Genomic DNA, 57,671 nt, shown 5'->3' with positions numbered 1-57,671 from the left:
GTGCTTCTTGAGCTTGTCGGCGAGGTCCTTGGTGAGGTCGGCTTCGTCGCCGCCGGTGGCCGGCGCGGAGCTTCCGGCCCCGTCGGCCGGCTTGTTCGCGGCCGGGGTCTCGGTGGGGCCGCAGGCCGTGGCGGTCAGCGCGAGCGCGGTGACCAGGCCCAGGGCGGCGGGCAGGAGTCGTACAGAACGCATGTGGTGAATTCCCCCTGAGATGATTCCGCGCCCGGAGCGGCCACGTGTTCCGGCGCGTTCTCGCCTTGACGTTGCCATGGACGCGTCACTTGCGGTGCACAGTACGCCGGTCGGACCGGACACGGATGGGACACGGGCGCCATGGGACACGGACGCCATGAGACGCGGCCGGTCATGAGACGCGGGTGGGCCGTGAGGCGCTGGGCGATCACGACCCGGGCCCGTACTTCCGCACCCGGGCCGTACTCCCATGTCCGGCCGTACTCCCGTATTCGGGCCGTGCTCCCGGCCCGGATACGGGAGAGGCGGGGCCCGAGGCCCCGCCTCCCGCCGTACCGCGCCTACTGCCCGGCGTACTTCTTGCTGACCTCGTCGAAGATGGCCTTCGCCTCGGCCCCGAGGCGCGGACCGGCGAGCCAGCCCGCCGTCGACGGGCCGATCGAGGTGTTCGACACCAGAGCCGGCTTGCCGTCGGCGCCCGTGGCGACCCAGCCGCCACCGGACGAACCACCGGTCATCGTGCAGCCGATGCGGTACATCGTCGGCTGCTCCGCCTTCAGGGACAGCCGGCCCGGCTTGTCCTCGCACTGGAACATCTTCTGGCCGTCGAACGGCGGCGCCGCCGGGTAACCGGTCGCCTCCAGGTTCTCGATCTTCGGCACCGCGGGCGCGTTGAAGTTCACCGGGAGGGCCGAACCGACCGTCTCCTCGAGGGACTTGCCCGAGCTGCCCTTCTCCGGGGTGACGTGGATGACCGCGAAGTCGTAGGGAGCGCCCGCCCCGCCGGTGGACGCGCCCTGGGCGATCCACTGGTCGGAGGTCTTGACCCAGTCCGCCCACCACACGCCGTACGGGGCGACCTGCTCCCGCGTCGCCTTCTCCAGGTCGGCGGTCGACAGCGCGGCGTCGTTGTACGAGGGTACGAAGGCGATGTTGCGGTACCAGCCGCCCTGCTTGCCCTTGTGCACGCAGTGGCCGGCCGTCCACACCATGTTCGACTTGCCCGGGTGCGCCGGGTCCTGCACGACCGTGGCCGAGCAGACCATCGAGCCCTCGGGGCCGTCGAAGAAGACCTTCCCGGACTCCGGGGCGCTGTCGTGGTACTTCGGTGCCACGGCCTTCGCCCGCACCGCGTCCGGCGTCGGGTCGGTCACGCCCTCGTCGCCCGAGATGTCCTCCTCCTCGACCGGCTTGTCGGGACGCTCGGCGTCCCGCATCCGGTCCGGGTCCCAGAGGTCCTCGATGATCGGGTTGACGAAGTCCTTGGCCTCACGCAGCCACTTGTCGCGGTCCCAGTTCTTCCACTCGCCGTCGCGCCACTTGTCGACGTCGATCCCGTGCTCCTTCAGGCGCTCCTTCAGGTCCTCCGGAATCTTGATCTTGTCGGCCGGGTTCTGGGCGGTCGCGGGCGCGCTGGGCTTGTCTCCCGCGTTCTCCTCGCTCGGCCCGCAGGCCGTAACGGTGAGCGTCAGCGCCGCGACGGCGGAAGCCGCCATCAGCAGCGGACGAATCGATCGCATCTCGTGATCCCCCTGGGACTACGTCAACTTGTGCATGGACGAACAGCGGCCGTGCCCGCACGGGCAGCGACCGGCGGCCCCCACTATGCCGGTGCCGGAGGGGACGGTACGCGGCCCGTCGCCGGTTCCGGCCATGGTTCGGTCGTTGCCGTGCCGTGATCCGGGACACGCCAAGTTCTTGCCTCCGGCCCGTGATCCCGGGCAGTTCGCGTCGTTGGTACGTACGGGGGACACAACGGTGGCGTTCAGGGCGGCCCTTGCGGCGGCTCCACGACGCCCCGATGTGCAACGCAACTGTTACAGCGGGAGGACACCGAGCCGTGGCCGTGACCGAATCAGCTCCGGCCGTCCCACCGGCCGCGCGGACGCAGACCCGGACGCCCGACGGGCCCGACGGCGACCCGCCCGGCGCGGCCGGCACCGGGGCGCACGACCCGACGGTCCGGGACACCCCGAACCAGGACGGCCCGAACCGGAGCGCCCCGAACCGGGACAGCCCGGGCAAGGCGGCCCCGAACCAAGGGGCTCCTGTCCACGCGGCTCCGGGCCCGGGCGGTGGCGGATACGAGGGGATCCTGCGCCGGCAGACCCAGCGCGAGTCCGCCGCCCGCACCTACGCCCGCTCCCTGCCCATCGTCCCCGTGCGGGCCCGTGGGCTGACCATCGAGGGCGCCGACGGCCGCCGCTACCTCGACTGCCTGTCCGGCGCCGGGACGCTCGCCCTCGGGCACAACCACCCCGTCGTCCTGGAAGCCATCAAGAAGGTCCTCGACTCGGGCGCACCGCTCCACGTCCTCGACCTCGCCACCCCCGTGAAGGACGCCTTCACCTCCGAGCTGTTCGCCACCCTTCCGGGCGAACTCGCCGACAACGCCCGCGTCCAGTTCTGCGGGCCGGCCGGCACCGACGCCGTCGAGGCGGCCCTCAAGCTCGTCCGTACCGCCACCGGCCGCAGCGGCCTCCTCGCCTTCACCGGCGCCTATCACGGCATGACGGCCGACGCCCTCGCCGCCTCGGGCGGAGCCACCGACGTCCGCGTCACCCGGCTGCCCTACCCGCAGCAGTACCGCTGCCCCTTCGGCGTCGGCGGCGCCCGCGGCGCCCAACTGGCCGCCCGCTGGACCGAGACCCTCCTCGACGACCCCAAGAGCGGCGTCACCGCCCCCGCCGGAATGATCGTCGAGGTCGTCCAGGGCGAAGGCGGAGTCATCCCCGCACCCGACGACTGGATGCGCCGGATGCGCCGGATCACCGCCGACCGCTCCATCCCCCTCGTCGTCGACGAGGTGCAGACCGGTGTCGGCCGCACCGGCGCCTTCTGGGCCGTCGAGCACAGCGGCGTCGTGCCCGACGTGATGGTCCTCTCCAAGGCCATCGGCGGCTCCCTCCCCCTCGCCGTCATCGTCTACAGGTCCGAGCTCGACGCCTGGGAGCCCGGCGCCCACGCGGGCACCTTCCGCGGCAACCAGCTCGCCATGGCCGCGGGCGCGGCCACCCTCGCGTACGTCCGGGAGAACAAGCTCGCCGAACGGGCCGGCGTCCTCGGCGACCGCATCCTCGGCCATCTCAGGGGCCTCGCCGCCGCCCACCCCTGCGTCGGCGACGTCCGCGGCCGAGGCCTCATGATCGGCGTCGAACTCGTCGACCCCGAAGCGGCGGGACCCGACGAGCCCGTCCCACCCGCCGCGCCCGCCCTGGCCCTCGCCGTCCAGCAGGAGTGCCTCGCCCGCGGACTCATCGTCGAACTCGGCGGCCGTCACTCCGCGGTGGTGCGGCTCCTGCCCCCGCTCACCCTCACCGACGAGCAGGCCACCGCCGTGCTTGACCGCTTCGCCGACGCCTTGGCCGCGGCCGAACGGGCCCACACCCCCCAGCTGCCCGCCGCCCGCCGGGCCACGGCCCCCCGGACCGCCCCCGGGCCGTCCCACTGATCCGGACCGCCCCCGGCCCCACCCCCAAGGAAGCCCCGTGAACGCCACGCCCCCCTCCCCGGCGCCCGAGACCGCCCCCCGCGCCATCAAGGAACTCGCCTCCCAGGTCCTCACCCCCGAGGCGCGTGACTTCCCGCCGCTGACCCCCGAGGCACTCGCCGCCCGCCCCCGGGGCAACGCCGAAACCATCCGCACCGAACGCACCACCCCCGAACCCGGTACTCCCGCCGAATTCGGTACTCCCGCGCCCGGTACCTCTGTGTGCGATGCCTCCCCACACGGCACCGCGGCGTCCGGCACCACCGCGTCCGGTGGCGCCGACCCCACCGTCCCGCGCCAGCACGCCGGCCCGTGCGACCCCCGGCCGCACCGCCCGGCCACCGCCGCCGATCCCCTGGACGACCCCGACCCCCAACGTGCCGCCGACGCGGCCGCCGTCGAGAACCTCCTCCGCTGCTGGGTACGGGAGAAGAACCTTCCCGCACCCGGCTCCACCACCCTGCGCATCGCCCTCGACGCCAGCGGCACCGCTCTCCTCGTCCCCGTCCGCTACTGGTCGCCCACCGGCTGGCACCGCTTCGGCGCCCCCGCCCTCGAAGGGCTCCCGGTCACCGCACCGACCGTCGACGCCGTGACCGTGGCCGCCCTGATCAGCCGGGAGACCGGCCGTTCCGAGGGCACCGAACTCGTCGGCAGGGTCGCCGACTCCGTCCGCCGCACCGCCGACTTCCTCACCGAGCGCCGTCACCGGCCCCAGCCGCACCCGGACGCCGACCTCTTCCTCGCCGCCGAGCAGTCCCTCCTGCTGGGCCACCCCCTCCATCCCACGCCCAAGAGCCGCGAAGGCCTCTCCGAGGCAGAGGCCCGTCTCTACTCACCCGAACTGCACGGCTCCTTCCCACTCCACTGGCTCGCCGTCGACCACTCCCTCCTGGCCTCCGACTCCGGCTGGACCGAACAGGGCCGTCCCGTCACCGCGGAGCAACTCGCCTCCGGCCTCGCCGAGGGACTTCCGCTCCCCACCGGCACCGCACCCCTCCCCGTGCACCCCTGGCAGGCCCGCGAGCTCCTGAACCGCCCCGACATCCGCACCCTCCTCGACGCCGGGCTCCTGCACGACCTCGGCCTCCACGGCAGTCCGTGGCACCCCACCTCCTCCGTCCGCACCGTGCACCGCCCCGGCGCACGGGCCATGCTCAAGCTCTCCCTGGGCCTGCGCATCACCAACTCCCGCCGGGAGAACCTCCGCAAGGAACTCCACCGCGGCGTCGAGGTCCACCGGCTGCTCCGCACCGGCCTCGTCGACGAGTGGCAGGCCGCCCACCCGGGCTTCGACATCGTCCGCGACCCCGCCTGGCTCGCCGTCGACACCCCGGACGGCACCCCCGTCCCGGGACTCGACGTCATGATCCGCCACAACCCCTTCGGGCCCGGCGACGACGCCGTCTGCATCGCCTCCCTCACCGCCCCCCGCCCCTGGCCCGGGGCCACCACCATGCGCTCACGCCTCGCCGACGTCATCGGCCGGCTGGCCGCCCGCACAGGCCGCCCCCTCACGGCCGTCTCCGCCGAGTGGTTCCTGCGCTACCTCGACCAGGTCGTCCGCCCCGTCCTCTGGCTCGACGGACACGCCGGCATCGCCCTGGAAGCCCACCAGCAGAACACCCTGGTGCTCCTCGACCCCGACGGCTGGCCGGTCGGCGGCCGCTACCGCGACAATCAGGGCTACTACTTCCGAGAGTCCCACCGGAGCGAGCTGGAGCACCGGCTCCCCGGCATCGGAGCCGACAGCGACACCTTCGTCTCCGACCAGGTCACCGACGAGCGCTTCGCCTACTACCTCGGCATCAACAACGTCCTCGGTCTGATCGGCGCCTTCGGCGCCCAGCACCTCGCCGACGAGCGCGTCCTGCTCGCCGCCTTCCGCAGCTTCCTCACCTCCGCCACCAGCCTGGGCTCGCCCCTGCCGCACCGCCTCCTGGAGGCCGCGACCCTGCGCAGCAAGGCCAACCTCCTCACCCGCCTGCACGGCATGGACGAACTCGTCGGCCCCGTCGACACCCAGTCCGTCTACGTCACCGTCACCAACCCCCTCCGTCCCTGAGCCCGCCCGCCGGGGACCCACGCCCCGCCCGCACCGCCGAGAGGAGAGCGACACCGTGTCACCCGCCCGCCCGCCGGCCGACCCACCCGGCGACGACACCCTCGATCTGAGGCTCGACGACCTCGTCGCCCTCCTCGAAGGCGGTCACGACGCCGAAGTCCTCGACGGCGACCTGCTGGACTCCGTCGCCTCCTGGGACCCGGCGCACACCCCCGTCGGCACCTTCCGGCTCGTCCCCGTCCGACTCGAAAGGGACCTGCCGCTCCTCGCCCGGTGGATGAACGACCCAGCCGTCGCCGCTTTCTGGGAGCTGGCCGGACCCGAGGCCGTGACCGCCGAGCACATCCGCGCCCAACTCGAAGGCGACGGCCGCAGCGTTCCCTGCCTCGGCGTCCTCGACTCCACACCCATGAGCTACTTCGAGATCTACCGCGCCGACCTCGACCCGCTCGCCCGGCACTACCCGGTCCGCCCCCACGACACCGGTATCCACCTGCTGATCGGAGGCATCACCGACCGAGGCCGCGGCGTCGGCACCACACTTCTGCGCGCCGTCGCCGATCTCGTCCTCGACCACCGTCCCCGATGCACCCGTGTCGTCGCCGAACCCGACATCCGTAACACCCCCTCCGTCTCGGCCTTCCTCAACGGCGGCTTCCGCTATGCGGCGGAAGTCGACCTCCCCGACAAGCGAGCGGCACTCATGATGCGTGACCGCACCCTCCGTCACGTTCTGTGACCAGCCCTCTGTCTTCTATACACCGCTCGGCCCAGAGCGGTTCCCACTCCGAGGAGTCCTCGTGTCGATATCCCCTGCACCCCACGACTCCGCACAGCCCGTCCCGTCCGCACAGTCCGTCCCGTCTCCCACGGCCGAACCGGCGCCCGCACCCGAGCTGCACGTACCCCCCGAGCTGAACGCGGCCACCTGGGCCCGGGCCTCGTCCCGCCTCCTCGCCAAGGCACTCGCCGAGTTCGCCTACGAGGAGATCGTGGATCCCGTCCCCCTTCCCGCCGCCGACGACGAACCCGACCGCCACGCCCTGCGCCTCGACGACGGGACCACCCTCACCTTCCGGGCCCGCCGAGGCGCCTACGACAGCTGGCACGTCGCACCCGGCTCGATCACCCATCAGGGCCGGCCCATGACGGACCCCTTCGACTTCCTGGTCCGCGCCCGCCGACTGCTCCAGCTCGACGGCGCCACCCTCGGTCATCTCATCCGCGAGCTCTCCGCCACCCTCGCCGCCGACGCCCGCCTCGACCACACGGCCCTCACCGCCGCCCGGCTCGCCGACCTCTCGTACGCGGAACTCGAAGGCCACCAGACCGGCCACCCCTGGCTCGTCCTCAACAAGGGGCGCATCGGCTTCTCGGCCACCGACGCCGCCCGCTGGGCCCCCGAGGCCCGGCGCGCCACCCGGCTGCCGTGGATCGCCGTCAGCAACCGCATCGCCGCCTACCGGGGCGTGACCGGCCTCGACACCCCCGACCGCCTCTACGCCCAGGAGCTCGATCCCGAGGTCCATGCCGCCTTCCGCGCCGAGCTGACCGCCCGCGGCCACGAGCCCGACGGATATCTCCTGCTGCCCGTCCACCCCTGGCAGTGGGACGAGGTCCTGCTGCCCCTCTACGCCCCGGCCGTCGCCGCCGGCGCCGTCGTCCCGCTCGGCGCCGACGGCGACCTCAGACTGCCGCAGCAGTCGGTCCGTACCTTCCTCAACACCAGCAGCCCCGACCGGCACACCGTCAAGCTTCCGCTGTCGGTGCTCAACACCCTCGTCTGGCGCGGACTGCCCACCGAACGGACCCTCGCCGCACCCGCCGTCACCGCCTGGGTCCACGGCCTGCGCGACGCCGATCCGTTCCTGCGGGACGAATGCGGGGTGATCCTCCTCGGTGAGGTCGCCTCCGTCACCGTCGAGCACCCCCTGTACGACCGGCTGCCCGAAGTCCCGTACCAGTACAAGGAACTCCTCGGCGCGATCTGGCGCGAACCGCTCAGGCTGCCCCCGGGCGAGCGGGCCCGCACGCTCGCCTCCCTGCTCCACACGGACCCCGACGGGCGGGCGTTCGTCGCGGAACTCGTCGAACGCTCCGGACTCGCCCCCGCCGTCTGGCTCCAGCACCTCTTCGCGGCCCTGCTGCCCCCGCTGCTGCACTTCCTCTACCGGTACGGCACGGTCTTCTCCCCGCACGGCGAGAACGCCATCGTCGTCTACGACGGCCAGGACGTGCCCGTACGCCTGGCGATCAAGGACTTCGTCGACGACGTGAACATCAGCGCCCAGCCGCTTCCCGAGCACGACACCCTGCCGGACGACGTCCGTGCCGTCCTGCTGACCGAGCAACCCGACTTCCTCGTCCAGTTCATCCATTCGGGGCTCTTCGTCGGTGTCTTCCGCTACCTCGCACCGCTCTGCGAGGAACAACTCGAAGTGCCCGAAAAGGATTTCTGGGCCCTCGTCCGCGCGGAGATCCTCCGCCACCAGGGGCGCTTTCCCGAGCTGAAGGAAAGGTTCGAGCTCTTCGACCTCCTCACCCCCCGGATCGAGCGGCTCTGTCTCAACCGCAACCGTCTGCACCTGGACGGCTACCGGGACCGTCCCGAGCGCCCCCACGCGGCCGTCCACGGGACCGTCCCCAACCCGCTCGCGTGAGGCACGCGCGTGACCCTGCTGTCGGTGGCGCACCTTAGGGTGGGAGGGCTATGACGAAGCCATCCCTTCCCGACCTCCTCCACGCCGCCGTCTCCGCCGTCGGCGGCACGGAGCGGCCCGGCCAGGTCACCATGGCCGAGGCCGTGGCCGAGGCCATCGACGACAACTCCCACCTCCTCGTCCAGGCCGGTACGGGCACGGGCAAGTCACTCGGCTACCTGGTGCCGGCGCTGGCCCAGGGGGAGCGGGTGGTGGTGGCCACGGCCACCCTGGCGCTGCAGCGCCAGCTCGTCGAGCGTGATCTTCCGCGGACGGTCGAGGCGCTGCATCCGCAGCTGCGCCGCCGCCCGCAGTTCGCCATGCTCAAGGGCCGGTCGAACTACCTCTGTCTGCACCGGCTCCACGAGGGCGTTCCGCAGGACGAGGAGGACGGCCTGTTCGACCCGTTCGAGGCGGCCGCGCCCACCAGCAAGCTGGGGCAGGACCTGATGCGGCTCCGGGACTGGTCGGACGAGACGGAGACCGGGGACCGGGACGACCTGACGCCGGGCGTCTCGGACAAGGCATGGGCCCAGGTCTCGGTCTCCTCCAGGGAGTGCCTGGGCGCGAGCAAGTGCGCGTACGGGGCGGAGTGCTTCGCCGAGGCGGCGCGTGAGCGTGCCAAGCTCGCCGATGTGGTCGTCACCAACCACGCTCTGCTCGCCATCGACGCGATCGAGGGCGCCCCGGTGCTCCCGCAGCACGAGGTGCTGATCGTCGACGAGGCCCATGAGCTGGTCTCCCGGGTCACCGGGGTCGCCACCGGCGAGCTCACCCCCGGCCAGGTGAACCGCGCCGTGCGCCGGTCCGCGAAGCTCGTCGACGAGAAGGTCGCCGACCAGCTGCAGACCGCCGCCGAGGGCTTCGAGCGGGTCATGGAGCTGGCCCTGCCGGGGCGCCTGGAGGAGATCCCGGAGGACCTCGCGTACGCGCTGATGGCGCTGCGGGACGCGGCCCGCGCGGTGATCACGGCCCTGGGGTCCACCCGGGACCGGTCCGTGCAGGACGAGGACGCCGTGCGGAAGCAGGCCATGGCCTCGGTGGAGTCCGTCCACGGTGTCGCGGAGCGGATCACCCAGGGTTCGGAGTACGACGTCGTCTGGTACGAGCGTCACGACCGTTTCGGGGCCTCGCTGAGGGTCGCGCCGCTGACCGTCTCGGGGCTGCTGCGGGAGAAGCTGTTCACGGAGCGGTCCGTGGTGCTGGCCTCGGCCACGCTCAAGCTGGGCGGCGACTTCAACGGCGTGGGGGCCTCGCTCGGCCTTGCCCCCGAGGGCACCACGGGTGACGACCTGCCGGTCTGGAAGGGCATCGACGTCGGCTCCCCGTTCGACTATCCCAAGCAGGGCATTCTCTATGTCGCCAAGCACCTCTCCCGCCCCGCCCGTGACGGGGACCGCGGCGACATGCTGGACGAGCTGACCGAGCTGATCCAGTCGGCCGGAGGGCGGACCCTCGGTCTGTTCTCGTCCATGCGGGCGGCACAGCAGGCTGCGGAGGAGCTGCGGACCCGCGTTCCGGAGTTGCCGATCCTGCTCCAGGGCGAGGACACGCTGGGCGAGCTGATCAAGAACTTCGCCGCAGACCCGAAGACCTGTCTCTTCGGGACGCTGTCGCTCTGGCAGGGCGTGGACGTCCCGGGGGCCAGTTGTCAGCTGGTCGTCATGGACAAGATCCCGTTCCCGCGCCCGGACGACCCGCTGATGAGCGCTCGTCAGAAGGCTGTCGAGGAGGCCGGTGGAAACGGCTTCATGGCGGTCGCGGCGACCCACGCGGCGCTGCTGATGGCGCAGGGCGCCGGCCGGCTCGTGCGGGCGACGGGCGACCGGGGCGTCGTGGCGGTCCTCGACCCCAGGCTGGCCACAGCCAGGTACGGCAGCTATCTGAAGGCCTCGCTGCCCGATTTCTGGTACACGACCGATCGCAACCAGGTACGGAAGTCGCTCGCGGCCATCGATGCCGCGTCGAAGGCCGCGGGTGGCTGAGGCCCGTCAACGCCGACCCCGGCAACGCGCCGGGGCCTTCCGGACATGGCAGGGCCCCGGAACCGGCGCAGGGGGTCCCGGGGCCCGGTCAGAGCCGGCGAGGTGTGTCACACCCGCCGCAGCACCGCCACCACCTTGCCGAGGATGGTGGCCTCGTCGCCGGGGATCGGCTGGTACGCCGCGTTGTGCGGAAGCAGCCAGACGTGACCGTCCTCGCGCTTGAAGCGCTTGACCGTGGCCTCGCCGTCCAGCATGGCGGCGACGATGTCGCCGTTCTCCGCGACGGGCTGGCGGCGGACGGTGACCCAGTCGCCGTCGCAGATGGCGGCCTCGATCATCGAGTCGCCGACGACCTTGAGGACGAACAGCTCGCCGTCGCCGACCAGCTGTCGGGGGAGGGGGAAGACGTCCTCGACGGACTCTTCGGCCAGGATCGGGCCGCCGGCGGCGATCCGGCCGACCAGGGGCACGTAGGACGCGGCGGGCTTGCCCGTGGTGTCCGTCGGCTGGGTGCTCGGCTGGTCGGAGCCGCGCACCTCGTACGCCCGTGGCCGGTGGGGGTCGCGGCGGAGGAAGCCCTTGCGTTCGAGCGCCATGAGCTGGTGCGCCACCGAAGAGGTGCTGGAGAGGCCGACCGCCTGCCCGATCTCACGCATCGACGGCGGGTAGCCGCGCCGCTGGACCGAGTCGCGGATGACTTCGATGACCCTGCGCTGCCGGTCGGTGAGACCGGAGCTGTCGGCGCGGATGCCTGGAGGTCGCCCGGGGAGGGCGCGGGCAGGTCGCCCGGGGTCCTCGCCGTTCATGCTCACTTCATTCATGGCGTGTACCGGCTCGAGTCGGCCCTGGGAGCGGTCCTGGGCGGTGATGGTGGCACTGTCTGCGGTGGTGGTCACGTCGTCGGCCCCTCTCGAATTGTCTCCCTGGCTGGCACAACGGTAGTAGCTTTCGAAAGGTTGCGCCAAACACACGTTCGAGTGAAAATTCGCAGATTGGCTTACGTGTGTACGCGTACGGGTGTATGAGCACCTCGCGCCGCTGTTCCGAATCGGGCGCTACGGTAGCCTTCGCCGCTGGGTCGCGGGCATTCGGTGCACCCTCCCAGTGTCGCACTCGGAGAGGTGGAATCCCCGGAGCGGGGGTGCCGCGACACGCGGAAGGTCCCGAAGTGCCCCTAACCCAAGATCTAGTGGTTGGATGGCACCGGCCACCCAGGGGTAGTGGTCCTCGGTCTCCCGGGGTGCCCACATCGCCTATGCTGGTGGTCGCTTCGCAGGGCCCTCTCGGGCCGGGCGAGGCTCACCAGTCGTGCCGTGGAGGAGGGTCGGAACCAATGCACTGCCCCTTCTGCAGGCACCCCGACAGCCGTGTCGTGGACAGTCGCACCACCGACGACGGGACGTCGATCCGGCGCCGTCGCCAGTGCCCCGACTGCTCCCGTCGTTTCACGACGGTGGAGACGTGCTCGCTCATGGTGGTGAAGCGCTCCGGTGTCACCGAACCCTTCAGTCGTACCAAGGTCATCTCCGGCGTACGCAAGGCATGCCAGGGGCGACCCGTCACCGAGGACGCCCTGGCCAAGCTCGGCCAGCGGGTCGAGGAGGCGGTGCGCGCCACCGGCAGCGCCGAGCTGACCACTCATGACGTGGGTCTGGCCATTCTCGGGCCGTTGCAGGAGCTCGACCTCGTCGCGTACCTGCGCTTCGCGTCCGTGTACAAGGCTTTCGACAGCCTCGAAGACTTCGAGGCCGCCATCGCGGAGCTCCGCGTGCGGCCTCCCGCTGAGAACCGCGGGACCGGTGTGACCCCTGAGGTCCCCGTTCCCGCCAGCGCCGCCGACTGACCGGCGGTCCGGGCCGACAGTGCCCGGCGGCCGGCCGCCGAGCGGCCTGGCAGACGTGCCCCGAGCGATCCCCCGTGACGCTTGTGGCAGCAGTACAGAACGACGTACAGAAGACGGTGCCCTGGGACTTTCTGGGCGCCAAAGTGTGTTTTGCCCGTATATGGGAGGCGGCATGACAGAGACGGCGAGCGGTCCGGCACGTGGTTCTCGTTCCAAGGGGACCAAGGCGGCGAGCAAGGGCCTGCGTATCGAGCGCATCCACACCACCCCCGGCGTGCATCCGTACGACGAGGTGGCCTGGGAGCGCCGTGACGTCGTCATGACCAATTGGCGCGACGGCTCGATCAACTTCGAGCAGCGTGGCGTCGAGTTCCCCGACTTCTGGTCGGTGAACGCGGTCAACATCGTCACCAGCAAGTACTTCCGCGGGGCCGTCGGCACCCCGCAGCGCGAGACCGGTCTCAAGCAGCTCATCGACCGGATCGTGAAGACGTACACGAAGGCCGGTGAGGAGTACGGCTACTTCTCCTCGCCCGCCGACGCCGAGATCTTCGAGCACGAGCTGGCCTACGCCCTCCTGCACCAGATCTTCAGCTTCAACTCGCCGGTCTGGTTCAACGTCGGCACGCCGCAGCCCCAGCAGGTCTCCGCCTGCTTCATCCTGTCCGTCGACGACTCCATGGAGTCCATCCTCGACTGGTACAAGGAAGAGGGCATGATCTTCAAGGGCGGCTCCGGCGCCGGCCTGAACCTCTCCCGCATCCGCTCCTCCAAGGAGCTGCTCTCCTCCGGCGGCAACGCCTCCGGCCCGGTCTCCTTCATGCGTGGCGCCGACGCCTCCGCAGGAACGATCAAGTCGGGCGGCGCGACCCGTCGCGCGGCCAAGATGGTCATCCTCGACGTCGACCACCCCGACATCGAGGACTTCATCGAGACCAAGGTCAAGGAGGAGGAGAAGATCCGCGCGCTGCGCGACGCGGGCTTCGACATGGACCTGGGCGGCGACGACATCACGTCCGTCCAGTACCAGAACGCCAACAACTCCGTCCGCGTGAACGACACGTTCATGAAGGCGGTCGAGGCCGGCGGGAAGTTCGGCCTCACCTCCCGCATGACCGGCGAGGTCATCGAGGAGGTCGACGCCAAGTCGCTCTTCCGCAAGATGGCCGAAGCCGCGTGGGCCTGCGCCGACCCGGGCATCCAGTACGACGACACGATCAACCACTGGCACACCTGCCCCGAGTCCGGCCGGATCAACGGCTCGAACCCGTGCAGCGAGTACATGCACCTGGACAACACGTCCTGCAACCTCGCCTCGCTGAACCTGATGAAGTTCCTCAAGGACGACGGCAAGGGCAACCAGTCCTTCGACGTCGAGCGCTTCGCCAAGGTCGTCGAGCTCGTCATCACCGCGATGGACATCTCCATCTGCTTCGCGGACTTCCCCACCCAGAAGATCGGCGAGAACACCCGCGCCTACCGCCAGCTCGGCATCGGCTACGCCAACCTCGGCGCCCTGCTGATGGCGACCGGCCACGCCTACGACTCCGACGGCGGCCGTGCCCTCGCCGGTGCCATCACCTCCCTGATGACCGGCACCTCGTACAAGCGCTCCGCCGAGCTCGCCGCCGTCGTCGGCGCGTACGACGGCTACGCCCGCAACGCCGAGCCGCACCAGCGCGTCATGCGCCAGCACGCCGACGAGAACACCAAGGCCGTCCGCGTGGACGACCTCGACTCGCCGATCTGGGCCGCCGCCACGGAGGCCTGGCAGGACGTGATCCGCCTCGGCGCCAAGAACGGCTTCCGCAACGCCCAGGCCTCGGTCATCGCCCCGACCGGCACCATCGGTCTCGCGATGTCCTGCGACACCACCGGCCTCGAGCCCGACCTCGCCCTGGTCAAGTTCAAGAAGCTCGTCGGCGGCGGTTCGATGCAGATCGTCAACGGCACCGTCCCGCAGGCCCTGCGCCGCCTGGGCTACCAGGAGGAGCAGATCGAGGCGATCGTCGCCCACATCGCCGAGCACGGCAATGTGATCGACGCCCCCGGTCTGAAGACCGAGCACTACGAGGTCTTCGACTGCGCCATGGGCGAGCGCTCCATCTCCGCGATGGGACACGTCCGCATGATGGCCGCCATCCAGCCGTGGATCTCGGGCGCCCTCTCCAAGACCGTGAACCTGCCGGAGACGGCCACGGTCGAGGACGTCGAGGAGGTCTACTTCGAGGCCTGGAAGATGGGCGTCAAGGCGCTCGCGATCTACCGCGACAACTGCAAGGTCGGCCAGCCCCTCTCCGCCAAGAAGAAGGAGGAGGAGAAGGTCGAGGTCACCGCGAAGACCGAGGCGACCATCCGTGAGGCCGTCGAGAAGGTCGTCGAGTACCGCCCGGTCCGCAAGCGCCTCCCCAAGGGCCGCCCGGGGATCACCACCTCCTTCACCGTCGGTGGCGCCGAGGGCTACATGACCGCCAACTCCTACCCGGACGACGGTCTCGGCGAGGTCTTCCTCAAGATGTCCAAGCAGGGTTCGACGCTCGCCGGCATGATGGACGCCTTCTCCATCGCCGTCTCCGTCGGCCTGCAGTACGGCGTCCCGCTCGAGACGTACGTCTCGAAGTTCACCAACATGCGCTTCGAGCCGGCCGGCATGACGGACGACCCGGACGTCCGGATGGCGCAGTCGATCGTCGACTACATCTTCCGCCGCCTGGCGCTGGACTTCCTGCCCTTCGAGACCCGCTCCGCCCTCGGCATCCACTCGGCCGAGGAGCGCCAGCGTCACCTCGACACCGGCTCGTACGAGCAGTCCGACGAGGAAGAGGTCGACGTCGAGGGCCTGGCCCAGTCGGCCCCCCGCGCCCAGGAGTTGAAGGCCGTCGCGCCCCCGGCCCCGAAGGCGGAGGTCCCGGCCCCGAAGCAGGCCCACACCTCGGCGGAGCTCGTCGAGATGCAGCTCGGCATCAGCGCCGACGCCCCGCTCTGCTTCTCCTGCGGCACCAAGATGCAGCGCGCCGGCTCCTGCTACATCTGCGAGGGCTGCGGCTCTACCAGCGGCTGCAGCTGACATCCGGCGGGGGCACGCCGGACCATGAGGTCCGGCGTGCCCCCGCAGGGGCGGCTGACCAGCGCCTTGCACAGGGGACCGGCCTCGGGGCCGGTCCCCTGTGTCGTGTCCGGGTCTTCAGCGGCGGGCGGAGCCCAGCAGGGAGGCGAAGGCCTGCGGGTCGGCGTCGAAGCCGTGGCTGACCGGGTGGTACGTCCAGTTCTCGACGCCGTCGCGGGTGAACTCCACGACCGTCGCCGACAGGGCGTCCGGCACGTCCGCGAAGTCGTGGACCAGCAAGTCCGTGTAGCCCTCGCGGACCCGTATGCCCGCGTTCGCTATGTCGCCGAAGGCCAGCCGCCCACCACCCTGTTGTATGGCGACGCCCACCACCACACGCGTGTACCGCGGCGCCAGCCGGTCCAGTTCCAGGGTCATGGCCTCGTCGTAGCCGAAACCCTGGCCCGTACGGCTGTCGCGGTGCAGCGTGATCGTGCCGTCGGGGGAGCGACTGCCGAAGTGCACCAGATGGACCGGCGCTCCGTGCGGGTCGTCGGCCGCGAAGACACCGGCCACGATGTCCAGGTCGTGGGCCGGTGCGCCGGTCGGGGCGGGGTCCCACCTGAGCGTCACCTCGACCTTGCTCACCCCTTTGTTGAGTCCGCTCATGGCGCTTCCCCTCTCCGCGTACGCCCCCGCGCACGCCTCGCGTCGTACCGTCGACCTGCTCGAAAGCCCGTGGTCGTGGGCCGATCACTCATGGTGTCATGGGGCTCGGACAGTGGACCGCGGGTTGAGGGGGAGAGCGGTTTGTGGAGCGGTGACGAGCTGGATCTCGACGCATATCTGGCTCGAATCGGATACGAGAGAGAACGGGACGGGGAACTCACTCCCGGTCTCAGAGTTTTGAAAGCCCTTCACCGGGCCCATGTCGGGGCCGTGCCCTTCGAGAACCTCGACGTCGTCCTCGGGAGGCCCGTGCCCCTGGACCTGAAGAGCCTTCAGGGCAAACTCGTCGCGAGGCGCAGGGGAGGCTACTGCTACGAGCAGAACTCCCTGTTCGCCGCGGTTCTCGAACGGATCGGCTTCGAGGTGGCCGGTCGCGGGGCCCGCAACCGGTCGCGGGGCACGGTCCTGCCACCGGTCACGCACGCGCTTCTCGTCGTCGCGATCGAGGGCGAACAGTGGCTCGCGGACGTCGGGTTCGGCTGGCAGGGGCCGCTGGAGCCGGTGCCCCTGCGGGACGGGGCCCGGGTCGAGCAGAGCGGCTGGACGTTCGGGGTCCGTGTCGAGGACGAGGGCATCCATGTGCTGCGTTCCCTGCGGCCGCGGGGCTGGACCGACCTGTACGCCTTCTCTCCGCAGACCCTCTATCCCGGCGACTTCACCGTCATGAACCACTACAGCTCCAGCCATCCTCAGTCGCGTTTCCTCGGCCAGGTCGTGGCCCAGCGGCCCGGTGCGGACGTGCGCAAGGCACTGGTGCGCGAGACGCTGTCGGTGGTGCGGACGGACGGCGTCACCGAGGAACGCGTCGTCACCGCAGCCGAGTTGACCGCGACTCTGGAAGGCGAATTCGGGATCGAACTGGACGACGAGGAGCGCGCCGGCCTGGAGCGAGCGCACCCGGCGGGAGTCTGACGGGGTCTGCCGGGGCGGTCGTCGGCCCCGTACGATGGCGCGGTGCTGGTCAAGTGGATTCGCTGCACCGTGGTGGACCGTCGAGGGTTCGAGCGGGGACAGCGGAAATGGGCGGGGCTGCTCGGTGAGCCGGGATTCCGGGGACAGGGCGGCGGGTGGAGCCGGGCTCGGCCGGATGTCGCCCATGTCTTCGCGTTCTGGGAGAGCCGGGCTTTCTACGACTCGTTCATGGCGCGCTCCCACGACCGTCTGGCGACCTCGCAGGTGGGCACGTTCAAGGACGCCCAGGTCAAGCTGTTCGACCACCGCTTCGACGTGAAGACGGGTTTCGAGCCGCGGTTCTCCGACGCCGACGTGGCGCGGGTGGCGCACTGCCGTGTCCACGAGGACCGGGCCGAGCACTTCGCGCTCATGCAGGAGAAGGTGTGGAACCCGGCGATGGCCGGGTCTCCCGGCATGCTGAGGGGCCTGTTCGGGGAGGCGCCCGGCAGCGAGTTCCTGGTGCTCTCCATGTGGCAGTCCGCGGCGGAACACGGAAAGTACCGGGTGGAGCGCATCGAGCGGCTCGGACTGCGGGCCAGGACCGCGGCCGATGTGGCGGCCCTGGCCGGGGACGTGGTGCAGCTCGAACCGGCGTGGACGGTCTGAGAAGGGTTACGCCGGAACGAACGCGCCCGCGTCGACGCCCGCGAGTACCGCTCGCGCCGTCTGGTCCGCGAGCGCGCCGTCGATCGGCTCCCGGGTGACGAAGAGCCGGAGGAACAGCGGCCCCGAGATCGCCCGGACGACGGCCCCCGCGTCAGTACCCCGCGGCGCCTCCCCGCGGGCGACGGCCCGATCGACGACGGCCTCGCAGCGCCGGAAGCGTTCGGCGTAGAAGTCGTGGAGCGCCTCGGCGGCCCGTGACGACTGGAAGGCGGCGCCGACGAACGCGGTCGGGGCGGCCGCATCCGTGTGATCGCCGAAGGCGTCGACGACCTCGTGCGCGAGCGCGCTCAGGTCCCCGGAGAGGCTGCCGGTGTCCGGAGGCGTCCAGGCGTCCTCGCCGGCCAGGTCGAGCGCGTCGGCGAGGAGCCCTTCGACGCTGCCCCAACGGCGGTAGAGCGTGGTCTTGTGGACGCCCGAGTGCTCCGCCACGTACTCCACGGTGAGCGCCGGGTAGCCGTGCTCGGACAGACCCGTCAGGACGGCGTCGCGGACGGCGGCCCGGGTACGGGCGGTGCGGCCGCCGGGACGCATGCTGCCCGGCGCGGGGGCGGGGCGGCCCTCGATCGACTCGTTCAATTGCTACTCCCGTTGCGTTAGGGCTACGAGTGTGCCACACTCCCTCTAACGCAATCGGTGTTGCGTTTGACTGTCGCTCCTGGAGGCGCCCTTGCCGACTCAGATCTCTTTGCAGGATGTCGTCGTCACCCGTGGGGAACGACTGCTCCTCGACCAGGCCTCACTCTCCGTGCGCCCCGGGGAGCGGATCGGGATCGTGGGAGAGAACGGCGCCGGGAAGTCGACCCTGTTACGCCTCCTCGGCGGAGCAGAACAGCCCGACGGAGGCAGAGTCGTCACCTTCGCCGAAGGCGGTGTGCGGATGCTCGCGCAGCTCCCCGAACTACCTCCCAGGGCCACTGTCGGCGATGCGATCGACGCCGCGCTCGCCGAGCTCCGCGCCATCGAGCGGCGACTGCGCGCACTCGAAACCGGCCTCGGTACCGCGGACGAGGCGGAACCCGACGCGTACGGCGAGCTCCTCACCGCCTATGAGCTGCGGGGCGGGTACGAGGCGGACGCCAGGGTCGACAAGGCCCTGTACGGACTCGGTCTCGCCCGCACCGGACGCGAGCGACGGCTCGGCGGCCTCTCGGGCGGCGAGCGGGCCCGGCTCGGCATCGCCTGCGCGGTCGCCGCCGGCCCCGAGGTGCTCCTGCTCGACGAACCGACCAACCACCTCGACGCGCAGGCGCTCGACTGGCTCGAGGGCGCCCTCCTCGCGCATCGCGGCACCGTTGTCGCGGTCTCTCACGACCGGACCTTCCTGGAGCGGGTGGCCACCGCGATCGTGGAAGTGGACTCCGATCGGCGTGCGCTCGTGCGCTACGGCGACGGGTACGCCGGCTACCGCGTAGCACGCGAGGCGGCCCGACGGCGCTGGGAGGAGGCGTACGAGGAATGGTGCGAGGAGGCGGCACGGCTTGAGGCGTACGCGTCGACCACGGCACGGGGGGTGGCGCCGGGAAGGGAGATGAGGGACAACAACAAGATGGCGTTCGACCGGGCGGCGGGACGTGTCCAGGCCTCCGTCTCCGGACGCGTCCGCAACGCCCGGGAGCGACTGAGACGGCTTCGGGAGGAGCCCGTGCCCCAGCCGCCCCAGCCCCTCTCCTTCACCGCCCGGCCACTCGCCGGCGCTGCCGAGGGGGCACTCGTCACTCTGACCGGCGTCCGGGTCGCGGACCACCTCGCCGTCGACACGCTGACCGTCGGTGCGGGAGAGCGGCTGCTCGTCCACGGCGGCAACGGCGCGGGGAAGTCCACGCTGCTGCGGGTCATGGCGGGGGTCGTCCACCCTGACGCCGGGGAGGTCCGGAGGATCGGACGGATCGGATACCTGGCACAGGACGTCACCGTCCGGCGCCCGCAGGAACGGCTGCTGACCTGCTTCGGCCGCGGGCTTGCCCTTCCCGAGGACGAGCGGGCCGAATTGCTCCTGTCGTACGGGTTGTTCCGCCCGGCCGACCTTCGTGTGCCGGTCGGTGGGCTCTCCGCGGGCCAGCTCCGTCGGCTGGCGCTCGCCCGGCTGCTCGCGCGGCCGGCCGACCTCCTTCTGCTGGACGAGCCGGGCAACCACCTGGCCCTCGGCCTCGTCGAGGAGCTGGAGGAGGCCCTGGAGCAGTGGCGGGGAGCCCTCGTGGTGGTCTCGCACGACCGTGCGCTGCGTCGCCGCTTCACCGGACGCGTACGCCGGATGGACTCCGGGCACCTCCTCGGCTGAGCCCGCCGGAGACCGGCGTTCTAGGGTCGGGGTATGGCACGACCGCGGCGCATCGTTCTCGTTCGGCACGGAGAGTCCGAGGGCAATGTCGATGACACGGTGTACGAACGGGAACCCGACCACGCGCTGCGGCTCACCGCCACCGGGTGGCGGCAGGCGGAGGAGACGGGAGAGCGGCTGCGGGAACTCTTCGGGGAGGAGGCGGTCAGTGTCTACGTCTCGCCCTACCGTCGCACGCACGAGACCCTCCGCGCCTTCCGGTTCCCCCCGGAGCAGGTCCGGGTGCGGGAGGAGCCACGCCTTCGGGAGCAGGACTGGGGCAACTGGCAGGAGCGGGAGGACGTACGCCTCCAGAAGGCCTACCGGGACGCGTACGGGCACTTCTTCTACCGCTTCGCCCAGGGGGAGTCGGGGGCGGACGTCTACGACCGCGTCGGGGCGTTCCTGGAGAGCCTGTACCGAAGCTTCGAGGCGCCCGACCATCCGCCCAACGTCCTGCTGGTCACCCACGGACTGACCATGCGCCTGTTCTGCATGCGCTGGTTCCACTGGACGGTCGCGGACTTCGAGTCGCTCTCCAATCCCGGCAACGCCGAGACGCGCGTCCTCCTGCTCGGCGAGGACGGAAGATACCGCCTTGACCGGCCGTTCGAACGCTGGCGTACCCCGGAACCGTACGGCCATACGGATAGAGTGGCAGACCGATGACCGCTGACTCCTCATTCGACCGGCGCTTCGACCGCGCCCTGGCCAGCCTGCGCGGGCTGTCCGTGGGAGACGCCCTGGGCTCCCAGTTCTTCGTACCCGCCAACTATCCCCTGCTGAAGCGGCGCGAGCTGCCCGACGGCCCCTGGCAGTGGACCGACGACACCGAGATGGCCTGCTCCGTCCTGGCCGTCCTCGCCCGCCACGAGCGGATCGACCAGGACGCCCTGGCCATGTCCTTCGCCCAGCACCACGATTTCGACCGGGGCTACGGTCCGGCCGTCAACCGGATGCTCCGACTCATCCGGGAAGGCGGCGACTGGCGGGAGCTGGCCGCCGCGCTCTTCCAGGGGCAGGGGTCCTGGGGCAACGGCGCCGCGATGCGGATCGCCCCGCTCGGAGCCTGGTACGCGGATGACCCGGAGCAGGCCACGCACCAGGCCGAGATCTCCGCGTACACCACCCACCAGCACCGTGAGGCCGTGGTGGGCGCCATGGCTGTCGCTGCCGCCGCCGCGCTGGCCGCCGGCCCCGCGGGCCCGCCCACTCCCGAGCAGCTGCTCGACGGGGTCATCGCCCTCGTGCCGCGCAGTGCGGTCGGGGCAGGACTGCGCCGGGCCCGCGACATGCTGGACTACGGCGACGCGGGTACGGTCGCCGCGGTGCTCGGCAGCGGCCGACGGACGAGTGCACACGACACGGTTCCGTTCGCCCTCTGGTCGGCCGCGCGCGGTCTCGGCGACTTCGAGCAGGTTTTCTGGACGACCGCGCAGGTCGGCGGCGACGTCGACACGACCTGCGCCATCGCAGGGGGCGTGGTGGCCGCCGCGGCGGCCGGTTCGCCCCCTGTCGAGTGGTTGCGGCAGACGGAGGCCCTTCCGGAGTGGGTCCCGGTCACGGGGGCCTGAAACGACACGGCGTCCCCTGAGCCCTGCCCGGGGCTCGGGGGACATCGGTGTTCTCGGGCGATCGGTGTTCTCGGGCGACCGGGATTTTTCAGGCGACCGGCGTTCTCAGGCGACCGGCCCGGCGGCCTCCGCGCGGCCACTGAGCGCTTCCAGATCGCTCTTGCGGACCCGGATCACCAGGACGGCCGTCACCAGCGCGATCAGCACCATCGCGACGGCCGCCGTGAAGGCCGAGGCGATGCCCGAGGTCAGCACCTCGTGACCCCAGGGTGCCGGCAGTTCCTTCGTCTTCAACGCCTCGGCCTGCTGCTCGGGCGTCGCGGCCCGGAGGAAGCTCGGCATTTGCTTCTCGCCCTCTTCACGGCTGGCCGTGCCGAAGACCGTGACGAGGATGGACAGGCCGAGCGAGCCGCCCACCTGCTGGGTGGCGTTGAGCAGGCCCGATGCGGCGCCCGCCTCGTGCTGGGCCACGCCGGAGACGGCCGTGAGCGTGAGTGTCACGAAGTTGAGGCCCATACCGAAGCCGAACAGGGCCATGGGTCCCAGGACACCGCTCGCGTAGCTGCTGTCCGAGCTGATGAAGGTCAGCCAGAGGAGACCGGCGCCCGTGATCGCCGAACCGCTCACCATGAACGGCTTGGGGCCGAGGGTCGGCAGCAGCCGCTGGGCGAGCCCCGCGCCGATGATGATCGCGACCGTCACCGGAAGGAAGGCGAGGCCGGACTGGATCGGGCTGTACCCGAGGACGTCCTGGACCCACAGCACGATGAAGAAGAACATGCCGAACATGGCGGCCGACAAGCTGAGCATGATGACGTACGTGCCCGAACGGTTGCGATCCGCGAACATCCGGAGCGGGGTGATCGGCTCCTTGGCACGGGACTCCACGAGCGCGAAGGCCACGAGGAGGATCACCGCCGAGACGAAGGAACCGATGGTCAGAGCGTCCTCCCAGCCCTTCTCGGACGCCCGGATGAACCCGTAGACCAGCGCGGCCATGCCGAGTGTCGAGGTCGTGGCGCCCGCGATGTCGAACCGGCCGGGGTGACGCTCGGACTCCGCGATGTACCGAGGGGTCACGAAGACGATCAGCAGGCCGATCGGCACGTTGACGAAGAGTACCCACCGCCAGTCGAGCCACTCCGTGAGCATGCCGCCGGCGAGCAGGCCGATGGCGCTGCCACCGGCGGAGACGGCGGCGAACACGCCGAACGCCCGGTTGCGCTCCGGCCCTTCGGGGAAGGTCGTGGTGATCAGCGCGAGAGAGGTGGGTGAGGCGATGGCGCCGCCCACGCCCTGGAGCGCCCGCGCGGCGAGCAGGTGCCAGGGTTCCTGGGCGAAGCCTCCGAGCAACGAGGCGAAGGTGAAGAGCAGAATGCCGGCCATGAAGACCCGGCGGCGCCCCAGGATGTCCCCCGCGCGTCCGCCGAGGAGCAGCAGACCGCCGAAGGTCAGGGTGTAGGCGCTGAGCACCCACGACAGGTCGGTGGTCGAGAAGGAGAGCGCGTCCTGGATGTGCGGCAGCGCGATGTTCACGATGGTGGCGTCGAGGACGACCATCAGCTGGCAGGCGGCGATGACGGTCAAGGCGATACCCGGCCGTCCTCCGGCGCGTGCAGGTTCGTCCTTGGTCTGTGTGTCCACCGGAGAAGTTGTCACTATGGATCCCCCACGGAAGAATTAGTGAACGCAACCGTTCACTGTTCAGCACGGTAGTGAGTCCCCCTCAAGGAACGCAACCGTTCACTGAGCACCGCCGACGACATGTATCGCCTCAACGGAGAGATCCTGATGGTTACTTCGCGCTCCGCGGCCGCCGCTCGGCCGGGAGGGGCGTCGCTGCGACGCCGCGGCCCCGTCCTGGAACGGGCCATTCTGGAGGCGACGCTCGAGCAACTGGGAAGCGTCGGCTGGAACGGCCTGACGATGGAGGGTGTCGCGGTCGGCGCGCAGACGGGTAAAGCCGCGGTGTACCGGCGCTGGCCGTCGAAGGAAGACCTCGTCGCGGACGCGCTCCGGGCCGGACTGCCGACGCTCGACGAGGCGCCGGACCTCGGTGGTGTGCGCGAGGACCTGTACGAGCTGTGTCTGCGGGTCCGGGACGTCATGTACTCCAAGCCCGGCTTCGCCCTGCGTGCCGTGCTTCACGAATGCGACGCCGAGTCCGCCGAGCGGTTCCACGGCTTGATCGTCACGGGAGTGGTCGAGCCCTCGGCTCGACTCTTCAGGGCTGTGCTGCACAAAGGAATCGTGCGTGGTGAGGTGCGGGCCGACGCCATCGACGACCTGGTGCTCGACGTCATCCCTGCCATGATGATGTATCGCTCGAAGGTGTGCGCGAGCGAATGGACGGACCGCGAGATCGCCGACCTGATCGACCGGATCATGGTGCCGCTGCTACGCGTCTGACGCGGGCGAGGCAACCTCCGAGGGGCGGCTCGAACGGGCCCCGAGGCCCCGGAACGAAGGCCCCTCGGGCTTCCGAGAGGAATCCGGGTATCGCGGGCGGCGCCAGGCGGCGTAACCTGTCAGGCGCCATGCCGTACGAACCACCCACCCACACCGTCGAGCGATCGCTCCGAGCCATCACCGGCGCCAAGGTCGTCGCCGGAGTCGACGAGGTCGGACGCGGAGCGTGGGCCGGCCCCGTCACGGTGTGCGCGGCCGTCACCGGCCTGCGCCGGGCGCCCGAAGGACTCACCGACTCCAAGCTGCTCACCCTCAAGCGCCGTACCGCGCTCGCCGCGGTGCTGGAGAAGTGGGTCACCGCGTACGCGCTCGGCGACGCCACTCCGCAGGAGATCGACGAGCTCGGCATGACCGCGGCACTGCGACTCGCCGCGGTCCGGGCCCTCGAAGGCCTCCCCGTTCGGCCCGACGCGGTGATCCTCGACGGCAAGCACGACTACCTCGGCAGCCCCTGGCAGGTCCGCACGGTGATCAAGGGCGACCAGTCCTGCATCGCCGTGGCCGCCGCCTCCGTCATCGCCAAGGTCCGGAGGGACGCCGTCATGGCGGAGCTGCGGAACGGGGCGCAGGAGTACGCGGCGTATGCCTTCGAGGCCAACGCGGGCTACCCTTCGCCGGTCCACAAAGCGGCGCTCGAAGAGCTGGGGCCCACCCCTCACCACCGTCTCTCCTGGTCGTACCTGGACGCGATGCCCAGGTGGCGCCACCTCAAAAAGGTCCGCCTCTCCGCCGAGGCGGCCGCGTTGGAGAGCGGGGGCCAACTCGGCTTCGACTTCTGAACTTCCGGTCGTGGGACCCCGTCGAAGGGCCTCCGTACGACCGGGTGCACATGTGTGCCCACCCGCCGGTGCCTCGCGCAGCGGCGTTTGATAGACATCCACCCATGCCTCTCATCCCCGAGGAGCCTCAGATTCACGAGAGCGCCCAGGGTCCCCGCGCCACCGCGTCGACCCCCCGTCCCGTACCCGGCCCGCGTTCCGCAGCCTCTCCGAGGCCCGGACGCCCCGTCCCCGGACCGGCCAGGCCCGCGCCGCCGGCGCCCCGCCCGCACCCCGGTGCCGGGCCGTCCCCGTCTCCCACTCCGGAGAACCTTTCCGACCGGCGATCCACGCCGCAGCTCCAGCTGATCCCGGCCACCGTCGACGGCGCACTCGACGCCGCCGAAGAGGCCCTGGACCTGCTCCTGGAGAGTGGGCGGGCACCCGGCGAGATCCTCGTGCTCACCACCGGCGACCCGCATCCGTGGACCACGCACGAGCTGTCCTTCGGTGAGGCCGCCTACTGGGGCCAGCAGGACGCCGGTGACGACGTGTTCTTCGCGCACGCCACCGCCGTGGAACGAGCGACCGTCCGACCCGTGGTGATCGTCGCCGTCAACGGCGGGGACGACGAGTCGACCGCCAAGGCCCTGCCGTCGGCGATGGCCCGCGCGAGCGCGCTGCTCGTCGTCTGCGGTGACCCGCAGCGCGTCACGGCGCTCCTCGGAGCGGGCGCCGGAGTCTGACCGCCCCCTCCGCCGGACCGGACCCTCCGGCCGACCATCCTCCGTCGGCCTGGTCCGGGCCGGCGGAGGTCGACGTCGTCCACGCGATCAGCGCGCGGCCGCCCTGCGCAGGGGCTCGGTCGCGCCGCTCGCGGTTCTCGGCGTGAGCCGACCGAGCTCGGCCGGCCCGTCACCGAGTGGCAGCGGGGGTGATTCGGAGCCCGGACGGCGGCCGCCCCGGCCCTCACCGAGCACCTGCCAGCCCCCGCGGGTCAGCGTGATGTACGCGCCGCAGCGAAGCCCGTGCAGCGTGCAGGCGTCCCGGAGCCCCCACATCCAGGCTCCGTCCTCCTCCGTCCAGCGCTCGTCGCCCTCACGGCAGTACAGCAGGACCGCGGTTCGTACGGGCGAGCGCCTGCGCAGGTCGTGCGGAATGACCCGCCGCAGATGCGCAAGCAGCGCGTTGCGGAACTCCCAGCCGTCCGCCGGCGAGGGGCGCCGAACGAACGAGGCGCTGGCGGCGAGCCGCTCCTCGTGGTCGAGCACCGCCAGCACGGCCATCGAGGGCGCGGGCGTGTGACGGGAGTGCAGGCCGCTGACGACCTCACGCGGATTGCGCAGCAGCGGGATGCCCGCAGCCGACCACTCGGCAGGTTCGAGTATCCGGGCGAGGCGGCTGGCGGACTCGGACGACGATCTGAGCGAGGTGGCTGTGGGCGGAGCGAATCCGAGGGTCACGGTCCTCCCTTCGGATACGCGCCCGCGAGGCGGGCAAGGTCGGGTGAGGGCGCACCACGGCACAGTCCTTCCGGACCGCTGACGGGCCGTGCGAGGCGGTTTCCCAATTCTTGCTGGCCCGTGCGCGAGCGGCAACGAGCAATTGAGGCAGCTGACGGGAATGAGTTGGTATGCCACTCATATCCCTGCCCAGTTGCCCATTGTTCACTCCCCGTTTCCCCTCCTGTTTCACCCCTGGACGGCAAGCACCAGCGGAAACACCCCTTCCGCTCCGGCCCGCCGCAGCAGCCGCGCCGCCACCGCCAACGTCCAGCCGCTGTCCGAGAGATCGTCCACCAGGAGGACCGGCCCGCCGGCGGTGGCCAGCCGCCCGCCCAGCTCGGCGGAAACCGTCAGGGACCGCTGCAACCCGACCACCCGCTGGGCGCTGTTGGTCCGGGACAGCCGCAGCTCCTCCGGCTCGGGCGCGTACTCCACCGCACCGAGCAAGGGCATCCTGCCGATCTCGGCGATGCGCTCCCCGAGCGATCCCACCAGGCGCGGCCTGCGACGGGAGGCGACCGTGACGACCCCGGCGGGCCGGGCCGGCGCGTCCGGCGCCCCGGAGGCCCAACCACCGGGTCCCTTGGCCCAGTCGGCGAGCACGTGCACCACCGCCTGCACGACATCGTCCGGCACGGGTCCGTCCGAAGCGGTGTCGGCCAGCAGCGGACGCAGCCGGTTGCCCCAGCCGATGTCCGAGAGTCGCCCCAGGGCCCGGCCGCCGAACGCCTGCTCGCCGGGCGGGATACGGCCCTTCAGGTCGACCCCGACCGCGGCGAGGCCCGTCGGCCACATCTTGCGCGGCTCCACCTCCACGCCCGGTCGCCCCAATTCGCCCTTGGCGGCATCCAGGGCCGCGTCCGACACCTTCGGGTCGAAGCGGCTCCCCGCGCAGTTGTCACAGCGACCGCACGGAGCGGCCTCCTCGTCGTCCAGTTGGCGCCGTAGGAACTCCATCCGGCATCCGGGCGCCGCCGCGTAGTCGCGCATCGCCTGCTGCTCGGCCGCCCGCTGACGCGCCACCCACGCGTACCGCTCGGTGTCGTACGTCCAGGGCCGGCCCGTGCTCTCCCAGCCCCCCTTCACCCGTCGCACCGCACCGTCCACGTCAAGGACCTTGAGCATCGTCTCCAGGCGTGTCCTGCGCAGCTCCACCAAGGGTTCCAGAGCGGGCAGGGACAACGGCCGGCCGGCCTGCGCGAGCACATCGATCGTGCGCCGCACCTGCTCCTCCGGCGGGAAGGCCACCGAGGCGAAATATCGCCAGATCGCCTCGTCCTCCTGCCCGGGAAGCAGCAGCACCTCCGCGTGCTCCACGCCTCGCCCGGCCCGGCCGACCTGCTGGTAGTACGCGATCGGGGAGGAAGGCGACCCGAGATGCACCACGAATCCCAGATCCGGCTTGTCGAAGCCCATGCCGAGGGCCGACGTCGCCACCAGAGCCTTGACCCGGTTGGCCTGCAGATCGTCCTCGGCCTGCTGCCGGTCGGCGTTCTCCGTCCGGCCCGTGTACGACGAGACCGTGTGCCCGCACTGGCGCAGATAGGCCGTGACCTCGTCCGCCGCGGCGACCGTCAGCGTGTAGATGATGCCGGAACCGGGCAGTTCGCCGAGGTGATCGGCCAGCCAGGCCAGCCGGTGGGCGGCGTCGGGCAGTCTGACCACGCCCAGGCTCAGGCTTTCCCGGTCCAGAGGCCCCCGCAGAACGAGAGCGTCCGTGCCGGCGCCCGTGCCGAGCTGCTCGGCCACGTCCGCGGTCACCCTGGCGTTCGCCGTCGCCGTGGTGGCGAGCACCGGGACCCCGGACGGCAGGTCGGCCAGCATCGTGCGCAACCTGCGGTAGTCGGGCCGGAAATCGTGCCCCCAGTCCGAGATGCAGTGCGCCTCGTCGACCACGAGCAGACCGGTGGCGGCCGCGAGCCGGGGGAGGACCTGGTCGCGGAAGTCGGGATTGTTGAGCCGCTCGGGGCTCACCAGGAGCACGTCCACCTCACCGGCGGACACCTCCTCCTGGACGGTGTCCCACTCCTCCGTGTTCGAGGAGTTGATCGTCCGGGCACGGATGCCCGCCCGAGCCGCCGCCTCCACCTGGTTGCGCATCAGCGCGAGCAGCGGGGAGACGATCACGGTCGGGCCGCTTCCGCGCTCACGGAGCAGCGAGGTCGCCACGAAGTACACCGCCGACTTTCCCCACCCGGTCCGCTGCACCACCAGGGCCCGGCGCCGGTCGGCGACCAGCGCCTCGATGGCCCGCCACTGGTCCTCGCGCAGTCTCGCCTCGCCCGTCGGGTCCGAGACGAGACGGGCGAGCACGGCATCGGCGGCGGTCCGGAGAGCGGCGCGGTCTTCCAGGGGATCTGCGTGGGTCATGCCTCCATGCAACCCGATGCCTCGGACATCGCGCGAATGAGCGACCGAACCTGTGGACAACTCGACAACCGACGAACACCCCGATCCAGGAGTTATCCACAGGGGTTTCGGATTTCGGGAGATCACGAGACCGTCCTGACCATGAACGCGAATCACCACGAAACCAGCGGACCTTCCCGTACCCAGCAGATCACCCTGCGAGGCCCGGCGGAACTGGCCGACGCCCTGCCGTTCATGCTGGGCTTCCACCCCACCGACTCCGTCGTCCTGGTCGCCCTCCACGGCGAGCGAGGCCGCTTCGGCGGCCGGGTCAGGCTCGGTATTCCGCGCGCGCCACACGAATGGGCGTCCACCGCTGGGCACCTCGCCGAATGCCTCGTCGACGGAGGCAGGAACAGCACTCGACCGGACGGAATCGTCGTCTTCCTCTGCCAGGACCCCCCGGCAGGCGAGACGGGCCGTCGGGTCATGGAACGGCTGCGCCCCTTCGCCCAGCACCTGCGTACCGCCTGCGGCGCCCTCGACATCCCCGTCTACGAGGCGCTCTGCATCTCCGACGGCCTCTACTTCTCCTACTGCTGTCCGGACGCGCGCTGCTGTCCGCCCGACGGCACCCCGCTCGCGCTCAGTGGCACATCGGTGATGGCGGCCGCCGCGGCCTACGCCGGAGTCCAGGTACGGGGCTCCCTGCGGGACATGGAAGGCCGGCTCAAGCCGTCCGGCGGCCCCGGGGAGGAGCAGCAGCGCTCGGCACTCGACGCGACCGCCGCCGCGATCGTCCCCCGGATCCTCGAAGGCGCCCAAGGCGGCGGGAGGGAAGAGGTGCGCGAGACGACGCTGCGACTCGCCCGCGAGGTCCTCCGCAGGTTCGTCAACCCGAAGCGCCCGAGCCAGGAGAGCCCGACCGGCCCGACGGACCGGACGGGGCAGGCGCAGGTGGGAAGGGCCGTCCTCGGAACGGCCGAGAGCGACGCGGCCGATGACGCCCTCGTCGGGACCGACGAAGCGGCCGCGCTGATCCTCGGCCTCCAGGATCGGGTCACCCGGGACCGCGCCGCCGAATGGATGGAGGGCTGGGAGGGCACAGCTGCCCTGCGACTCTGGCGCGTCCTCGCCCGGCGCTGTGTCAGCCCCTATCAGGAACACGCCGCCGCGCCCCTCACCCTCGCGGGCTGGGTGGCCTGGTCCACCGGGGACGAGCCGACCGCCCGGGTCGCCCTCGGGCTCGCACTCGACGCCGATCCCGAGTACGTGTTCGCCCGACTGCTGCACCAGGCGTGCAACGAAGGACTGGACCCCGAGTCGCTCCGCTCCTGCCTGCGGAGCGAGCGGGACACCCGAGCCGCCTCGGCACAGTCCGCTCCCGCCGCCTCCCGGCGGGCCGGGACGCGCACGACCCGCCCGCAGGGCGCCCGGCAGACCCTCCGCAAGCCCGGTCGTCAGGCCGGTGGAGGGGAGCGCCGCTCGACGGCCGGAGTCCGGCCCGGCGGACCCGCCACGGGGCGGCCGGGGAGCGGAGCCCCGAGGCACGGCGGACAGCGCGGTACCCGGAGTGACCGATGACGACCGTGACCCGGCCACCCACACGCGCGTTCAGCTCTCTGGCGGAGTCGTCCGAGCCGTCCCGCCGACACCTCGCCGGCCGCCCGGTTCGCACAGAGAGCACCCCGTATCCGCCATGGCCCTCAGCCCAGCTCCGGCCCCCGGCCGCCCCACCGGGCCCCCGACCGGTCACTCATCCGGACGCCCGTCCGGCACCGGCGCCGCTCCTCTCCGCGGGGCGCGTCCCGCGGAGCTTCCCTCGGTGCACGGCGCGCTCCTCTGCGTGGCCCTGCCCGCCCTCGCCGTCTGCGCCGAGCACGGGCAGCTCACCGGCGAAGGACCCGAGGGCGTGTACGCGGCGGGGCGGCGGCTTCTCTCCCGCTGCGTCCTCCGTGTTGCGGGGCGCGAGCCCGTCCCCCTCCAGGGCCGCATGGCCGCCGCCGACCGGGCGGTCTTCCTCGGCGTCCTACGCGTGCCGGGAGACATGGGGCCCGATCCCGGCCTCACTGTCGAACGCACCCGGAGCGCCGACGGAACCGAAAGGATCACCCTGCGCAGCGCCGTCGCCCGCCCCCTCCGGCTCCCCGTGGAAATCGCTCTGGGCACGGATCTCGCGGACCTGGGAGCGGTGGCGTCCGGCCGGCCCGGACCCGAGCTCACCGCGAGCGTCCACGGCACCGGCCTCCGCTGGACCGGTGACGGGCGGGCCGTCGCCGTCACGGCGGACCCGGCGCCCATGGACTCCCTGGCGGCGGCCGGGGTACTCCGCTGGGAGGCCGACGTGGCGCCCGGAGGTTCCTTCACGGTCCAGCTGCGCGTACGCGACGAATCCTCCACCCGCCCTGCCTCCTCCTCGGGTGCGGGCACCGGGCGGCCCGGCGGTCACCTGCTCACCGACGCCCGGGCCGAGGGCGACGACCCACGGCCGGGGGAACTGCTGCGCGCATCCGTCGAGGACCTGCGGGCCCTGCTCCAGCGCGATCCCGCCCACCCCGCGGACGTCCACCTCGCGGCCGGCGTCCCCTGGCGCTGCGGACCGGCCACCGCCGAGGCGCTCTGGGCGGCCCGCATGGCCCTTCCCCTCGGCACCCGACTCGCCACCACCACTCTGCGCGCCCTCGGCCGCACCCAACTCTCCGGCACCGGAGCCGAGTCCGGTCGCATCCCAGGACCTCTCAGGGACGCGGGCCCGCACCTGCCGCCCCGCTGCACGGGTATCGAGGCCACCCTTGCCTTTCCGGTCGTTCTCGCCGAGGCCCGCCGCTGGGGGCTGCCGGCGACGGACCTGGAGGAGCTGCTTCCCGTCGCGGAACGCTGCCTGGCCTGGCTGTGCCGGGCGACCGAAGGGAACGGCCTCGTACCGGACCCGGGGCCCGCCGGACCCTGGCGGACCGAGACGCAGGCGCACGCGCACCGCGCGGCCCTGCTCGGCGCGGATCTGCTCGACGCCTGCGGGAGAACCGGGGGAGACCCACTGCGCGAAGCGGCACGCACCCTGCGCGAGCGCTTCCGGCGGGAGTTCTGGCTCGACGACCGGGCGGGGGGCCGCCCCGCCGTCGGCCGCACGCCGGACGGCCGGAGCATGCCCCACCTGGGCGGCTGGGCCGCGCACCTGCTCGACACCGGGCTGCTCGGCGGCGGCCGCTACGCACAGGGCCTGCTGGACAGGACGGATACCGAACAGCTGGCGAGGCTGCTCGGCACCCCGGCCCTGGACTCCGGCTGGGGGCTGCGCAGCCTGGGTACCAAGGAGCCGGGACACAATCCCTTCGGCCACCGGGCGGGCGCGGTACGGGTCCACGAGACGGCGGTCGCCGTGGCCGGGCTCGCTGCCGCCGGTCACGAGAAGGAGGCCGCCTCCCTGCTGCGTGGGCTGCTCGACGCGTCGGAGGCCTTCACCTACCGGCTGCCCGAGATGTACGCGGGGGAACAGCGCACGGCGGGTGGACGCCCGGTGCCGCACCCGGCCGCGTGCCGCCCGGCGGCCGTCGCGGCCGCCGGAGCCGTCCACGCCCTGATGGCCCTCGCCGGGATCCGGCCCGACGCACCGGGCCGCTCCGTGTCGACGCACCCCCTGCGGTCGGCCCCGCTGGGAGCCATCCGGTTCTCGGGGCTCGTGGTCGCGGGCGAGCCGTTCTCGGTACGGGTCGGCAGGCTCGGTCTCGGTATGGTCGAAGAGGCCGCAGAGGGCCTTCAACTGGGGGTGTGACGGGATGCCGGGCACAGACACGAGGGAAGCTTCGCGGCACGGCGAGGAAGTCGTCGCGGATGCCCCCGAGGGGCGTGTTTATCGTCAGGAAGACGACTATGATCGCGGCATGCCTCCCTACGACCCGTCGGCCTTTCCGCCTTTCGCCGTCACCGTCGATCTGGTCGTGCTCACCGTGCGCCGCCATGCGCTCTGCACCTTGGTCGTACGGCGGGGAGAAGAGCCGTACCAGGGACGTTGGGCGCTGCCCGGCGGCTTCGTGCGCGCGGAGGAGGACCTGGGTGCCGCGGCAGCGCGCGAGCTGGTCGAGGAGACCGGCCTCTGCGCCCACGATCCGGCCGCGCCACCGCCCGTGCCGAGCAACGGCGCGCACCTGGAGCAACTGGCGACCTACGGGGCGCCCGACCGTGATCCGCGGATGCGGGTGGTCAGCGTCGCGCACCTGGCGCTGGCCCCGGACCTTCCCGCGCCGAGGGCCGGCGGCGACGCGAACAGCGCCCGCTGGGCTCCTGTCGAGGAACTGCTCGGCGAGCACGTGATCGCCGGGACGGTCGCGGGTGCGGAGGCGGCCGGAGCGCCCGACGAGGCCGGGAGCGGCGAGAAGGAGGGGGGCCCGGAGGCGCTCGCCTTCGATCACGCGCGGATCCTGGCCGACGGCGTGGAGCGGGCCCGCTCCAAGATCGAGTACTCCTCCCTGGCCACGGCCTTCTGCCCGCCCGAGTTCACGGTCGGAGAGCTGCGGCGCGTCTACGAGGCCGTCTGGGGCGTGTCCCTGGACCCGCGCAACTTCCACCGGAAGGTGACCGGCACGCCCGGCTTCCTGGTCCCGGCCGGGGGCACCACGACCCGTCAGGGCGGGCGCCCCGCCCAGCTCTTCAGGGCAGGTGGGGCCACTCTCCTCAACCCGCCGATGCTGCGGCCCGAGGTCTGACGGGCCGGTGCAACCGGCACCCCCGGGGCGGCAGTCCTGCATCGAAAGTCCGAAATGTAGCGTTATCTTGCTGCGGTAGCGCCGCCCTGCCGCGGAGCGGTGTCACCTACCGCGAGAGAAGCGATGCTCCAGGCAATCGGACTGACCAGCACACCCCGCCGTGATCGCCCGCCCGCCGTGGACGATCTGACCTTCGATGCCCGGCCGGGTGCCGTGACCGCTCTCCTCGGCTCCTCCGGCTCCGGCAAGACCACCGCGCTCCGGCTCATGCTCGAACTCGAGCCGGGCCGTGGGATCACCTACTTCCGGGGCCGGCCGCTGCACCGCATCGCCCACCCTCCGCGCGAGGTCGGCGTGCTCCTCGGTGACATCCCCGGGCACCCCTCCCGCACGCTCCGAGGCCAGTTGCGGATGCTCTGCGCGGCCACGGGGGTCCCCGCCTCGCGGGCCGACGAACTGACGCGAGCCGTGGGCCTCACAGGACTGGAGCGCCGGAGGATCGGCACCCTTCCGGTCGGAGCGGACCGGCGACTCGGCCTCGCGTCCGCCCTGTTGGGTGCGCCCCACACCCTGCTGCTCGACGAGCCGGGCGCCGGCCTCTCCGTATCCGAGAGCGCGTGGCTGTATCAACTGCTGCGTGCGCACGCGGCCGACGGGGGAACCGTGCTCTACGCCACGGGGGACCCGAAGGACGCGGCCCGCAACGCCGACCGGGTCGTCACGATCGACGGCGGGCGGCTCGTGGCCGACCAGGACGTCGCCGAGTTCGCCCGTACCCGGCTGCGTCCACGGGTCGTCGTCCGTACCCCCCAGGCGGCGAGGCTCGCCGCGGTCGTGACCCAGGAGGCCAGAGCCGCGCGCCGCCCGGTCGAGGTGGTCGCCGAGGACGGCAATCGCCTGTCCGTCTACGGAAGCGACTGCGCGGCCGTCGGGGACACGGCGTTCCGGCACGGTGTGCCGATCCACCGACTCGCCGCCGAGACCGGTGACACCGGTCCCGTGCCGTGGGCCGCGGCGGGGGGCGTGCCGGGGGAGCAGGTGCCCGGTGAGGCGTCCACCGAGGTGGAACCGCCGCCCGTCGCCGTGGCGCGGGACGCCTCGGACGAGGAGTCCGGCGGTGCCCGCAGGCCGGTCCGGTCGCCCCTGCGTCCGCTGCGGTACGAGATCCATCGGCTCCTGGGCGTGCCGTCCACCCCGCTCGTCGTGGCGGCGGTCCTGCTCGGTTCGGTGACGCTCGCCCTGCTCCTCGGGCGGGGCGGCCGCGCCGCGCTGCCCGCCGTCCTGGCCGGCTGGCCGGCGATCTCCCCGCTGCCGCCCGCGGCCCTCGGGGCCGGACTCCTCGGCGCCTTCTCCTTCGGCGAGGAGTACCGCTACCCCGCGCTCACCACGGGCCGCGGTGCCGTGCCCCGCAGGCCGGGCCTGTTGCTGGCGAAGCTCGCCGTGGCGGCGGGCGTCGCCCTCGTGCTCGGCGCGGTCGTCGCGGTGGCGGATCTACAGGTCCTCAGGTTCGTCTACGGCGCCGAGTTGATCACCGTACCGAAGAACTGGCCGACACTCTGCGCCAGTTGGTTGGGGCTGCTGGTCGGCTGTGCCTGGGCGGGGGTGCTCGGCGCCGGGGTGTTCCGCGCCGCGGCGGCCGGTGTGGCGGCGGTCCTCGCGGTGCCGGTCGCCCTCGTTCCGCTGCTGCAGAAGGTGCTGACGGGGCCGTCGGTGCGGTCGGCCGCCGGACTTCCCGGGCGGTTGCGCGAGTTCGCCGGTCCGCAGTGGTCTCCGGCGGTGGACCGCTGGCTGACCGGGGGGCTCCGGGTGCTCGGACAGCCGGCGGGGGTGGCGCTCTCGCTGACGTTGACCGCGTTGCTCTGCGCCTATGTGTTCACCGGCCTTCGACGTAAGGCCCGTTGGTGATCACTTCCGGACTGGAACCTTCCGGTCTGCTGTCAACTCCCTTGAGATGCATCCCGTATGTCCGATAAATCGTCAATTGCGCAGGGGGTGCCGATCACCCTTTCGTGTGCTTTTCACCAAAGACCTCAAGGGGCGCGGAGGCAACGCCGACAAAGGATGCGTGAGTACCCTTGCGCACACCATGATGACCGCCGCCCGTTCCGTCGACTCCGGCCTCGGCGCCCCGGGCGATCTCGACCGCTATCCCTACACGGAGGCGCCCGCCGCCGGTCGTGTGGGTCCGTCCTCCTGGGAGGGAGTGGACACCGACCTGGGCCGCGTCGGCCGCAGGAGCGCCGGCAACCGGGGCCGCGGGTTGCACGGGCAGCTCGTCCAGCAGCTCGGCCAGATGATCGTCTCCGGCGACCTCGGGGCCGACCGCCCGCTCGTCCCCGAAGAGATCGGCCAGCGGTTCGAGGTCTCGCGCACCGTCGTGCGCGAGTCGCTGCGCGTCCTTGAGGCGAAGGGGCTGGTCAGCGCCCGCCCGAACGTCGGTACGCGCGTCAGGCCCGTCAGCGACTGGAACCTCCTCGACCCCGACATCATCGAGTGGCGCGCCTTCGGCCCGCAGCGCGACGACCAGCGTCGCGAGCTGAACGAGCTCCGCTGGACCATCGAGCCCCTGGCCGCTCGCCTCGCCGCCGGACACGGCCGGGAGGACGTCCAGCAGCGTCTCGCCGACATGGTCGAGATCATGGGCCACGCGTTCGCCCAGGGGGACGGCATCACCTTCTCCCGGGCCGACACCGAGTTCCACTCGCTCCTCATCCAGCTCGCGGGAAACCGGATGCTGGAGCACCTCTCCGGCATCGTCGCCGCCGCGCTCCAGGTGTCCGGAGGCCCCGTCACGGGCTGCGACCGCCCGAGCGAGGCCTGCCTCTCGCACCACGCCCGGATCGCGGACGCGCTCGCGGCGGGGGACGCGCTGGGCGCCGAGACGGCCATGCGGCAGCTGCTCATGGTCCACCCCGAGGTGGAGCGCGTCGTTCCCGCCCCCCGCGAACACTGACCCGCGGGCCGTGGTCGGGAGCGCGGAGGCGTGGGAATCGGCTGCCGCCGGGTCCGGGCGGCATCCGGGACGTCCGACAGGGATTCCCCGGGTGGCGCCGGGGTTCCGGCGGGGCGGATGTACCCTTACCTGTCCCTCTGAGCCGGTTTGTCGCACATGAGGTGTGACTCGGGCCACGAAGATTGGGCGTAACACTCCTCCGAGCCGTGCGATGACCTAAGAGGTGACAGCCGAGGAAGGAATACAGCAGCCGACGGAGGCGCTGTGCAGTTCCCCGGTCCAGCCCGCGCCGTCGGCACATTCCCCGTCGACGGTCGTCGGCTCCAGTCCGATCCAGGGCGGGGCCGGAAGCCGTTTCCATCGTTCCGAGAGGTTGTTCGTGTCGGCCAGCACATCCCGTACGCTCCCGCCGGAGATCGCCGAGTCCGAGTCTGTGATGGCGCTCATCGAGCGGGGAAAGGCTGATGGGCAGATCGCCGGCGATGACGTGCGTCGGGCCTTCGAGGCTGACCAGATTCCGCCAACCCAGTGGAAGAATGTTCTGCGCAGCCTCAATCAGATCCTCGAGGAAGAGGGTGTGACGCTGATGGTCAGTGCAGCGGAGTCGCCGAAGCGCGCCCGTAAGAGCGTCGCAGCGAAGAGCCCGGTCAAGCGCACCGCCACCAAGACCGTCACCGCCAGGACGACCGTGACGAAGCCCAGCGTCACGGCTGCCGCGGCAGAGGGCGCCGAACCGGCCGACGAGGCCGGATCCGTCGCCAAGAAGGCGGCAGCGAAGAAGACCGTCGCCAAGAAGGCGGTGGCCAAGAAGGCCGTCGCCAAGAAGACGGCGGCCAAGAAGTCCACGTCCAAGAAGGACGCCGACGAACTCGTCGAGGGCGAAGAGCTGCTCGAGGACGTCGCGCCCGGCAAGGGCGAGGAAGAGGAGACCGAGGGCGAGAGCAAGGGCTTCGTCCTGTCCGACGAGGACGAGGACGACGCTCCGGCGCAGCAGGTCGCCGTCGCCGGTGCCACCGCGGACCCGGTCAAGGACTACCTGAAGCAGATCGGCAAGGTCCCGCTGCTCAACGCCGAGCAGGAGGTCGAGCTCGCCAAGCGCATCGAGGCCGGCCTGTTCGCCGAGGACAAGCTCGCGAACTCGGACAAGCTCGCGCCGAAGCTCAAGCGCGAGCTGGAGATCATCGCCGAGGACGGTCGCCGGGCCAAGAACCACCTCCTGGAGGCCAACCTCCGCCTGGTGGTCTCCCTGGCCAAGCGCTACACCGGCCGTGGCATGCTCTTCCTGGACCTGATCCAGGAGGGCAACCTCGGTCTGATCCGCGCCGTCGAGAAGTTCGACTACACCAAGGGCTACAAGTTCTCCACGTACGCCACCTGGTGGATCCGGCAGGCGATCACCCGCGCCATGGCCGACCAGGCCCGCACCATCCGTATCCCGGTGCACATGGTCGAGGTCATCAACAAGCTCGCGCGCGTCCAGCGCCAGATGCTCCAGGACCTGGGCCGTGAGCCCACCCCGGAGGAGCTGGCCAAGGAGCTCGACATGACCCCCGAGAAGGTCATCGAGGTCCAGAAGTACGGCCGTGAGCCGATCTCCCTCCACACCCCGCTGGGTGAGGACGGCGACAGCGAGTTCGGCGACCTGATCGAGGACTCCGAGGCGGTCGTCCCGGCCGATGCGGTGAGCTTCACGCTCCTCCAGGAGCAGCTGCACTCCGTCCTCGACACGCTGTCCGAGCGCGAGGCGGGCGTCGTCTCGATGCGCTTCGGTCTCACCGACGGTCAGCCGAAGACGCTGGACGAGATCGGCAAGGTCTACGGCGTGACCCGTGAGCGGATCCGTCAGATCGAGTCGAAGACGATGTCGAAGCTGCGTCACCCGTCGCGTTCGCAGGTACTGCGCGACTACCTCGACTGATCCGTACGCGTCACGGACGCGAGGCACGGAGCGATAGACGGAAGGGCCCGGTTCCCCGAGAGGGAGCCGGGCCCTCCGGCTGTTCGGGGGTGCACGGCGCGTGTGCGTGCTGGACGCTGGGTGAACCGACATCACCGGAGAGTCAGGAGGCTCCATGCGTGGTTCTCTCACCCGGACATTGACGGGTGCTCTGGGCCTGATCGCCGCAGCGGCGTGGCAGGTCACCGCCGCCACCCCTGTGGCCGCCGACAGCGTCGTGGTGGGTGGCCGCCCGGCCCAGATCACGGACGCGCCGTGGGTCGTGGCGCTGTCCAGCCGTGACCGGTTCGGAGGTACGCGCGCGGGGCAGTTCTGCGGGGGGGTGGTCGTCGCGCCGACCAAGGTGCTCACGGCCGCCCATTGCCTGGGCCGGGAGGTGCTCGGCGGCGAGCCCTGGGAGGTCCGGGACTTCCTGGTCATCGCCGGCCGCGCCGCGCTGCGCGGGCAGGGCGGGCAGGAGGTGCGGATCTCGGACACCTGGGTGAACCCGGATTACGACCCGACGACCAACTCGGGCGATCTCGCGGTGCTGACCCTGGTGAGCGCGCTGCCGCAGTCGTACGTGATCGGCGTCGCCCGTGCGGGAGACGCGGCACACACGCCCGGGACGGAGGCGGACGTCTACGGCTGGGGGGATACGACCGGCAACGGGTCCTACGCCTCCAAGCTGCGGACGGCACGCGTGCAGGTGCTGTCGGACAAGGCGTGTGAGCGGGCGTACCCGGATGGAACCGGCGTCTCGTACCGGGGCGACACGATGCTGTGCGCGGGCGACCCGCAGGGCGGCAGGGACGCGTGCCAGGGCGACAGCGGAGGTCCGCTGGTAGCCAAGGGGCTTCTCATCGGCCTGGTGTCCTGGGGCAGCGGCTGTGGGCAGGCGGAGAACCCGGGTGTCTACACACGGGTCTCAGCGGTACTGCCGGCAGGTCTCTGACGCGCGTGGGAATACGAGAGCGGGCGGTCACCCCTCTGGAACACGGGGTGACCGCCCACCGTCCGGTCAATGGCCGGATCTGAGCTCGTCGTGGTTGCGAAGCGTCAGTGCTCGTCGCCTACAGTGCGGGCCGGCACGTCCGTCAGACGGTCCGTCTCATCCTGTATCTCAACGGCGATCTTCTTGAGTTCCGGCTCGAACTTACGTCCGTGGTGGGCGCAGAAGAGCAAGTCACCTCCGCTGGTCAGGACGACACGCAGGTATGCCTGGGCGCCGCAGCGGTCGCAGCGGTCAGCGGCCGTCAGGGGGCTCGCGGGGGTCAGAACAGTAGTCACGTCGCCTCTTCTCTAGCTCGACGAGCTGTCGTACCAGGGTCAACATCCAACCAGGCCGAAAACGTTCCCGCTCGTGGCTTTTCCTTGAAACTTCTTCCAAGGTGGCTGTCTGCTGCCGGTTGGCGGCGAATGGGCCGTATTGCTTCGCTCTACGGATTTCGCGTTGCTTGGGTCGGTTAGCCCTCCCGGCGTGGTTGCCGGTTGTTGATGAGGACGTGCCCGGAGCCTAAATGGTTCATGCCTGGAAGGGAACGTGATGTACACGTCACCCTATCGAGGGATCGAACACCCATGCGACTCTGGACTAGCATGAGGAATCGGGAGGGTGGCGTTACAACGGCTCTACCAGGCATCGGTACCCTCTGACCGATGACCGACGTCGGGCCTTACCCCATCGGGCCACATTTCAAATTCAGCGAGGAGCGAACCGCGTGACCGCCGAAACGTCCGTGCCGTCCAGTGCGCTGCTGACCGCAGACCGTGACGGTTCCAACTACACCGCGCGGCACCTGCTCGTACTCGAAGGGCTCGAAGCGGTTCGCAAGCGCCCCGGTATGTACATCGGGTCCACCGACAGCCGTGGCCTGATGCACTGCATCTGGGAGATCATCGACAACTCGGTCGACGAGGCCCTCGGCGGCTACTGCGACCACATCGAGGTGATCCTCCACGACGACGGATCCGTGGAGGTCCGGGACAACGGTCGAGGCATCCCGGTCGACGTCGAACCGAAGACCGGACTCTCCGGAGTCGAGGTCGTCATGACGAAGCTGCACGCCGGCGGAAAGTTCGGCGGCGGATCGTACGCGGCGTCCGGCGGTCTGCACGGCGTCGGCGCCTCCGTGGTCAACGCCCTGTCGGCGCGCCTCGACGTCGAGGTCGACCGGAACAGTGCCACGCACTCGATCAGCTTCCGCCGGGGTGTCCCGGGCATCTTCACGGAGCAAGGACCCGACAGCCCCTTCGACCCGGCCAACGGGCTCCTCAAGGGCAAGCGCGTTCCCAAGAACCGCACCGGCACCCGCGTCCGCTACTGGGCCGACCGGCAGATCTTCCTCAAGGACGCCAAGCTCTCCCTGGAGACGCTGCACCAGCGTGCCCGGCAGACCGCCTTCCTCGTGCCCGGCCTCACCATCGTCGTCCGCGACGAGCGGGACCTGGCCGGAATCGGGAAGAGCGAGGAGACCTTCCGCTTCGACGGCGGCATCAGCGAGTTCTGCGAGTACCTCGCGCAGGACAAGGCCGTCTGCGACATCCAGCGCCTCACCGGCCAGGGCACCTTCAAGGAGACCGTCCCCGTCCTCGACGAGCGGGGTCACATGACGCCCACCGAGGTCACCCGCGAGCTCGCCGTCGACGTCGCCCTGCGCTGGGGCACCGGATACGACGCCACGGTCAAGTCCTTCGTCAACATCATCGCCACGCCGAAGGGCGGCACCCACGTCTCGGGCTTCGAGCAGGCCGTCACCAAGACGGTGAACGAGGTGCTGCGCTCGACGAAGATGCTGCGCGTCGCCGAGGACGACATCGTCAAGGACGACGCCCTGGAAGGGCTCACGGCCGTCGTGACGGTCCGTCTCGCCGAGCCGCAGTTCGAGGGGCAGACCAAGGAGGTCCTCGGTACGTCCGCCGCTCGCCGGATCGTGGCGAACGTGGTGGCGAAGGAACTCAAGGCCTTCCTCACCTCCACCAAGCGGGACGACAAGGCGCAGGCGCGCGCCGTCCTGGAGAAGGCCGTCGCCGCGGCCCGCACCCGGATCGCGGCCCGGCAGCACAAGGAGGCGCAGCGCCGGAAGACCGCGCTGGAATCCTCCTCGCTGCCCGCCAAGCTGGCCGACTGCCGCAGCGACGACGTGGAGCGCAGCGAGCTCTTCATCGTCGAGGGCGACTCGGCCCTCGGTACGGCCAAGCTCGCGCGCAACAGCGAGTTCCAGGCCCTGCTGCCCATCCGCGGCAAGATCCTCAACGTCCAGAAGTCGTCGGTCTCGGACATGCTGAAGAACGCCGAGTGCGGGGCGATCATCCAGGTCATAGGAGCCGGCTCGGGCCGTACCTTCGACATCGACGCGGCCCGCTACGGGAAGATCGTCCTCCTGGTCGACGCCGACGTCGACGGCGCCCACATCCGGTGTCTGCTGCTGACGCTCTTCCAGCGCTACATGCGGCCCATGGTGGAGGCGGGGCGGGTCTTCGCCGCCGTGCCCCCGCTGCACCGGATCGAGCTCGTCCAGCCCAAGAGGGGCCAGGACAAGTACGTCTACACGTACTCGGACAACGAGCTGCGGCAGACCCTGCTGGAGTACCAGCGCAAGGGGGTCCGCTACAAGGACTCCATCCAGCGCTACAAGGGCCTGGGCGAGATGGACGCCGACCAGCTCGCGGAGACCACGATGGACCCGCGCCACCGCACCCTGCGCCGCATCAACATCGGCGACCTGGACGCGGCGGAGCAGGTCTTCGACCTCCTCATGGGCAACGACGTGGCTCCCCGCAAGGAGTTCATCACCGGTTCGGCGGCGACCCTCGACCGCTCGCGCATCGACGCCTGAGGCCCTCCACCCGTGGGTGGAGCCGTACGCTCCACCCACGGGCCGATCACACGGCCGCCGACTCTCCGTAGCATCGTCATGACGGAGGGGGACGGGCATGGACGAGAAGCGCGGCCGAGCGCGAACGGGGAGCGACGTGAGCCGGGGGAGCTCGTGGGGCTCCTGGCCGTCGCGGGAGGCGCTCACCCGGCTCGGAGTGCCCCGTGGCCGGGTCGTCATCGACTACAGCACGATCGTGGCCCTGAGCGTCTGGGTGCTGGCCGGCTGTTACACCTCGGGAGCGTTCCACGGGTGGTACGCACTGTTGCCCCCGCTCGGCTTCGGGCTCTGTGTGGCGGCGGCCCTGGGCTATCACCACACGACCCTCGACCACCGGCCCGCGGCGTCCCTGGGGCTCCTCGGGGTGATGGCGCTCTGCGGACTCGGGGCCCACGCGGCCGGCGCACCGACACCGGCGACCGTGATGTGGATAATCGTCTCGATCATGGCGATGGAACGGCTGCCGCTTCCCGCCGGTCTGGCCACCGTGGGGGTACTCGTCCCAGGATTCGCTCAGGCCGACGAGAGCGGAATCCTCGGAGCCACCCTCACGACGGGGGCTGTGCTGCTCGCGGGGTACTCGCTCAGATTGGATGCTCAGGCGCGTGGTGCGGGGTTCCAGTTGCTCGCCCAGGAGCGGCTCGCCCGGGAGGCCGAGGCCGCGTCGGCGGCGCTCGCCGAGCGGGCCAGGATCGCCCGGGAGATACATGACGTGCTCGCCCACAGCCTCTCCGCCCAGATGGTGCACCTGGAAGTCGCGCGGCTTCAGATCGAGGCCGGAGCGGACCGGGCGGAGATCCTCAAGCTCGTGACCTCGGCCCGTTCCATGGCCAGAGAGGGGCTGGCCGAGACCCGCCACGCACTGTCGGCACTGCGCGGCGACATGGTGCCCGTCGAGGACTATCTGCGGGAGCTGGCACGGGAGGACCGTGCCGAGGTCGATGTCAGCGGCGAGCGCCGACAGCTGCCCGTCGAGGCCTCCCAGGCGGTCCGACGGGTCGCGCAGGAAGCCCTGACCAACATCCGCAAGCACGCTCCGGGCGCCCGGACCCGGATCCGGTTCGCGTACGAGACGGGCGAGATCTCCCTGGAAATACGCGACTCCGGGCCGCCCCCGGCGACCGAGGGGGCCCGGCAGGGGTACGGGCTCGGCTCCTCCGGATCGGGGTACGGGTTGCTCGGCATGAGGGAGCGGGCCGAACTGCTCGGCGGCAGCCTGGACGCCGGACCGGAGGGTCCTGGATTCGCGGTGCGGCTGCGGGTGCCGGCATGAGCGACGGCGTGGGTGACGGCGTGAGTGGCATGAGCGGTGGGGAAGAGGCCGGTGGCCAGGAGGGCTCTCGGGCCTCCGCGGGGGACCGGGTCGTGCGGGTGGTGGTCGCCGACGATCAGGCCGTGGTGCGCGAAGGGATCGTGATGCTGCTGGGACTGCTTCCCGGGGTCGAGGTCGTCGGGGCGGCGCGGGACGGGGAGGAGGCGGTGGCGTTGACCGCGGAACTCGCGCCCGACGTGGTCCTGATGGATCTGCGGATGCCGCGGTGCGACGGCGTCGAGGCCACCCGTCGCATCCGCGAGCGACACCCCGGGACGGAGATCGTCGTGCTCACCACGTACGCCGACGACGACTCGTTGTTCCCGGCTCTGCGGGCCGGCGCGCGGGGGTACCTGACCAAGGACGCCGGCGGGGAGGAGATCGTGCGGGCTCTGCGGGACGTGACCGATGGACGAGCGGGCCTTTCGCCCTCCGTGCAGAGGCGCCTGCTGGAGCAACTGCTGGAGCGGACCGAGCGGAGTGAGAGAGCTGGGGGATCCGAGGGGGTGGGGGCGAGCGGTGATCCGGGGGCGCGCCGGCCAGAGGGTGCCGCAGCGGTCGGTGAGCCTGCCGGGCCGGGGGGTGTCGACGGGCTCACGGAGCGGGAGACGGAGGTGCTCGTGCTCGTCGCCGACGGGCTTTCCAACCAGGAGATCGCCGGTCGGTTGCGGATCTCCACGGCCACGGTGAAGACCCATATCAACAATCTCTTCGCCAAGACGGGGGTGCGCGACCGGGCGCAGGCCGTGCGGTACGCATATCAGCACGGTCTGGTCAGGCCACCGGGGAGAAGAGTCACCTGATGGGGTGAACAGCGGGAGGAGAAGAGTCCGGGATCTTCCCGCTCTGTCCATCCTTGGGCACGCGGCCGAAACGGTTCGCTGACAAGGAGAGTTGGCCGGTGGAGCAGGTGGACAAGCAGGAGGGGCTCGACGCTTCGGCGATGCCGATCGAGGACCCCTGGTACGACGCGACGGCCTCCGGCCACGGTGAGCCGGCGGGGGCCCGGGCGCCCGGCGACGGTCTCCCCGACGCGGTGCCGCGGCAGCGGGTCCACAGCACGGCGGAGATCTATCTGGAGGTGCAGCGGAGCCCTGCCTTCCAGGAAGTGCGCAGCCGCTACCGCCGGTTCGTCTTCCCGGCCGCCCTCGCGTTCCTCCTCTGGTACCTGGCCTATGTCGTGGCGGCGACCGCCGCGCCCGGACTCATGGCCCGGCCGGTCGCCGGAGCGGTGAACGTGGCGATGGTCGCGGGGCTCGGGCAGTTCCTGACGACCTTCCTGCTCACCTGGGCCTACGCGCGCCACGCGCGGCTCCGCAGGGACCAGGCCGCGCTGGACCTGCGCTGGGACACGCAGGAGATGACCCGAGGGGTGGTGCGGCCGTGACCGGAGACCACCAGACCCTGGCACTCGTGCTCTTCAGCGTCTTCGTCGCCGTCACCCTGGGCATCACCACCTGGGTGAGCCGCAACCGGCACGGTTCGGCGGAGGAGTTCTACGCCGGGGGCAGGCTGTTCTCGCCCCTGGAGAACGGTTTCGCCATCGCCGGTGACTACATGTCGGCGGCCTCCTTCCTCGGCATCTCCGGGCTGATCGCGCTCTACGGCTACGACGGCATGCTGTACTCCGTCGGATTCCTCGTCGCCTGGCTGGTCGTACTGCTGCTCGTGGCCGAACTGGTCCGTAACTGCGGCCGGTTCACCCTCGCCGACGTCGTCGCCGCGCGGATGGCCGAGCGTCCGGTACGGATCGCCGCGGGAACGTCCTCGGTGGCCGTCTCCGTGCTGTACCTCGTGGCCCAGATGGTGGGCGCCGGCAGCCTGGTCGCCCTGCTGCTCGGCGGCACCAGCGAGGCGGCCCGCTCGTGGACGGTGATCGGCGTGGGCGCACTGATGGTGATCTACGTGTCGCTCGGCGGCATGCGGGCCACCACCTGGATCCAGATCGTCAAGGCGGTCCTGCTGATGGCTGGGACGATCGCGCTCACCGTTCTCGTCCTGCTCCGGTTCCACGGCGATGTGAACAACCTGCTCTCCGCCGCGGCCGAACGCAGCGGCCACGGAACGGGATTCCTCGCCCCCGGGCTTCGCTACGGCGGGGACTGGACGGCCCGCCTCGACTTCATCAGCCTCGGCCTCGCCCTGGTCCTGGGCACGGCGGGACTGCCCCACATCCTGTCGCGCTTCTACACCGTGCCGACGGCCCGGGCCGCCCGTCGCTCCGTCGTCTGGGCCATCGGACTCATCGGCGGCTTCTACCTGATGACCATCGTGCTCGGCTTCGGCGCGGCGGCCCTCATCGGACCCGACGCGGTCCGCGCCTCCAACGCCTCGGGGAACACCGCGGTACCGCTGCTCGCCCTCGACCTCGGCGGGGGCGCGGGCTCCACCGGCGGCACCGTGCTCTTCGCGATCGTCGCCGCCATCGCGTTCGCGACCATCCTCGCCGTCGTCGCGGGGATCACCCTCGCGTCCTCGGCCTCCGTCGCCCACGACCTGTACGCATCGCTGCGCCGCCGGCACGCGAAGCAGTACAGCGAGGTGACCGTGGCCCGGATCGCCGCGGCGGTGATCGGCGCGGCCGCCATCGGCCTCGGGCTGCTCGCCCGCGACCTCAACGTGGCGTTCCTCGTCGGCCTGGCCTTCGCGGTCGCTGCCTCCGCCAATCTGCCGGTGCTGCTCTACTCGCTGTTCTGGCGGAAGTTCACCACCCGCGGCGCGGTCTGGTCGGTGTACGGCGGGCTGATCCCCGCGGTGCTGCTCGTGCTGGTCTCGCCGGTCGTCTCCGGCAGTCCCGAAGCGCTGTTCCCGGGCGTCGACTTCCAGCTCTTCCCGCTGCAGAACCCGGGGGTGGTCTCCATCCCGCTCGGCTTCCTCGCGGGCTGGATCGGGACGGTCACCTCGACCGAACCGCCCGACGAGGCGCGGCACGCCGAGACCGAGGTCCGGGCTCTGACCGGCGCGGGAGCCGTCTGAGGAGCCTATGGGGCTTGCCGATCAGGCCGGTGGCGAGCTTGCCCAGGCGTACCGGTGCTCGGGGCGGCCCGTCTCGCCGTACCGGAGCGAGAGAGTCACGCGACCGGTGCGTTCGAGGAGCTTGAGGTAGCGCTGGGCCGTCTGGCGGCTGACACCGGTCCGCTCGGCGATCTCCTGTGCGGAGAGCGGCCCACCGGCGGCGAGCAGGACCTGCCGGACCAGCTCGGCCGTGGTGGGGGAGTGCCCCTTGGGGAGGTCCGGGGTGACGGAGCCCGCAGACAGGGCCCCGAAGATGCGGTCCACCTCGGCCTGCTCCGCCTCGCCGCCGCTCTCCAGGGTGCGGCGGAGCGTCGCGTACGCCTCCAGCCGGGTGCGAAGCCCGGCGAAGTTGAACGGCTTGACCAGGTACTGGAGGGCGCCGTGCCGCATCGCCGCCTGCACCGTGGCCACGTCCCGGGCGGCCGTCACCATGATCACGTCGCACTGGTGGCCGCGCGCGCGGAGCTCCCGTACGGCCGCGAGCCCGTTCCGGTCCGGCAGGTAGTGGTCGAGGAGGATCAGGTCCACCGGGTGATCGTCCAGGGCGGCGAGCGCCTCGGCGGTCGAGTGGGCGACGGCGGCGACCCGGAAGCCGGGCACCTTGGCGACGTAGGCGGCGTTGATCCGTGCCACCAGTACGTCGTCGTCCACGACGAGGACGTCGATCATCGGACCCCCTCGGCCGGTCCCGGTTCCCCACAGGGGACGTCCGACCCGGGCGCCGGCTCGGTCAGGGCGTCCGGTCCGGGATCCGGTTCGGTCAGGGCGTCCGGGAGGACGACGGTGAACTCGGCGCCCCCTTCGGGCCCCCCGGCCACGCGCGCGGTGCCGCCACGGCGCTCGGCGAGCCGGCGTACGAGGGGGAGACCGATCCCGCGCTTGCCGTGGGACGGCAGCGCCTTCGTCGTCCAGCCCTCGGTGAAGATCAGCTCGCGGCTCTCCTCCGGCACGCCGGGGCCGCTGTCCGTGACGCGCAGTACGACCGTACGGCCCTCGGCGCGGAAGGAGACGTCGATCCGGGCACCGGGGGTGCCCGCGACGGCGTCCAGGGCGTTGTCGACCAGGTTCCCGACGACGGTGACCAGTTCGCGCGGGTCGACGAGCCGGTCCGGCAGCAGTGAGACGGGGGCGATCCGCAGCGAGACGCCCCGCTCGGCGGCGACCGTGGCCTTGCCGACGAGGAGCGCCGCGAGCAGCGGGTCGTGGATCCTCTCCGTGACCTGCTCGGCGGTCGCCCGGTGCACGCCGACCACCTCGGTGACGAACTCGACCGCCTCCTCGTGCATCTCCAGCTCCAGGAGCCCGAGGAGGGTGTGCATCCGGTTGGCGTGCTCGTGGTCCTGGGCCCGGAGGGCGTCGATCAGCCCCCGGGTGGAGTCCAGCTCGCGCCCGAGCCGCTCCAGCTCGGTGCGGTCGCGGAGGGTCGCCACGGCGCCGCCGTCGTCGGTCGGCATCCGGTTGGCGATCAGCACCCGGTGTCCCCGTACGGTGACCAGGTCGTCGCCGGTCACCCGGCCCGCGAGGACGTCGGCCGTACGGCCCCGGCCGAGCACCTCGTCGAGCGGCCGACCCGCCGCCTCGGGGCCGAGGCCGAGAAGCCGCTGCGCCTCGTCGTTCAGGAGCCGCACGCGGCCGTCGCGGTCCAGGGCCACGACCCCTTCGCGGATGCCGTGCAGCATGGCCTCGCGTTCGGCGAGCAGCGCGGAGATGTCGGAGAAGGCCAGGTCGTGGGTCTGCCGCTGGAGGCGCCGGGAGATCAGGTACGCGGCCAGGGCGCCGGCCGCGAGCGCCCCGCCCGCGTAGGCGAGGAGCCCCGGGATCGCGGCGAGGAGCCGGTCGCGGACGCTGTCGTACTCGATGCCGACCGAGACCGCGCCGACGATCCGCCCGTCCGCGTCCCGCAGCGGCGTCTTGCCGCGCGCCGAGCGGCCCAGGGTGCCGCTGTCGATCTCCATCACCTCGTCCCCGGCGAGGACGGCGCTCGGGTCCGTGGAGACACGCCTGCCGATCTCGGCGGGGTCGGTGTGCGACCAGCGCACCCCTCGGGTGTCCATGACCACGACGTACTCGGCGCCCGTGGAGGTCCGGATCCGTTCGGCCTCCGTCTGCACCGGGCCCCGCGCGGACGGCGGGGTACGGGTGAGGTCCGCGGCGAGACGCGGTGACGCGGTGGTCCCGGCGATGGCCAGCGCCCGCCGCATGGCCTGGTCGTCGAGCTGCGCGCTGAGCGGAGCGAGGAAGAGCCCCGTGGCGAGGACGGTCACACCGGTCGCGATGGCCAGCTGCATCAGCAGGACCTGCGAGAACACCCGTCGGGGCCACCCGAACCGCCGTCGGCGCGCGAGGGCGCGCGGGGGGCTGGGCTGTGCGGGGCTCATGCGGGCAAAGGTAAAGGGCCACGCCCCGGGACCGGAAACGGCGACGGGGCGGGTGCCCGCGGCGGTTGCCTATTCTGGGGGTTTCCCACGGCCGTGGGGCACGAAGAAACCGGAGGCACGTCCCTTGACCACGCAGCAGATCCCCGTCGTCGTCCTGGCCGGGTTTCTCGGGGCGGGGAAGACCACGCTCCTCAACCACCTGCTGCGCAGCGCCCGGGGCACCCGTATCGGCGTCATGGTCAACGACTTCGGCGACATCGGCATCGACGCGATGAGCGTCGCCGGACAGGTCGGCTCCACCGTCTCCCTCGGCAACGGCTGCCTGTGCTGTGCCGTCGACGCGAGCGAACTCGACGAGTACCTGGAGGTCCTCACCCGCCCCGAGTCGCGCCTCGACGTGATCGTGATCGAGGCGAGCGGTCTCGCCGAGCCGCAGGAACTGGTCCGCATGGTGCTGGCCAGCGAGAACGAGCGGATCGTGTACGGGGGACTCGTCCAGGTCGTCGACGCGGCCGAGTTCTCCGCCACCCGGCGGCGGCACCCCGAGACCGACCGGCACCTGCCGATCGCCGACCTCGTGGTCGTGAACAAGGCGGACCGGGTCACCGGGGACGAGCTGCGCGCCGTCCGCGAGACGGTGGGCGGACTGGCGGGGAAGGCCGTCATGGTGGACGCCACGCACGGGCGGATCGACCCGGAGCTGCTCTTCGACCGGGTGGTCCCCGAGGGGGAGATCGAGGGACAGATGTCCATCGAGGACATCCTGTACGGCGAGGACGAGGCGCACGTCCACCCGCACACGGCGTACGAGACCGTGTCCCTGACGGCCGCACGTCCGCTCCATCCGCGCCGGCTGATGGCCTTCCTGGACGCGCGGCCCGAAGGGCTCTACCGGATCAAGGGTTTCGTCGACTTCGGCGCCGCCGACCCGGACAACCGCTACACCGTGCACGCGGTCGGCCGTTTCCTGCGCTTCTACCCCGAGCGGTGGCCCGAGGGCGGGGAACGGCTCACCCAGCTCGTCCTGATCGGTTCCGGCATCGACGTGGCCGGCCTGCGCAAGGGGCTCGCGGAGTGCGAGCAGGACGGCCCGGGGGACGTCCCCGACGAGCACAGCATGTGGGGCGTCCTGCGGTACGTGCCGCGGACGGAGGAAGAGCCGGAGGTGCCCTAGGCCGGGGACACCTCCGGGTCGACTCAGCTCGCCGGGCCCGCCACCACGTCCACCGGCTGGAGGAGCGGGGTGCCCGAGCCGTCGCGGCGCGGGTCCGCTTCGGGGAGCTCCACCGGGGCGCCGCTCTTCTGCGCGGCGCGGGCTGGCGCGGTGCCCGCCCAGGCCAGGATCAGGACGTCCTCGCCCCGCAGGAAGCGCTGGCAGCGGACGCCGCCGGTCGCCCGGCCCTTGCGCGGGTACTGGTCGAAGGGTGTCAGCTTCGCCGACGTACCCGCCGAGGAGTCCAGGGCCCCCGTGGAGCCCGCGACGGTGAAGACGACGGCGTCCGCCGCCGGGTCGACGGCCGTGAACGAGATCACCTCGGCGCCCGCCGACAGCTTGACGCCCGCCATGCCGCCGGCCGGGCGGCCCTGGGGCCGTACCTGCGAGGCCGGGTAGCGGAGCAGCTGGGCGTCGGAGGTGATGAAGACCAGGTCCTCCTCGCCCGTCCGCAGCTCGGTCGCGCCGACGATCCGGTCGCCCTCCTTGAGGGTGATGACCTCCAGCTCGTCCTTGTTCGCCGGGTAGTCCGGGACCACGCGCTTCACCACGCCCTGGAGCGTGCCGAGGGCGAGCCCCTGCGAGGACTCGTCGAGCGTGGTCAGGCAGACCACGGTCTCGTCGGCCTCCAGGTTCAGGAACTCGGACAGGGGCGCGCCGCCCGCCAGGTTCGGGGCGCTCGCGGTGTCCGGGAGCTGCGGCAGATCGATCACCGCGATCCGCAGCAGCCGGCCTGTCGAGGTCACCGCGCCGACGTCACCGCGCTGGGTGGCGGCCACCGACGACAGGATCACGTCGTGCTTGACGCGCTTCGCGTCCGGGTCGGCCTCGGGCAGCTCCGCCGTCGCCGTACGGGCGAGGAGCCCGGTGGAGGACAGCAGCACCCGGCACGGGTCGTCCGCGACCTCCAGGGACACGGCCGCGACGGGCGCGCCCGCCGATTCGAGCAGGACCGTCCGCCGGTCGGTGGCGAACTTCTTGGCGACCGCGGCCAGCTCCGCCGAGACCAGCTTGCGCAGCTCCGCGTCGGAGTCCAGGATCCCCGTCAGCTCGTCGATCTCGCCGTTGAGACGGTCGCGCTCGCTCTCCAGCTCGATCCGGTCGAACCGGGTGAGGCGGCGCAGCGGGGTGTCCAGGATGTACTGCGTCTGGATCTCGCTCAGCGAGAAGCGCTCCATCAGGCGCTCCTTGGCCTGCGCGGAGTTGTCGCTCTCCCGGATGAGGCGGATGACCTCGTCGATGTCGATCAGCGCGATGAGCAGGCCGAGCACCAGGTGGAGCCGGTCGCGCTTCTTGGTCCTGCGGAACTCGGAGCGGCGCCGGACCACCTCGAAGCGGTGGTCGAGGTAGACCTCCAGGAGCTCCTTGAGGCCGAGGGTCAGCGGCTGGCCGTCGACCAGTGCCACGTTGTTGATGCCGAAGGACTCCTCCATCGGCGTCAGCTTGTAGAGCTGCTCCAGGACCGCCTCGGGTACGAAGCCGTTCTTGATCTCGATGACCAGGCGCAGCCCGTGGCTGCGGTCGGTGAGGTCCTTGACGTCCGCGATGCCCTGGAGCTTCTTGGAGCCGACCAGGTCCTTGATCTTGGAGATGACCTTCTCGGGGCCGACCGTGAAGGGCAGCTCGGTCACGACGATGCCCTTGCGGCGCGCCGTCACGGTCTCCACGCTCGTCGTGGCGCGGATCTTGAACGAGCCGCGGCCCGATTCGTACGCGTCCTTGATCCCGGAGAGTCCGACGATCCGGCCGCCGGTCGGCAGGTCGGGTCCCGGCACGAAGCGCATCAGCGTCTCGAGGTCGGCGCCCGGGTGGCGGATCAGGTGACGGGCGGCGGCGACGACCTCGCCGAGGTTGTGCGGGGGCATGTTGGTCGCCATGCCGACCGCGATGCCGGACGCGCCGTTGACCAGCAGGTTCGGGTAGGCGGCGGGCAGCGCCGCCGGCTCCCGCTCCTGGCCGTCGTAGTTCGGATGGAAGTCGACCGTGTCCTCGTCGATGGACTCGGTCATCAGCAGTGCGGCCGGGGCCATCCGCGACTCGGTGTACCGCATGGCGGCCGGCGGGTCGTCGTTGCCGAGGGAACCGAAGTTCCCGTGGCCGTCGACGAGGGGCAGACGCATGGAGAACGGCTGCGCCATGCGGACCATGGCGTCGTAGATGGACGCGTCGCCGTGCGGGTGGAGCTTGCCCATCACCTCGCCGACGACGCGGGCGCACTTGACGAAGCCGCGGTCGGGCCGGAGCCCCATCTCGTTCATCTGGTAGACGATGCGGCGCTGGACGGGCTTCATTCCGTCCCGGGCGTCCGGGAGCGCACGCGAGTAGATCACCGAGTACGCGTACTCGAGGAAGGAGCCCTGCATCTCGTCGACGACGTCGATGTCGAGGATTCGCTCCTCGAACGTGTCGTCCGGCGGCGGTGTCTTCGTGCTGCGGCGGGCCATCGCGGCTGCGCTCCTTCACCAACATGGTTGATCTGACGCGGACCATTGTGGACCGTGCCACCGACAACGCCGACCGCGACCCGGAAGAGGGACATCTCGCGGGGGCGGGAACTTCGCCAGGTGTCGGCGCGCTTGCATACAGTGGCAGGACCTTTTCACATCGCGATCGAAGGGACGTACATGCCCATGGGTCACACGGCCACGGCCGAGGCCGGCTCCGGCGGCCTGACAGCGACCGAGCACCGGTTGGCGAACGGCCTGCGCGTGGTGCTCTCGGAGGACCACCTGACCCCGGTCGCCGCGGTCTGCCTCTGGTACGACGTCGGCTCGCGTCACGAGGTTCCCGGCCGCACGGGCCTCGCCCACCTCTTCGAGCACCTGATGTTCCAGGGCTCGAAGCAGGTCCACGGCAACGGGCACTTCGAGCTGGTCCAGGGCGCAGGCGGCTCGCTCAACGGCACGACGAGCTTCGAGCGCACCAACTACTTCGAGACCATGCCCACGCACCAGCTGGAGCTCGCGCTCTGGCTGGAGGCCGACCGCATGGGCTCGCTGCTCGCCGCCCTGGACGACGAGTCCATGGAGAACCAGCGGGACGTCGTCAAGAACGAGCGCCGCCAGCGCTACGACAACGTGCCGTACGGCACGGCCTTCGAGAAGCTGACCGCCCTGGCCTATCCCGAGGGCCACCCGTACCACCACACGCCGATCGGCTCCATGGCCGACCTGGACGCCGCCACCCTGGAGGACGCGCGGAACTTCTTCCGCACGTACTACGCGCCGAACAACGCGGTGCTCTCGGTCGTCGGCGACATCGACCCGGAGCAGACCCTCGCCTGGGTCGAGAAGTACTTCGGCTCCATCCCCGGCCACGACGGCAAGCCCGCACCGCGCCCCGGCGACCTGCCCGAGGTCATCGGCGAGCAGCTCCGCGAGGTCGTCGAGGAGGAGGTCCCGGCCCGCGCGCTGATGGCCGCCTACCGGCTGCCGCACGACGGCACGCGCGAGTGCGACGCCGCCGACCTGGCCCTGACGGTGCTCGGCGGTGGCGAGTCCTCCCGTCTGCACAACCGTCTGGTCCGCCGCGACCGTACGGCCGTCGCCGCCGGCTTCGGCCTGCTGCGGCTCGCCGGAGCGCCCTCGCTCGGCTGGCTGGACGTCAAGACCTCCGGAGGCGTCGAGGTCCCGCAGATCGAGGCGGCCGTCGACGAGGAGCTCGCCCGGTTCGCCGCCGAGGGCCCCACGCCGGAGGAGATGGAGCGCGCGCAGGCCCAGTTGGAGCGCGAGTGGCTCGACCGTCTCGGCACCGTCGCGGGCCGCGCCGACGAACTGTGCCGGTTCGCCGTCCTGTTCGGCGACCCCCAGCTCGCCCTCACGGCCGTCGACCGGGTCCTGGAGATCACCGCAGACGAGGTGCGCACGGTCGCAGCGGCCAAGCTGCGCCCCGACAACCGCGCGGTGCTCGTCTACGAGCCCCTGGCGACCGAACAGAGCGACGACGCCGACGGCGATGACGATGCAGAGGGAGCGGACCAGTGACCGACGCCGCCGTGTCTTTGACGAGCATGGACTTCCACCCGCAGCCGGCGCCGGGCGTCGCGAGGCCCTGGGCCTTCCCCGCCCCGGACCGCGGGAAGCTGGACAACGGCCTGACGCTGCTGACCTGCCACCGCCCCGGCCAGCAGGTCGTGGCCGTGGAGATCTTCCTGTCGGCCCCGCTGGACGCCGAGCCCGCCGGTCTCGACGGCGTCGCCACCATCATGGCCCGCGCGCTCACCGAGGGCACGGACCAGCGCAGTGCCGAGGAGTTCGCGGCCGAGCTCGAGCGCTGCGGCGCCACACTCGACGCGCACGCCGACCACCCGGGCGTACGGGTCTCCCTGGAGGTTCCCGTCTCCCGGCTGCCCAAGGCGCTCGGGCTGCTCTCCGAGGCGCTGATCGCCCCGGCGTTCCTGGACACCGAGATCGAGCGCCTGGTGCAGAACCGGCTCGACGAGATTCCGCACGAGACGGCCAACCCGTCCCGGCGCGCCGCCAAGCAGCTCTCCAAGGAGCTCTTCCCTGCCGGGTCGCGGATGTCCCGGCCGCGCCAGGGCACCGAGGAGACCGTCGCGGCGATCGACGCCGCCGCCGTCCGCGCCTTCTACGAGGCGTACGTCCGGCCCGGCACGGCCACCGCCGTGGTCGTCGGCGACCTGACCGGCGTCGACCTGGACAAGGTCCTCGCCGAGACCCTGGGCGCCTGGACCGGCGAGCCGGCGGAGCCGCTCCCGATGCCGCCGATCACCGCCGACGACACCGGACGGGTCGTCATCGTGGACCGGCCCGGCGCCGTCCAGACCCAGTTGCTGATCGGCCGCATCGGCGCCGACCGACACGAGCGCGTCTGGCCGGCCCAGGTCCTCGGCACGTACTGCCTCGGCGGCACCCTGACCTCGCGTCTGGACCGGGTTCTGCGCGAGGAGAAGGGCTACACGTACGGGGTGCGGGCCTTCGGTCAGGTGCTCCGCTCCGACGGCCGGGGGAACGGCGCCGCGATGCTCGCCATCAGCGGCTCCGTCGACACGCCCAACACGGGCCCGGCTCTTGACGACCTGTGGAAGGTACTGCGGACGCTGGCCGCCGAGGGTCTGACGGACGCCGAGCGCGAGACGGCCGTGCAGAACCTGGTGGGGGTCGCGCCGCTCAAGTACGAGACGGCCGCCTCCGTCGCCGGGACGCTCGCCGACCAGGTCGAGCAGCACCTCCCGGACGACTACCAGGCCCAGTTGTACGCGCGGCTCGCCGAGACCGGCACGGTCGAGGCGACCGCCGCCGTGGTCAGCGCCTTCCCGGTGGACCGGCTCGTCACCGTCCTCGTGGGCGACGCGGCGCAGATCGCGGAGCCGGTGCGCGCGCTCGGCATCGGTGAAGTCACCGTCGTGACCGGCTGATTCCGGCTCTCGACCGACTGTTTCCGGCCGCCCGGCGGCTGAAGTGGAGGGCCCTGACGGCACATCGCGTCAGGGCCCTCCGCTTTGTCCGTATTGATATCAAGCATGATCGTATGCCCTGTGGCATGTCTTACAAACTGGCGGGTCCGGTTGGTGATCGCCCGGCGATCCGCATAGCGTCGGTGCGTCTGTTCGGCAGTTGCACCCGCCGCATCCGCGGCATCCGGACAGTCATCGCCGAGTCCCCGTCAGGCGCGAGCCTGGGGAGCCGGGGACCCACACAGTCCCTGGGGTGAATCGGGCGCCTTCGTCTCGACGGAGGGGCTCGTAGGAGACCTTCCTGCTCCGAACCCGTCAGCTAACCCGGTAGGCGAGAAGGAAGGAAAGGATCAGCCCCTACATGGCGTTCACCCGTGCCACCGGGAAGCATCGTGGTCCGAGCCGGATGGCGCGCCGCAGCGTGGGCATCGCCGGCGCCGCGACGCTCGCCACCACCGGCGTCATCGGAACCCTCGCTTCCCCGGCGCTCGCCGCCGACGCGGACAACCGCTCCGCCGAGGACACCGGCCTCACCAAGGTGATCACCGAGGACTCCCTCGTGGACCGGATCAACGCGCAGGCCGCCGCCCAGGACCAGGAGGCCTTCGAGGCCGCCGCCAAGGCGAAGGCCCAGGCCGAGGCGAAGCGCAAGGCGGAGGCCCGTGCCAAGGAGATCCGCGAGGCCGAGGAGCGCGCCGCCCGTGAGGCCGAGCGCCGCCGGCTGAACTCCTTCCAGCTCCCCGTCGCCGGCTCGTACGTGTCCACCGGCTACCAGACCGGTGGCTCGCTCTGGTCCTCCGGCAGCCACTCCGGCGTCGACTTCCACGCCTCCTACGGCAGCAGCGTCGTCTCCGTCGGTTCCGGCACCGTCGTCGAGGCCGGCTGGGGCGGCGCGTACGGCAACAACATCGTCATCCGGATGAACGACGGCACGTACACCCAGTACGGTCACCTCTCCTCCATCGGCGTCTACGTCGGCCAGAACGTCGAACCGGGCGAGCAGATAGGCATCTCCGGCTCGACCGGAAACTCGACCGGCCCGCACCTCCACTTCGAGGCGCGGACGACCGCCGAGTACGGCTCCGACATCAGCCCGGTCGCCTACCTCCGCGCCCGCGGCGTCAACGTCTGACGCCAGGGCGCCCGTCGCCTCGGTGCACCTCCGTACGCACCCGTACGCCCTCCCGTCACGTCGCAAAAGCCCCGGCTCGTGCTGAGCCGGGGCTTTTCGTCGGTCAAAAGGCGTCCATATTCCGCTGAGGCATCGGAAATTCCGGCGCGCTGCAATAGAGTCGCAGATCGGGCGCAGAACAGGCGTCGAATAATTGTCTCGCGCAGACCAAGGCGGAGGTCGGACATGCGCATTCCCGCGCACTCGGTATGCACGGCGATCCGGGACGACATCGTCTCCGGCGTCTTCGAGCGGGGCAGCCGGCTGACCGAGGAACAGCTCGCCCGTCGGTACGGGGTCTCCCGGGTCCCGGTCCGCGAGGCCCTGCGCACCCTGGAGTCCGAGGGTTTCGTCGTCACCCGCCGCCACGCGGGCGCGCATGTCGCCGAACCCACCGAGCAGGAGGCGGCCGACCTGCTCGACATGCGGGCGCTGCTCGAGCCACTGGGTGCCGCACGGGCCGCCCAGCGGCGCACCGAGGCGCACCTCAAGGTGCTGCGCGGCCTGGTCAGGCTGGGACAGGAGCGGGCGAGGCGGGGGCAGGGCGAGGATCTGCGCTCCCTCGGCGGCTGGTTCCACGAGACGCTCGCGCAGGCCTCCGGCAGCCCGGCCCTGACGGCTCTGCTGACCCAGCTGCGGCACAAGATCGCCTGGATGTACGCGGTCGAGCAGCCCGCCCGGCCGGTGGAGGCCTGGGCCGAGCACGGCTCGATCGTGGACGCCGTGGCGCGCGGTGACGCCGAGCGGGCGCGGACGCTGACCGCCCTGCACGCGGAACGCTCGCAGTCGCTGCACCGGCTCAAAAAGCCGGAGCGCGGGCGCGTGAGGGTTTCGCAACATGCAGTCAACACGGCGAGCGTCCGGAATTAACGCGCGCACCGTATACAAAGAATAGGAATTCGACGGGGCTGTTCTGTGCTGCCCGAAAGCGGGGCAGTGGAAAAGAGAAAGGCCGTGACCGCCCGAAATACCGCGGTCAAGGCCATTAGTAGTAGCGGGGGGGGCGACCCCGAAAAGACGGTCAAGGGACATTGTCTTATAAACAAAATAAGCAG

Annotated in this window: 44 protein-coding genes and 1 riboswitch (1 of these 45 running past the window's edge); of the genes, 32 read left to right on the top strand and 12 right to left on the bottom strand. The window is 71.3% G+C overall.

The annotated features are described in order from the left end of the window. Both ACFWUY_RS23495 and ACFWUY_RS23490 read right to left on the bottom strand, forming a co-directional pair. Positions 1 to 192: the 5' end (the start) of a trypsin-like serine peptidase gene (locus ACFWUY_RS23495; protein WP_384112124.1), read on the bottom strand. It extends 975 nt beyond the left edge of the window; 192 of the gene's 1,167 nt are visible here — the first part of the coding sequence; it begins with the start codon at positions 190 to 192; its stop codon lies off the left edge, out of view. Between the two features lie 341 nt (positions 193 to 533). Beyond that, positions 534 to 1,712, bottom strand: coding sequence for a trypsin-like serine peptidase (locus ACFWUY_RS23490; protein WP_384112122.1), 1,179 nt, complete (start codon positions 1,710 to 1,712; stop codon positions 534 to 536). A gap of 320 nt (positions 1,713 to 2,032) precedes the next feature. Between ACFWUY_RS23490 and ACFWUY_RS23485 the strand changes: the two genes are divergently transcribed. From ACFWUY_RS23485 to ACFWUY_RS23465, 5 genes are all read left to right on the top strand, one after another. Continuing rightward, positions 2,033 to 3,643 carry a diaminobutyrate--2-oxoglutarate transaminase family protein gene (locus ACFWUY_RS23485; RefSeq protein WP_384112119.1) on the top strand — a complete coding sequence of 537 codons (1,611 nt, stop codon included), beginning with the start codon at positions 2,033 to 2,035 and terminating at the stop codon, positions 3,641 to 3,643. 259 nt (positions 3,644 to 3,902) lie between these two features. After that, the gene (locus ACFWUY_RS23480) at positions 3,903 to 5,747 is read left to right on the top strand and encodes an IucA/IucC family protein (protein WP_384112261.1); all 1,845 of its coding nucleotides are present in this window, start codon (positions 3,903 to 3,905) and stop codon (positions 5,745 to 5,747) included. A gap of 55 nt (positions 5,748 to 5,802) precedes the next feature. Beyond that, on the top strand, positions 5,803 to 6,486 hold the full coding sequence (locus tag ACFWUY_RS23475; protein WP_384112116.1) for a GNAT family N-acetyltransferase: 684 nt from the start codon (positions 5,803 to 5,805) through the stop codon (positions 6,484 to 6,486). Positions 6,487 to 6,547: 61 nt separating this feature from the next. After that, complete coding sequence (locus ACFWUY_RS23470) at positions 6,548 to 8,407, top strand: IucA/IucC family protein (RefSeq protein WP_384112113.1); 1,860 nt, start codon at positions 6,548 to 6,550, stop codon at positions 8,405 to 8,407. Positions 8,408 to 8,457: 50 nt separating this feature from the next. Continuing rightward, the gene (locus ACFWUY_RS23465; protein WP_384112110.1) at positions 8,458 to 10,431 is read left to right on the top strand and encodes an ATP-dependent DNA helicase; all 1,974 of its coding nucleotides are present in this window, start codon (positions 8,458 to 8,460) and stop codon (positions 10,429 to 10,431) included. Positions 10,432 to 10,538: 107 nt separating this feature from the next. Here ACFWUY_RS23465 and lexA read toward each other — a convergent pair whose 3' ends face one another. After that, positions 10,539 to 11,327, bottom strand: coding sequence for a transcriptional repressor LexA (gene lexA, locus ACFWUY_RS23460; RefSeq protein ID WP_384112108.1), 789 nt, complete (start codon positions 11,325 to 11,327; stop codon positions 10,539 to 10,541). 437 nt (positions 11,328 to 11,764) lie between these two features. On the opposite strand from lexA, the gene nrdR reads away from it, so the two are divergent. Together nrdR and ACFWUY_RS23450 are read left to right on the top strand one after the other, a co-directional pair. Next, positions 11,765 to 12,274, top strand: a complete 510-nt coding sequence (gene nrdR, locus ACFWUY_RS23455) for a transcriptional regulator NrdR (protein WP_384112105.1) — start codon at positions 11,765 to 11,767, stop codon at positions 12,272 to 12,274. 172 nt (positions 12,275 to 12,446) lie between these two features. Beyond that, positions 12,447 to 15,341, top strand: a complete 2,895-nt coding sequence (locus ACFWUY_RS23450) for a vitamin B12-dependent ribonucleotide reductase (protein ID WP_384112102.1) — start codon at positions 12,447 to 12,449, stop codon at positions 15,339 to 15,341. A 117-nt stretch (positions 15,342 to 15,458) separates the two neighbouring features. Here the strand turns inward: ACFWUY_RS23450 and ACFWUY_RS23445 are convergent, their stop codons facing one another. Then, positions 15,459 to 15,989 (bottom strand): TerD family protein, encoded by a 531-nt coding sequence (locus tag ACFWUY_RS23445; RefSeq protein WP_384112099.1) that lies wholly within the window; start codon positions 15,987 to 15,989, stop codon positions 15,459 to 15,461. 90 nt (positions 15,990 to 16,079) lie between these two features. Here ACFWUY_RS23445 and ACFWUY_RS23440 point away from each other — a divergent pair, with 90 nt between their 5' ends. After that, positions 16,080 to 16,961, top strand: a complete 882-nt coding sequence (locus tag ACFWUY_RS23440) for an arylamine N-acetyltransferase (protein WP_384112258.1) — start codon at positions 16,080 to 16,082, stop codon at positions 16,959 to 16,961. 42 nt (positions 16,962 to 17,003) lie between these two features. Further along, on the top strand, positions 17,004 to 17,609 hold the full coding sequence (locus tag ACFWUY_RS23435) for a YdbC family protein (RefSeq protein WP_384112096.1): 606 nt from the start codon (positions 17,004 to 17,006) through the stop codon (positions 17,607 to 17,609). Between the two features lie 6 nt (positions 17,610 to 17,615). Here ACFWUY_RS23435 and ACFWUY_RS23430 read toward each other — a convergent pair whose 3' ends face one another. Further along, the gene (locus tag ACFWUY_RS23430; protein ID WP_384112256.1) at positions 17,616 to 18,200 is read right to left on the bottom strand and encodes a TetR/AcrR family transcriptional regulator; all 585 of its coding nucleotides are present in this window, start codon (positions 18,198 to 18,200) and stop codon (positions 17,616 to 17,618) included. A gap of 136 nt (positions 18,201 to 18,336) precedes the next feature. Here ACFWUY_RS23430 and ACFWUY_RS23425 point away from each other — a divergent pair, with 136 nt between their 5' ends. From ACFWUY_RS23425 to ACFWUY_RS23415, 3 genes are read left to right on the top strand one after another with little or no spacing between them, the layout of a single operon-like run. Continuing rightward, a complete protein-coding gene (locus ACFWUY_RS23425; protein WP_384112094.1) occupies positions 18,337 to 19,947 on the top strand; it encodes an ABC-F family ATP-binding cassette domain-containing protein in 1,611 nt (536 codons plus the stop codon). Positions 19,948 to 19,980: 33 nt separating this feature from the next. After that, on the top strand, positions 19,981 to 20,655 hold the full coding sequence (locus tag ACFWUY_RS23420) for a histidine phosphatase family protein (RefSeq protein WP_384112091.1): 675 nt from the start codon (positions 19,981 to 19,983) through the stop codon (positions 20,653 to 20,655). Beyond that, positions 20,652 to 21,560 (top strand): ADP-ribosylglycohydrolase family protein, encoded by a 909-nt coding sequence (locus ACFWUY_RS23415; protein WP_384112086.1) that lies wholly within the window; start codon positions 20,652 to 20,654, stop codon positions 21,558 to 21,560. The genes ACFWUY_RS23420 and ACFWUY_RS23415 overlap by 4 nt, the downstream gene beginning before the upstream one ends. A 105-nt stretch (positions 21,561 to 21,665) precedes the next feature. Here the strand turns inward: ACFWUY_RS23415 and ACFWUY_RS23410 are convergent, their stop codons facing one another. Beyond that, positions 21,666 to 23,219 carry an MFS transporter gene (locus tag ACFWUY_RS23410; protein WP_384112080.1) on the bottom strand — a complete coding sequence of 518 codons (1,554 nt, stop codon included), beginning with the start codon at positions 23,217 to 23,219 and terminating at the stop codon, positions 21,666 to 21,668. Between the two features lie 132 nt (positions 23,220 to 23,351). Here ACFWUY_RS23410 and ACFWUY_RS23405 point away from each other — a divergent pair, with 132 nt between their 5' ends. From ACFWUY_RS23405 to ACFWUY_RS23395, 3 genes are all read left to right on the top strand, one after another. Next, positions 23,352 to 23,969: a TetR/AcrR family transcriptional regulator gene (locus ACFWUY_RS23405; protein ID WP_384112253.1), complete on the top strand. Its 618-nt coding sequence runs from the start codon at positions 23,352 to 23,354 to the stop codon at positions 23,967 to 23,969. A 128-nt stretch (positions 23,970 to 24,097) separates the two neighbouring features. Beyond that, complete coding sequence (locus ACFWUY_RS23400) at positions 24,098 to 24,808, top strand: ribonuclease HII (protein ID WP_384112075.1); 711 nt, start codon at positions 24,098 to 24,100, stop codon at positions 24,806 to 24,808. 104 nt (positions 24,809 to 24,912) lie between these two features. After that, positions 24,913 to 25,533, top strand: coding sequence for a hypothetical protein (locus tag ACFWUY_RS23395; RefSeq protein WP_384112070.1), 621 nt, complete (start codon positions 24,913 to 24,915; stop codon positions 25,531 to 25,533). An 87-nt stretch (positions 25,534 to 25,620) separates the two neighbouring features. Here the strand turns inward: ACFWUY_RS23395 and ACFWUY_RS23390 are convergent, their stop codons facing one another. Both ACFWUY_RS23390 and ACFWUY_RS23385 read right to left on the bottom strand, forming a co-directional pair. Further along, entirely contained in the window at positions 25,621 to 26,250 is a 630-nt protein-coding gene (locus ACFWUY_RS23390) for a hypothetical protein (protein WP_384112067.1), read from the bottom strand. A 228-nt stretch (positions 26,251 to 26,478) separates the two neighbouring features. Then, positions 26,479 to 28,662, bottom strand: coding sequence for a RecQ family ATP-dependent DNA helicase (locus ACFWUY_RS23385; protein WP_384112064.1), 2,184 nt, complete (start codon positions 28,660 to 28,662; stop codon positions 26,479 to 26,481). 141 nt (positions 28,663 to 28,803) lie between these two features. Here ACFWUY_RS23385 and ACFWUY_RS23380 point away from each other — a divergent pair, with 141 nt between their 5' ends. The 7 genes from ACFWUY_RS23380 (at position 28,804) to ACFWUY_RS23350 (ending at position 39,188) form a co-directional block, all read left to right on the top strand. Further along, a complete protein-coding gene (locus ACFWUY_RS23380) occupies positions 28,804 to 30,225 on the top strand; it encodes a DUF4192 domain-containing protein (RefSeq protein ID WP_384112061.1) in 1,422 nt (473 codons plus the stop codon). Between the two features lie 115 nt (positions 30,226 to 30,340). Next, complete coding sequence (locus ACFWUY_RS23375; RefSeq protein WP_384112059.1) at positions 30,341 to 32,413, top strand: glycogen debranching N-terminal domain-containing protein; 2,073 nt, start codon at positions 30,341 to 30,343, stop codon at positions 32,411 to 32,413. A gap of 109 nt (positions 32,414 to 32,522) precedes the next feature. Continuing rightward, positions 32,523 to 33,344 carry an NUDIX domain-containing protein gene (locus ACFWUY_RS23370; RefSeq protein WP_384112056.1) on the top strand — a complete coding sequence of 274 codons (822 nt, stop codon included), beginning with the start codon at positions 32,523 to 32,525 and terminating at the stop codon, positions 33,342 to 33,344. A 123-nt stretch (positions 33,345 to 33,467) separates the two neighbouring features. After that, entirely contained in the window at positions 33,468 to 35,249 is a 1,782-nt protein-coding gene (locus tag ACFWUY_RS23365) for an ATP-binding cassette domain-containing protein (RefSeq protein WP_384112051.1), read from the top strand. Positions 35,250 to 35,409: 160 nt separating this feature from the next. Further along, the gene (locus ACFWUY_RS23360; RefSeq protein ID WP_384112047.1) at positions 35,410 to 36,297 is read left to right on the top strand and encodes a FadR/GntR family transcriptional regulator; all 888 of its coding nucleotides are present in this window, start codon (positions 35,410 to 35,412) and stop codon (positions 36,295 to 36,297) included. Positions 36,298 to 36,676: 379 nt separating this feature from the next. Further along, positions 36,677 to 38,215 (top strand): RNA polymerase sigma factor, encoded by a 1,539-nt coding sequence (locus ACFWUY_RS23355; RefSeq protein WP_384112043.1) that lies wholly within the window; start codon positions 36,677 to 36,679, stop codon positions 38,213 to 38,215. Between the two features lie 154 nt (positions 38,216 to 38,369). Next, positions 38,370 to 39,188 carry a serine protease gene (locus ACFWUY_RS23350; RefSeq protein WP_384112040.1) on the top strand — a complete coding sequence of 273 codons (819 nt, stop codon included), beginning with the start codon at positions 38,370 to 38,372 and terminating at the stop codon, positions 39,186 to 39,188. A gap of 104 nt (positions 39,189 to 39,292) precedes the next feature. Here the strand turns inward: ACFWUY_RS23350 and ACFWUY_RS23345 are convergent, their stop codons facing one another. Then, on the bottom strand, positions 39,293 to 39,523 hold the full coding sequence (locus tag ACFWUY_RS23345) for a hypothetical protein (RefSeq protein ID WP_030211728.1): 231 nt from the start codon (positions 39,521 to 39,523) through the stop codon (positions 39,293 to 39,295). Between the two features lie 431 nt (positions 39,524 to 39,954). Between ACFWUY_RS23345 and ACFWUY_RS23340 the strand changes: the two genes are divergently transcribed. The 5 genes from ACFWUY_RS23340 (at position 39,955) to ACFWUY_RS23320 (ending at position 46,399) form a co-directional block, all read left to right on the top strand. Next, positions 39,955 to 42,072, top strand: coding sequence for a type IIA DNA topoisomerase subunit B (locus ACFWUY_RS23340; protein WP_384112037.1), 2,118 nt, complete (start codon positions 39,955 to 39,957; stop codon positions 42,070 to 42,072). A 97-nt stretch (positions 42,073 to 42,169) separates the two neighbouring features. Next, entirely contained in the window at positions 42,170 to 43,384 is a 1,215-nt protein-coding gene (locus ACFWUY_RS23335; protein WP_384112035.1) for a sensor histidine kinase, read from the top strand. A 29-nt stretch (positions 43,385 to 43,413) separates the two neighbouring features. Further along, positions 43,414 to 44,226, top strand: a complete 813-nt coding sequence (locus tag ACFWUY_RS23330) for a response regulator (protein WP_384112250.1) — start codon at positions 43,414 to 43,416, stop codon at positions 44,224 to 44,226. Positions 44,227 to 44,324: 98 nt separating this feature from the next. Further along, a complete protein-coding gene (locus ACFWUY_RS23325; protein ID WP_384112032.1) occupies positions 44,325 to 44,810 on the top strand; it encodes a DUF485 domain-containing protein in 486 nt (161 codons plus the stop codon). Beyond that, complete coding sequence (locus ACFWUY_RS23320) at positions 44,807 to 46,399, top strand: cation acetate symporter (RefSeq protein WP_384112029.1); 1,593 nt, start codon at positions 44,807 to 44,809, stop codon at positions 46,397 to 46,399. The genes ACFWUY_RS23325 and ACFWUY_RS23320 overlap by 4 nt, the downstream gene beginning before the upstream one ends. Before the next feature lie 21 nt (positions 46,400 to 46,420). Here ACFWUY_RS23320 and ACFWUY_RS23315 read toward each other — a convergent pair whose 3' ends face one another. After that, on the bottom strand, positions 46,421 to 47,107 hold the full coding sequence (locus tag ACFWUY_RS23315) for a response regulator (protein ID WP_384112023.1): 687 nt from the start codon (positions 47,105 to 47,107) through the stop codon (positions 46,421 to 46,423). Beyond that, positions 47,104 to 48,816, bottom strand: a complete 1,713-nt coding sequence (locus tag ACFWUY_RS23310) for an ATP-binding protein (RefSeq protein WP_384112020.1) — start codon at positions 48,814 to 48,816, stop codon at positions 47,104 to 47,106. The genes ACFWUY_RS23315 and ACFWUY_RS23310 overlap by 4 nt, the downstream gene beginning before the upstream one ends. 124 nt (positions 48,817 to 48,940) lie before the next feature. Between ACFWUY_RS23310 and ACFWUY_RS23305 the strand changes: the two genes are divergently transcribed. Further along, positions 48,941 to 49,990: a CobW family GTP-binding protein gene (locus ACFWUY_RS23305; protein ID WP_384112017.1), complete on the top strand. Its 1,050-nt coding sequence runs from the start codon at positions 48,941 to 48,943 to the stop codon at positions 49,988 to 49,990. Positions 49,991 to 50,013: 23 nt separating this feature from the next. On the opposite strand, the gene ACFWUY_RS23300 is transcribed toward ACFWUY_RS23305, so the two are convergent. Continuing rightward, on the bottom strand, positions 50,014 to 52,473 hold the full coding sequence (locus tag ACFWUY_RS23300) for a DNA topoisomerase (ATP-hydrolyzing) subunit A (protein WP_384112013.1): 2,460 nt from the start codon (positions 52,471 to 52,473) through the stop codon (positions 50,014 to 50,016). A 180-nt stretch (positions 52,474 to 52,653) separates the two neighbouring features. Between ACFWUY_RS23300 and ACFWUY_RS23295 the strand changes: the two genes are divergently transcribed. The 4 genes from ACFWUY_RS23295 to ACFWUY_RS23280 all read left to right on the top strand — a co-directional run bounded on the left by ACFWUY_RS23295 (position 52,654) and on the right by ACFWUY_RS23280 (position 57,486). Continuing rightward, positions 52,654 to 54,012, top strand: coding sequence for a M16 family metallopeptidase (locus tag ACFWUY_RS23295; protein WP_384112009.1), 1,359 nt, complete (start codon positions 52,654 to 52,656; stop codon positions 54,010 to 54,012). Beyond that, the gene (locus tag ACFWUY_RS23290; RefSeq protein WP_384112003.1) at positions 54,009 to 55,406 is read left to right on the top strand and encodes a M16 family metallopeptidase; all 1,398 of its coding nucleotides are present in this window, start codon (positions 54,009 to 54,011) and stop codon (positions 55,404 to 55,406) included. The genes ACFWUY_RS23295 and ACFWUY_RS23290 overlap by 4 nt, the downstream gene beginning before the upstream one ends. Positions 55,407 to 55,631: 225 nt before the next feature. Further along, positions 55,632 to 55,794: riboswitch (cyclic di-AMP (ydaO/yuaA leader) on the top strand. 12 nt (positions 55,795 to 55,806) lie between these two features. Continuing rightward, positions 55,807 to 56,577 (top strand): M23 family metallopeptidase, encoded by a 771-nt coding sequence (locus ACFWUY_RS23285; protein ID WP_384111997.1) that lies wholly within the window; start codon positions 55,807 to 55,809, stop codon positions 56,575 to 56,577. A gap of 225 nt (positions 56,578 to 56,802) precedes the next feature. Beyond that, on the top strand, positions 56,803 to 57,486 hold the full coding sequence (locus tag ACFWUY_RS23280; RefSeq protein WP_384111991.1) for a GntR family transcriptional regulator: 684 nt from the start codon (positions 56,803 to 56,805) through the stop codon (positions 57,484 to 57,486). The last annotated feature ends 185 nt before the right edge of the window (positions 57,487 to 57,671 follow it).

The organism is Streptomyces sp. NPDC058664 (genome assembly GCF_042716635.1).
Classification (GTDB): domain Bacteria; phylum Actinomycetota; class Actinomycetes; order Streptomycetales; family Streptomycetaceae; genus Streptomyces.
The sequence above is the reverse complement of the archived record's forward strand: the minus strand, read 5'-3'. Positions and strand labels throughout refer to the sequence as shown.

Bases quoted from the DNA above. Each gene is read 5' to 3' on its own strand.
- ACFWUY_RS23465 (WP_384112110.1), top strand. From the start codon at position 8,458: ATGACGAAGCCATCCCTTCCCGACCTCCTCCACGCCGCCGTCTCCGCC.
- ACFWUY_RS23395 (WP_384112070.1), top strand. From the start codon at position 24,913: ATGCCTCTCATCCCCGAGGAGCCTCAGATTCACGAGAGCGCCCAGGGT.
- ACFWUY_RS23420 (WP_384112091.1), top strand. From the start codon at position 19,981: ATGGCACGACCGCGGCGCATCGTTCTCGTTCGGCACGGAGAGTCCGAG.
- ACFWUY_RS23330 (WP_384112250.1), top strand. From the start codon at position 43,414: ATGAGCGGTGGGGAAGAGGCCGGTGGCCAGGAGGGCTCTCGGGCCTCC.
- ACFWUY_RS23440 (WP_384112258.1), top strand. From the start codon at position 16,080: ATGGTGTCATGGGGCTCGGACAGTGGACCGCGGGTTGAGGGGGAGAGC.
- ACFWUY_RS23350 (WP_384112040.1), top strand. From the start codon at position 38,370: ATGCGTGGTTCTCTCACCCGGACATTGACGGGTGCTCTGGGCCTGATC.
- ACFWUY_RS23365 (WP_384112051.1), top strand. From the start codon at position 33,468: ATGCTCCAGGCAATCGGACTGACCAGCACACCCCGCCGTGATCGCCCG.
- ACFWUY_RS23315 (WP_384112023.1), bottom strand. From the start codon at position 47,107: ATGATCGACGTCCTCGTCGTGGACGACGACGTACTGGTGGCACGGATC.
- ACFWUY_RS23400 (WP_384112075.1), top strand. From the start codon at position 24,098: ATGCCGTACGAACCACCCACCCACACCGTCGAGCGATCGCTCCGAGCC.
- ACFWUY_RS23450 (WP_384112102.1), top strand. From the start codon at position 12,447: ATGACAGAGACGGCGAGCGGTCCGGCACGTGGTTCTCGTTCCAAGGGG.
- ACFWUY_RS23280 (WP_384111991.1), top strand. From the start codon at position 56,803: ATGCGCATTCCCGCGCACTCGGTATGCACGGCGATCCGGGACGACATC.
- ACFWUY_RS23370 (WP_384112056.1), top strand. From the start codon at position 32,523: ATGCCTCCCTACGACCCGTCGGCCTTTCCGCCTTTCGCCGTCACCGTC.
- ACFWUY_RS23295 (WP_384112009.1), top strand. From the start codon at position 52,654: ATGCCCATGGGTCACACGGCCACGGCCGAGGCCGGCTCCGGCGGCCTG.
- ACFWUY_RS23385 (WP_384112064.1), bottom strand. From the start codon at position 28,662: ATGACCCACGCAGATCCCCTGGAAGACCGCGCCGCTCTCCGGACCGCC.
- ACFWUY_RS23300 (WP_384112013.1), bottom strand. From the start codon at position 52,473: ATGGCCCGCCGCAGCACGAAGACACCGCCGCCGGACGACACGTTCGAG.
- ACFWUY_RS23375 (WP_384112059.1), top strand. From the start codon at position 30,341: ATGGCCCTCAGCCCAGCTCCGGCCCCCGGCCGCCCCACCGGGCCCCCG.
- ACFWUY_RS23490 (WP_384112122.1), bottom strand. From the start codon at position 1,712: ATGCGATCGATTCGTCCGCTGCTGATGGCGGCTTCCGCCGTCGCGGCG.
- nrdR (WP_384112105.1), top strand. From the start codon at position 11,765: ATGCACTGCCCCTTCTGCAGGCACCCCGACAGCCGTGTCGTGGACAGT.
- ACFWUY_RS23335 (WP_384112035.1), top strand. From the start codon at position 42,170: ATGGACGAGAAGCGCGGCCGAGCGCGAACGGGGAGCGACGTGAGCCGG.
- ACFWUY_RS23430 (WP_384112256.1), bottom strand. From the start codon at position 18,200: ATGCGTCCCGGCGGCCGCACCGCCCGTACCCGGGCCGCCGTCCGCGAC.
- ACFWUY_RS23380 (WP_384112061.1), top strand. From the start codon at position 28,804: ATGAACGCGAATCACCACGAAACCAGCGGACCTTCCCGTACCCAGCAG.
- ACFWUY_RS23310 (WP_384112020.1), bottom strand. From the start codon at position 48,816: ATGAGCCCCGCACAGCCCAGCCCCCCGCGCGCCCTCGCGCGCCGACGG.
- ACFWUY_RS23445 (WP_384112099.1), bottom strand. From the start codon at position 15,989: ATGAGCGGACTCAACAAAGGGGTGAGCAAGGTCGAGGTGACGCTCAGG.
- ACFWUY_RS23415 (WP_384112086.1), top strand. From the start codon at position 20,652: ATGACCGCTGACTCCTCATTCGACCGGCGCTTCGACCGCGCCCTGGCC.
- ACFWUY_RS23285 (WP_384111997.1), top strand. From the start codon at position 55,807: ATGGCGTTCACCCGTGCCACCGGGAAGCATCGTGGTCCGAGCCGGATG.
- ACFWUY_RS23405 (WP_384112253.1), top strand. From the start codon at position 23,352: ATGGTTACTTCGCGCTCCGCGGCCGCCGCTCGGCCGGGAGGGGCGTCG.